Origin of the sequence: Actinoplanes sp. NPDC051859 (assembly GCF_044452725.1) — a bacterium.
In the GTDB taxonomy this organism is placed as follows: domain Bacteria; phylum Actinomycetota; class Actinomycetes; order Mycobacteriales; family Micromonosporaceae; genus Actinoplanes.
In genome coordinates this window covers 56870-114540 of record NZ_JBITBX010000005.1, presented here as the reverse complement: position 1 = coordinate 114540, position 57671 = coordinate 56870, and the positions used below count along the sequence as shown (strand labels likewise).

The 57671-nt window shown below is 70.8% G+C and carries 47 protein-coding genes and 1 pseudogene (2 of these 48 running past the window's edge); 29 read left to right on the top strand and 19 right to left on the bottom strand.

Going from position 1 to position 57671, the window contains the following annotated elements; translation table 11 throughout:
• A protein-coding gene (locus ACIA1L_RS14485; RefSeq protein ID WP_396073156.1) for an exopolyphosphatase crosses the window boundary here: on the bottom strand, nt 1-350 show its 5' end (the start). It extends 592 nt beyond the left edge of the window; the window shows 350 of its 942 coding nt (coding positions 1-350); it begins with the start codon at nt 348-350; its stop codon lies off the left edge, out of view.
• 158 nt (nt 351-508) lie between these two features.
• Here ACIA1L_RS14485 and zwf point away from each other — a divergent pair, with 158 nt between their 5' ends.
• A complete protein-coding gene (gene zwf, locus ACIA1L_RS14480; protein WP_396073155.1) occupies nt 509-2002 on the top strand; it encodes a glucose-6-phosphate dehydrogenase in 1494 nt (497 codons plus the stop codon).
• Here the strand turns inward: zwf and ACIA1L_RS14475 are convergent.
• Complete coding sequence (locus ACIA1L_RS14475; protein ID WP_396073154.1) at nt 1999-2478, bottom strand: peroxiredoxin; 480 nt, start codon at nt 2476-2478, stop codon at nt 1999-2001. The genes zwf and ACIA1L_RS14475 overlap by 4 nt on opposite strands.
• A 96-nt stretch (nt 2479-2574) precedes the next feature.
• On the opposite strand from ACIA1L_RS14475, the gene ACIA1L_RS14470 reads away from it, so the two are divergent.
• From ACIA1L_RS14470 to ACIA1L_RS14460, 3 genes are read left to right on the top strand one after another with little or no spacing between them, the layout of a single operon-like run.
• A complete protein-coding gene (locus ACIA1L_RS14470) occupies nt 2575-2937 on the top strand; it encodes an STAS domain-containing protein (RefSeq protein ID WP_396073153.1) in 363 nt (120 codons plus the stop codon).
• A gap of 14 nt (nt 2938-2951) precedes the next feature.
• Nucleotides 2952-3578, top strand: coding sequence for a class I SAM-dependent methyltransferase (locus ACIA1L_RS14465; protein WP_396073152.1), 627 nt, complete (start codon nt 2952-2954; stop codon nt 3576-3578).
• Nucleotides 3575-4120, top strand: a complete 546-nt coding sequence (locus tag ACIA1L_RS14460) for a hypothetical protein (protein WP_396073151.1) — start codon at nt 3575-3577, stop codon at nt 4118-4120. Before ACIA1L_RS14465 ends, ACIA1L_RS14460 begins: the two co-directional genes overlap by 4 nt.
• A 3-nt stretch (nt 4121-4123) precedes the next feature.
• Here ACIA1L_RS14460 and ACIA1L_RS14455 read toward each other — a convergent pair whose 3' ends face one another.
• Nucleotides 4124-4768 carry a GyrI-like domain-containing protein gene (locus tag ACIA1L_RS14455; RefSeq protein ID WP_396073150.1) on the bottom strand — a complete coding sequence of 215 codons (645 nt, stop codon included), beginning with the start codon at nt 4766-4768 and terminating at the stop codon, nt 4124-4126.
• A gap of 192 nt (nt 4769-4960) precedes the next feature.
• Between ACIA1L_RS14455 and ACIA1L_RS14450 the strand changes: the two genes are divergently transcribed.
• Entirely contained in the window at nt 4961-5797 is an 837-nt protein-coding gene (locus ACIA1L_RS14450) for a phosphoribosylaminoimidazolesuccinocarboxamide synthase (RefSeq protein WP_396073149.1), read from the top strand.
• On the opposite strand, the gene ACIA1L_RS14445 is transcribed toward ACIA1L_RS14450, so the two are convergent.
• Both ACIA1L_RS14445 and ACIA1L_RS14440 read right to left on the bottom strand, forming a co-directional pair.
• Complete coding sequence (locus ACIA1L_RS14445) at nt 5798-7489, bottom strand: diguanylate cyclase domain-containing protein (RefSeq protein WP_396073148.1); 1692 nt, start codon at nt 7487-7489, stop codon at nt 5798-5800.
• A gap of 86 nt (nt 7490-7575) precedes the next feature.
• Nucleotides 7576-9264 carry a DEAD/DEAH box helicase gene (locus ACIA1L_RS14440; protein ID WP_396073147.1) on the bottom strand — a complete coding sequence of 563 codons (1689 nt, stop codon included), beginning with the start codon at nt 9262-9264 and terminating at the stop codon, nt 7576-7578.
• A 70-nt stretch (nt 9265-9334) separates the two neighbouring features.
• Between ACIA1L_RS14440 and ACIA1L_RS14435 the strand changes: the two genes are divergently transcribed.
• Nucleotides 9335-9523, top strand: coding sequence for a hypothetical protein (locus tag ACIA1L_RS14435; protein ID WP_396073146.1), 189 nt, complete (start codon nt 9335-9337; stop codon nt 9521-9523).
• 45 nt (nt 9524-9568) lie between these two features.
• Complete coding sequence (locus ACIA1L_RS14430) at nt 9569-9823, top strand: hypothetical protein (protein WP_396073145.1); 255 nt, start codon at nt 9569-9571, stop codon at nt 9821-9823.
• Nucleotides 9824-9885: 62 nt separating this feature from the next.
• Here the strand turns inward: ACIA1L_RS14430 and ACIA1L_RS14425 are convergent, their stop codons facing one another.
• Both ACIA1L_RS14425 and ACIA1L_RS14420 read right to left on the bottom strand, forming a co-directional pair.
• Nucleotides 9886-11838 carry a PPC domain-containing protein gene (locus ACIA1L_RS14425; protein WP_396073144.1) on the bottom strand — a complete coding sequence of 651 codons (1953 nt, stop codon included), beginning with the start codon at nt 11836-11838 and terminating at the stop codon, nt 9886-9888.
• Nucleotides 11839-11972: 134 nt separating this feature from the next.
• On the bottom strand, nt 11973-13013 hold the full coding sequence (locus ACIA1L_RS14420; protein WP_396073143.1) for an ROK family protein: 1041 nt from the start codon (nt 13011-13013) through the stop codon (nt 11973-11975).
• A gap of 127 nt (nt 13014-13140) precedes the next feature.
• On the opposite strand from ACIA1L_RS14420, the gene ACIA1L_RS14415 reads away from it, so the two are divergent.
• The 7 genes from ACIA1L_RS14415 (at nt 13141) to ACIA1L_RS14385 (ending at nt 26212) form a co-directional block, all read left to right on the top strand.
• Nucleotides 13141-14688, top strand: a complete 1548-nt coding sequence (locus ACIA1L_RS14415) for a DUF1800 domain-containing protein (protein WP_396073142.1) — start codon at nt 13141-13143, stop codon at nt 14686-14688.
• Nucleotides 14689-14693: 5 nt separating this feature from the next.
• Nucleotides 14694-15962, top strand: coding sequence for a DUF1501 domain-containing protein (locus ACIA1L_RS14410; RefSeq protein ID WP_396073141.1), 1269 nt, complete (start codon nt 14694-14696; stop codon nt 15960-15962).
• Nucleotides 15963-16012: 50 nt separating this feature from the next.
• A complete protein-coding gene (locus ACIA1L_RS14405; RefSeq protein WP_396073140.1) occupies nt 16013-17392 on the top strand; it encodes a DUF2252 domain-containing protein in 1380 nt (459 codons plus the stop codon).
• Nucleotides 17389-17793, top strand: a complete 405-nt coding sequence (locus ACIA1L_RS14400) for a pyridoxamine 5'-phosphate oxidase family protein (protein ID WP_396073139.1) — start codon at nt 17389-17391, stop codon at nt 17791-17793. Before ACIA1L_RS14405 ends, ACIA1L_RS14400 begins: the two co-directional genes overlap by 4 nt.
• A gap of 49 nt (nt 17794-17842) precedes the next feature.
• A complete protein-coding gene (locus tag ACIA1L_RS14395; RefSeq protein ID WP_396073138.1) occupies nt 17843-19159 on the top strand; it encodes an acyltransferase in 1317 nt (438 codons plus the stop codon).
• Nucleotides 19137-20099 carry a pirin family protein gene (locus ACIA1L_RS14390; RefSeq protein ID WP_396073137.1) on the top strand — a complete coding sequence of 321 codons (963 nt, stop codon included), beginning with the start codon at nt 19137-19139 and terminating at the stop codon, nt 20097-20099. The genes ACIA1L_RS14395 and ACIA1L_RS14390 overlap by 23 nt, the downstream gene beginning before the upstream one ends.
• Nucleotides 20100-20518: 419 nt before the next feature.
• Nucleotides 20519-26212, top strand: coding sequence for a hypothetical protein (locus ACIA1L_RS14385; RefSeq protein WP_396073136.1), 5694 nt, complete (start codon nt 20519-20521; stop codon nt 26210-26212).
• Here ACIA1L_RS14385 and ACIA1L_RS14380 read toward each other — a convergent pair.
• From ACIA1L_RS14380 to ACIA1L_RS14365, 4 genes are read right to left on the bottom strand one after another with little or no spacing between them, the layout of a single operon-like run.
• Nucleotides 26178-27263, bottom strand: coding sequence for a diguanylate cyclase (locus tag ACIA1L_RS14380; RefSeq protein WP_396073135.1), 1086 nt, complete (start codon nt 27261-27263; stop codon nt 26178-26180). The two genes, ACIA1L_RS14385 and ACIA1L_RS14380, sit on opposite strands and share 35 nt — an antisense overlap.
• Before the next feature lie 52 nt (nt 27264-27315).
• Nucleotides 27316-28500 carry an ABC transporter permease gene (locus tag ACIA1L_RS14375; protein ID WP_396073134.1) on the bottom strand — a complete coding sequence of 395 codons (1185 nt, stop codon included), beginning with the start codon at nt 28498-28500 and terminating at the stop codon, nt 27316-27318.
• The gene (locus ACIA1L_RS14370; RefSeq protein ID WP_396073133.1) at nt 28497-29177 is read right to left on the bottom strand and encodes an ABC transporter ATP-binding protein; all 681 of its coding nucleotides are present in this window, start codon (nt 29175-29177) and stop codon (nt 28497-28499) included. Before ACIA1L_RS14370 ends, ACIA1L_RS14375 begins: the two co-directional genes overlap by 4 nt.
• A complete protein-coding gene (locus ACIA1L_RS14365) occupies nt 29174-30511 on the bottom strand; it encodes an efflux RND transporter periplasmic adaptor subunit (protein ID WP_396073132.1) in 1338 nt (445 codons plus the stop codon). Before ACIA1L_RS14365 ends, ACIA1L_RS14370 begins: the two co-directional genes overlap by 4 nt.
• A 260-nt stretch (nt 30512-30771) precedes the next feature.
• Here ACIA1L_RS14365 and ACIA1L_RS14360 point away from each other — a divergent pair, with 260 nt between their 5' ends.
• Nucleotides 30772-30990, top strand: coding sequence for a hypothetical protein (locus tag ACIA1L_RS14360; protein ID WP_396073131.1), 219 nt, complete (start codon nt 30772-30774; stop codon nt 30988-30990).
• Nucleotides 30991-31002: 12 nt separating this feature from the next.
• On the opposite strand, the gene ACIA1L_RS14355 is transcribed toward ACIA1L_RS14360, so the two are convergent.
• Together ACIA1L_RS14355 and ACIA1L_RS14350 are read right to left on the bottom strand one after the other, a co-directional pair.
• On the bottom strand, nt 31003-31773 hold the full coding sequence (locus ACIA1L_RS14355; protein ID WP_396073130.1) for a hypothetical protein: 771 nt from the start codon (nt 31771-31773) through the stop codon (nt 31003-31005).
• A gap of 61 nt (nt 31774-31834) precedes the next feature.
• Nucleotides 31835-33070 carry an acyltransferase gene (locus ACIA1L_RS14350; RefSeq protein ID WP_396073129.1) on the bottom strand — a complete coding sequence of 412 codons (1236 nt, stop codon included), beginning with the start codon at nt 33068-33070 and terminating at the stop codon, nt 31835-31837.
• A 294-nt stretch (nt 33071-33364) separates the two neighbouring features.
• Between ACIA1L_RS14350 and ACIA1L_RS14345 the strand changes: the two genes are divergently transcribed.
• Nucleotides 33365-34189 (top strand): CAP domain-containing protein, encoded by an 825-nt coding sequence (locus ACIA1L_RS14345; RefSeq protein WP_396073128.1) that lies wholly within the window; start codon nt 33365-33367, stop codon nt 34187-34189.
• A gap of 40 nt (nt 34190-34229) precedes the next feature.
• Here the strand turns inward: ACIA1L_RS14345 and ACIA1L_RS14340 are convergent, their stop codons facing one another.
• Together ACIA1L_RS14340 and ACIA1L_RS14335 are read right to left on the bottom strand one after the other, a co-directional pair.
• Nucleotides 34230-34619, bottom strand: a complete 390-nt coding sequence (locus tag ACIA1L_RS14340) for a MerR family transcriptional regulator (protein WP_396073127.1) — start codon at nt 34617-34619, stop codon at nt 34230-34232.
• A 23-nt stretch (nt 34620-34642) separates the two neighbouring features.
• A complete protein-coding gene (locus ACIA1L_RS14335; protein WP_396073126.1) occupies nt 34643-36124 on the bottom strand; it encodes a SulP family inorganic anion transporter in 1482 nt (493 codons plus the stop codon).
• 212 nt (nt 36125-36336) lie between these two features.
• Between ACIA1L_RS14335 and ACIA1L_RS14330 the strand changes: the two genes are divergently transcribed.
• The 10 genes and pseudogenes from ACIA1L_RS14330 (at nt 36337) to ACIA1L_RS14285 (ending at nt 48180) form a co-directional block, all read left to right on the top strand.
• Complete coding sequence (locus ACIA1L_RS14330) at nt 36337-38373, top strand: discoidin domain-containing protein (protein ID WP_396073125.1); 2037 nt, start codon at nt 36337-36339, stop codon at nt 38371-38373.
• A 26-nt stretch (nt 38374-38399) separates the two neighbouring features.
• Nucleotides 38400-39044, top strand: coding sequence for a M23 family metallopeptidase (locus tag ACIA1L_RS14325; RefSeq protein ID WP_396073124.1), 645 nt, complete (start codon nt 38400-38402; stop codon nt 39042-39044).
• A gap of 49 nt (nt 39045-39093) precedes the next feature.
• A complete protein-coding gene (locus tag ACIA1L_RS14320) occupies nt 39094-39585 on the top strand; it encodes a chemotaxis protein CheW (RefSeq protein WP_396073123.1) in 492 nt (163 codons plus the stop codon).
• Complete coding sequence (locus tag ACIA1L_RS14315) at nt 39582-41012, top strand: CheR family methyltransferase (RefSeq protein WP_396073122.1); 1431 nt, start codon at nt 39582-39584, stop codon at nt 41010-41012. Before ACIA1L_RS14320 ends, ACIA1L_RS14315 begins: the two co-directional genes overlap by 4 nt.
• Nucleotides 41009-41545, top strand: coding sequence for a chemotaxis protein CheW (locus ACIA1L_RS14310; RefSeq protein WP_396073121.1), 537 nt, complete (start codon nt 41009-41011; stop codon nt 41543-41545). The genes ACIA1L_RS14315 and ACIA1L_RS14310 overlap by 4 nt, the downstream gene beginning before the upstream one ends.
• Entirely contained in the window at nt 41545-43011 is a 1467-nt protein-coding gene (locus tag ACIA1L_RS14305; protein ID WP_396073120.1) for a methyl-accepting chemotaxis protein, read from the top strand. The genes ACIA1L_RS14310 and ACIA1L_RS14305 overlap by 1 nt, the downstream gene beginning before the upstream one ends.
• Nucleotides 43008-43280: pseudogene (locus ACIA1L_RS14300) on the top strand (Hpt domain-containing protein); the annotation flags it as partial. The gene ACIA1L_RS14305 and the pseudogene ACIA1L_RS14300, both read left to right, overlap by 4 nt.
• A gap of 384 nt (nt 43281-43664) precedes the next feature.
• Nucleotides 43665-45149, top strand: coding sequence for a response regulator (locus tag ACIA1L_RS14295; protein WP_396073615.1), 1485 nt, complete (start codon nt 43665-43667; stop codon nt 45147-45149).
• On the top strand, nt 45146-46228 hold the full coding sequence (cheB, locus tag ACIA1L_RS14290) for a chemotaxis-specific protein-glutamate methyltransferase CheB (RefSeq protein ID WP_396073119.1): 1083 nt from the start codon (nt 45146-45148) through the stop codon (nt 46226-46228). Before ACIA1L_RS14295 ends, cheB begins: the two co-directional genes overlap by 4 nt.
• Nucleotides 46225-48180: a response regulator gene (locus ACIA1L_RS14285; protein WP_396073118.1), complete on the top strand. Its 1956-nt coding sequence runs from the start codon at nt 46225-46227 to the stop codon at nt 48178-48180. Before cheB ends, ACIA1L_RS14285 begins: the two co-directional genes overlap by 4 nt.
• Before the next feature lie 61 nt (nt 48181-48241).
• On the opposite strand, the gene ACIA1L_RS14280 is transcribed toward ACIA1L_RS14285, so the two are convergent.
• The 3 genes from ACIA1L_RS14280 to ACIA1L_RS14270 all read right to left on the bottom strand — a co-directional run bounded on the left by ACIA1L_RS14280 (nt 48242) and on the right by ACIA1L_RS14270 (nt 54026).
• A complete protein-coding gene (locus ACIA1L_RS14280) occupies nt 48242-50530 on the bottom strand; it encodes an N-acetylmuramoyl-L-alanine amidase (RefSeq protein ID WP_396073117.1) in 2289 nt (762 codons plus the stop codon).
• Nucleotides 50531-50685: 155 nt separating this feature from the next.
• Nucleotides 50686-53277, bottom strand: coding sequence for an FtsX-like permease family protein (locus ACIA1L_RS14275; protein WP_396073116.1), 2592 nt, complete (start codon nt 53275-53277; stop codon nt 50686-50688).
• Nucleotides 53274-54026, bottom strand: a complete 753-nt coding sequence (locus ACIA1L_RS14270) for an ABC transporter ATP-binding protein (RefSeq protein WP_396073614.1) — start codon at nt 54024-54026, stop codon at nt 53274-53276. Before ACIA1L_RS14270 ends, ACIA1L_RS14275 begins: the two co-directional genes overlap by 4 nt.
• A 180-nt stretch (nt 54027-54206) precedes the next feature.
• Here ACIA1L_RS14270 and ACIA1L_RS14265 point away from each other — a divergent pair, with 180 nt between their 5' ends.
• The 3 genes from ACIA1L_RS14265 to ACIA1L_RS14255 all read left to right on the top strand — a co-directional run bounded on the left by ACIA1L_RS14265 (nt 54207) and on the right by ACIA1L_RS14255 (nt 57254).
• Nucleotides 54207-55379, top strand: a complete 1173-nt coding sequence (locus ACIA1L_RS14265) for a sensor histidine kinase (protein ID WP_396073115.1) — start codon at nt 54207-54209, stop codon at nt 55377-55379.
• Nucleotides 55376-56014 carry a response regulator transcription factor gene (locus ACIA1L_RS14260; RefSeq protein WP_364155677.1) on the top strand — a complete coding sequence of 213 codons (639 nt, stop codon included), beginning with the start codon at nt 55376-55378 and terminating at the stop codon, nt 56012-56014. The genes ACIA1L_RS14265 and ACIA1L_RS14260 overlap by 4 nt, the downstream gene beginning before the upstream one ends.
• 76 nt (nt 56015-56090) lie before the next feature.
• Complete coding sequence (locus ACIA1L_RS14255; RefSeq protein WP_396073114.1) at nt 56091-57254, top strand: PQQ-binding-like beta-propeller repeat protein; 1164 nt, start codon at nt 56091-56093, stop codon at nt 57252-57254.
• On the opposite strand, the gene ACIA1L_RS14250 is transcribed toward ACIA1L_RS14255, so the two are convergent.
• Nucleotides 57244-57671, bottom strand: the 3' end of a protein-coding gene (locus ACIA1L_RS14250; RefSeq protein ID WP_396073113.1) for a GNAT family N-acetyltransferase. Its footprint extends 634 nt past the window's final position; the window shows 428 of its 1062 coding nt (coding positions 635-1062); its start codon lies off the right edge, out of view — the gene reads right to left on this strand; it ends in the stop codon at nt 57244-57246. The genes ACIA1L_RS14255 and ACIA1L_RS14250 overlap by 11 nt on opposite strands.

Genomic DNA, 57671 nt, shown 5'->3' with positions numbered 1-57671 from the left:
TCGACGGCCTTCATGAGGTCATCGGGCACCTCGGGGAAACGTTCCGCCCCGCCGTAGTACTCGAAGATCACCCGGGCGGCGGACGGCGCGTTCTCGTTGATGATGTGATTCGGCAGGTTGCCGGTGTTCCGCAGCGTCTCCGAGTGGTGGTGGTCGAACACCAGGTGCGCCGCCGGGTGGTACGGCAGGTTGGTCAGAATGTCACGGTCGGAGATGTCGGCCGTACCGTCCTGCACGTCTTTGGGGTGCACGAACTTGATGTCGTCGATGTCGATCACGTTCATGAACTTGAGCAGCACGGCACAGACCAGGCCATCCATGTCGCTACGCGTAACGAGGCGGTACTTCACGGAGATCTCCCTCTGCCGACGGCGGCTTACGACCCAGTTTGCCACTTTTGTGGAGTCGGGCTCCGCAGCATCGGCGGACAAGGTTTGATCCGGGGAGTGCTCGCGCTGCGTAAAGTTCAGGCGGAAGCACCCGTAAGCGGTCGGAGGATGACCAAGCAATGGACAACGTTCCCCAGCTCGCGCAGGACCGCAACGCCCCGCCCGCCACTCTGGTGATCTTCGGCGCGTCCGGCGACCTGACCCGCCGCAAGCTGCTGCCCGCGGTGGAGAGCCTGGCCCGGCACAACCGGCTGCCCGCCGAATTCGCCCTCGTCGGCGTCGCGCGTACGCCGATGGAGGACCACCAGTTCGCGGAGAGCGCCCTCGGCAGCCGCAGCCTGGCGGACAAACCGCAACTCCAGGGCGGAATCAGGTATGTGTCGGGCGGCTACGACGACCCCGACACCTACAAACGGCTCGCCGAGACCCTGGACGACCTCGACGCCACCCGCGGCACCGCCGGCAACCGCATCTTCTACCTCTCCACCCCCGCCGAGGCGTTCGAGCCGGTGATCAACGGCCTTGCCGGCTCCGGGCTCAACCACGCCAACGACGGCAGCTTCTCCCGGCTGGTGATCGAGAAGCCGTACGGCAACGACCTGGCGACCGCCCGCGAGCTGGACGCCATCGTGCACGCCGCGTTCGACGAGCCCCAGGTCTTCCGGATCGACCACTACCTGGGCAAAGACACCGTTCAGAACGTGCTGGCGCTGCGCTTCGCCAACGCCATCTTCCAGCCCATCTGGAACCGCTCGTGGGTCGACCATGTGCAGATCACCGTCGCCGAGACGCTGGGCGTCGGCACCCGCGGCGGCTTCTACGAACACGCCGGGGCGATGCGCGACATCGTGCAGAACCACGTGCTGCAGGTCCTGGCGCTCGCCCTCATGGAGCCACCGGCCTCCTTCAACGCCGAGGACCTGCGCAACGAGAAGGTCAAGCTGCTGCAGGCCATCCGGCTGCCCACCGACCGGGACATCGCCGACCTGGCCGTCCGCGGCCAGTACACCCGCGGTGGCACCCGCGACGACCTGATGGCCGGTTACCGCGACGAGGCCGGCGTCGACCCGCTGTCACGCACCGAGACGTACGCCGCCATGCGGCTCAACGTCGACAACTGGCGCTGGGCGGGCGTGCCGTTCTACGTCCGCACCGGCAAGCGTCTGCCGGCCCGGCTCACCGAGGTCGCCCTGCAGTTCCAGCGGCCGCCGCACCTGCCGATCCCGGCCAACCAGCTCACCGACCTCGAAACCGACGCGCTGATCCTGCGGATCCAGCCCAACGAGGGCATCTCGCTGCGCTTCGGCGCCAAGGTGCCCGGCCACTCGTTCCGGGTGCGCACGGCCAGCATGGATTTTTCGTACGAGCAGACGTTCGCCGAGGAATCCCCGGAAGCCTACGAGCGACTGCTCCTCGACGCCTTGCTCGGCGACCCGACGCTGTTCATCCGCACCGACGAGGTCGAACAGTGCTGGCGGATCGTCGACCCGATCATCGAGCACTGGGACAACGACCCGTCCCCGATCCCCACCTACGAAGCGGCGTCCTGGGGCCCCACCGACGCCGACCGCCTCATCGGCCGCGGCGGCCGCAAATGGCGCAACGCGGGTTAGGCATTGTCCTGCGCTGACCGGGCCTTGACGACCTCAAGGGCCCGGTCACCGTGGGCGTTCATGTCCAACTCGCTGTGAATCACGTCCAGCACCCGCCGGTCGCTGTCGATGACGAAGGTCATGCGCTTGATGCTGAGCGGCCCTAACGGCAGCTTGCGCTTCACACCGTAGGCAGTGGCGACCGCGCTGTCGGCGTCGGAAAGCAGCGGATAGTCGAAGCCGTGCAGGTCGGCGAACTGCTTCTGCTTGGCAACGGCATCGCGGCTGATGCCCACCCGCTGCACGCCCGCCGCGGCGTACTCAGCGGCCAGGTCCCGGAAGTTGCATGCCTCGACGGTGCAGCCGCTGGTCATCGCGGCCGGATAGAAGAACAGCACCACCGGACCCGCGGTCAGCAGCTCACTCAGCGTGAGCGTGGTGCCGTGCTGATCGGCCAGCGCGAAGTCCGGCGCGTAATCACCCTTGTCGATTGTCACGGCGTCAACCGTACGCGACTGAATTCGCCCATGCGGTACCGCTCGCCTAGGGTATTAGTCACCACCGCCGTCGCCTTGTCGACCCTCGGTCGACCCGTGCCCACCACCGACGAAAGTGACACCCCCATGCAGGTCTCGGTCGCGCACCACCCACCGAACACGGCCGTCCTCACGCTGCGCGGCTCCCTCGACATCGACACCGCGCCCGCGCTCAAGGCCAACCTGAGCCGCCTCGTGGAGCGGCCCAGCCCGCACGTCGTCGTCGACCTCGCCGGCCTGGACTTCTGCGATTCCATGGGGGTCGGCGTGCTGGTCACCGCGCACGGCCGGGCCATGGAACGCGGCGGCTGGGTCCGACTCGCCGCGCCGTCGGGCTTCCTGCGCCGCCTGCTCGACACCCTCGGCCTCACCGACTTCCTGTCCCTGCACACCGATGTGGAGACGGCCCTCAAGGACTGACATAGTCTGCCCTGGTGACCCTGTTTGACCAGGATTTCTGGGAACACCGCTGGGCGCAGGCGCTGCACGAGCACGCAGATGTGGTTGCCACCCGGCCGCCCAACGCCTACCTGCTCGCTGAGGCCGCCACGCTGCCCACCGGACGAGCGCTCGACGCGGGTTGCGGCCACGGCGCCGAAGCGTTCTGGCTGGCGGCGCACGGCTGGCACGTCACCGCGCTCGACTTCGCCGAGAACGTCCTGGCCCACGCCCGCGCCCGCGCAGCGGCCCTCGGCCCGGACCTCGCCGCCCGCGTCGACTGGATCCAGGGCGACCTCGCCAAGTGGACTCCCCCACCGAACCACTACGACCTCGTCGTCAGTTTCTACGTCCACGTGCCAGGATCAGTGCCGCAGATGGTGCGCCGCCTATCCACCGGAGTCGCACCCGGCGGCACACTCCTGCTCGCCGGCCACCGGCCAGTCGACCCGGCCACCGGCCAGCCCACAGCGGCGGCCGGGCAAAACCAGATCTCGGTAGCGGAAGCGGTCGGCGCGCTCGACCCCCAAGAATGGGACATCGTGTTCGCTGAGGATCGCCCCCGGCAAGCAGCAGGCTCCGGCGTGGACGCGGTGGTACGCGCCGCCCGCCTGCCGTCATGATCTCCATCCCCTTCGCCTTCGAAGGCGACCACGGCACCGTCCACATCGACGTTTCCGCCAACGACAACCCCGCCAGCGTCGGCAAGACCACCCGCGAACACGGCATGCCCATGTGTACGGCCACCGTCACGTTCAGCGCCCGCGGCTACCGCGGCATGCTGGGCTGGGTGCAGCTGGTCCGCGAGCCGTCGCCCGACTCCCCCTTCATGGCCGACCCGTTCGACCTCTTCGAAGACTCCACGGCTCCCTTCGCCTGGTACGGCCTCCAGCCCACCCTCTTCGACGCCCCCTCCCGCTGGCGCGACGGGCCCGTGCACTGGACGGCGCACAGCTTCCTCACGATCGGGCCGTGGGACGGCGACCGGCGTTCGGTCGTACCCTTGACGGGCTTTTCCTGGGGTTATCGCCAACAATCCGCGACGTCACCGGTCCAGATCTCCCCGCCCCAGCCCCTGCGTCGGGTCGACTGGGACGGTCACCGCGCCTTCCTGACCCGGCGGTACCCGACATGGACCTTCGCCGCCGGCGAACTGGCTCCCTGACCGTCACTCGCGCGGGGTTGGACCACCAGGATCGACCGCCTCGACGGGTTGCCGGAGGATCGTGCGGAGGCGGTCAGGTGCGACCTTGCGGGCGTCGCTGAGGTAGATCTCGTGGTGCTTGCCGGTCATCCGGAAGCCCCGGTCCGGGATGACCTCGTGGTGCATGCGGGCCAGCGTCTCGGCCTCGTCGTCGTAGGAGCCCAGGTGCAGGGTCTGCACGCAACTACCTTCGGACAGCGAGGCAAGTCGGATGTCAGCCAGGCGACGAGGTGCCTGTTTGGCGGCGACCTGCTCCACAGCACGGGCGAACATCGGTGCATCGATCCAGTCCGGCACCATGATCATGAGCGTCCAGTCCCATCGGGACTTGTCCCGTGCACCCGTGAACAAGGCCATGTCAGCGGCCCACCACTGGCCCTCGAGCGGCATGACGACATAGTCCCGGCCCAGGTCCTGCTTGCTCGCAAACTTCAGCCGGTAGGCCACCGGATAGAGCGCCTCCGCCGCCTCGCTGAACGCACCCGTGTTCGGATCGCCGTGCCCGTCCACCATGAGGTACTGCAGATCGGGCACGTCGACCACGTCGAACCGTCCGGCCCGCGCACGGTAGGCGCCGATCTCCTTCTTGAAATCGATCTTCTCCGTCATCACCCACCTCGACAGGCCACGGACCGGTCCGGACCGCAATAAAGATCTCGCACAGCCGCCCAGCCTAGGCGAAACCTCGGCACTGGCACTCCCGCTAGCACGGATTCCGCCGAACGCGTTCTACCATCGTCGACGGGTCACGCCACATCGGCCTGGCCCCGCTGAAGGGTGTCACCCCCGGCTGGAGGAACCGTGAAGCTCTTGCATTCCGGCAAGGTCCGAGACGTGTACGCCGACGGTGACGAGATCATCCTCGTCGCCTCCGACCGGGTGTCGGTCTATGACGTGGTCCTGCCGACACCGGTGCCGGACAAGGGAAAGATCCTCACGCAACTGTCGCTGTGGTGGTTCGAGCGGCTGGCGGACATCGTGCCCCATCACGTGGTCTCGGCGACTGACGTGCCCGATGAATGGGCGGGCCGCGCGGTCCGGTGCCGGCGGCTGGACATGGTGCAGGTGGAGTGCATCGCCCGCGGCTATCTGGCCGGTCTGGGGCTGCGGGAGTACCAGAAGAACAGTTCGGTTTCCGGCGTTGAGCTGCCGCCGGGGCTGTCCGAAGGGTCGAAACTCCCCGCGCCGATCTTCACGCCGACTACTAAGGCGGACCCGGCCGAGGGCCATGACGAGTTCATGACGTTCGAGGACATGTCGGCGCAAGTCACGTCGCCTATGGCGGAGGAACTGCGCCGGATCACGCTGGAGGTTTACACCCGGGGGGTCCGGATCGCCGCCGGGCACGGGGTGATCATCGCCGACACGAAGCTCGAGTTCGGACGAACCGCCGACGGCACCTTGATGCTGGCCGACGAGGTCCTGACACCGGACTCCTCGCGCTTCTGGTCCGCCGCGGAGTGGACGCCGGGTAGGCCGCAGCGCTATCTCGACAAGCAGTTCGTCCGGGACTGGTCGTCCACGCTGACGGATTGGGACCGGACGCCGCCTGGGCCGGAGGTGCCCGAGGACATCGTCGAGGCCACCCGGGCTCGATACATCGAGGTCTACGAGCGGATCACCGGCGAGACCTGGTAACTAGTGGCCGGCGGAGGCGAAGCTGTTCTTGCCGTCGCGCTTGGCGAGGTACATCGCCTCGTCGGCGCGGCGGAGCAGCTCGGAGTGGTCGGTGGTGCGGCCGGTTGCCACGCCGATGCTGGCCTTGATGGTGAGCGGACCGGCACTGGTACGGGCAGGTTCGGCGAAGGCGTCGAGGATGCGGGCGGCCATCAGGTCGCCCTGGTGTGGGCCGGTGTCGGTGAGGTCGGCCGGCAGGAGCAGGGCGAACTCGTCACCGCCGAGGCGGGCGACCGTGTCGGTGCCTCGGACGCAGCCTCGGAGGCGTTCGGCGACGGCGATGAGTAGTTCGTCGCCGACGTGGTGGCCGAGCTCGTCGTTGACCGGCTTGAAATCGTCCAGGTCGAGCAGCAGGACGGTGGCGGTCGTCGCCGCGTGGAGCCGCTCTTGGAACAGGGCACGGTTGGCAAGGCCGGTCAGTGGGTCGTGGGTGGCGTCGTACCGCAGGCGGTCCTGGACTTCGCGGAGGTCGGTGATGTCGCGGGCGTTGCAGACCACGCCGCCGACGCTGGGGAGGTCCGTGAGGTTGGTGCCGACGACGGCGAGCCAGCGCCAGGAGCCGTCGGCGCGGCGTACCCGGATCTCCCAGGAGCGGACGCCCCCGGGTTGGGTGACGAGTTCGCTGAGGCCGCGACGGACGGCCCGGCGGTCATCGGGGTGGACGGCCAGCAGGGCCGGCAGGCCGATGGTCGTCTCCGGTTCGATGCCGAGCATGCGTTTGACCGCCGGGCTGGCATAGGTCAGGCGGCCCCGGGGGTCGATGACGGCGGTGATGTCGGACGCGTGCTGGACGAGGGATCGGAAGCGCTCCTCCTGCACTTCGAGGCGCTGCATCAGGTCCGTGATCTTGGCGTTGGCGCGGTTCACCGCGGCGGCCATATCGCCGAGCTCGTCGCGGCCGTGCACCTCGGCGTGTCCGCTGAGATCACCGTCGGCGACCGCGGCCAGGGTCACCGCGACACTGGACAGCTGTCGGCCCATCATGCGGCTCAGCCACAGGGCGAACAGCAGGGCGAGACCGAGCCCGACGGTCAGCGAACCCGCGGTCCACCAGCGGGCGGCTTCGTAGCGCTGCTGGGCTCGGGCTGCCATCGTCTCCGCCTCGGCGGTTTCCAGACGCTGCAACTCGGCCAGGGCGTCGTTCATGGCGGACTCGAGGCCGGTGTAGACCCGGGGCAGGTCGGCGAGCGCCGGCAGGGTGAAGCCGGCGGGTGCGGTCTCCCGGAACTCGACGACCGCGCGCATCTGCCGGTAGTCGGTGAGGGCCTTCCGGAAAGCGGCGAGTGCCTGGTGGCGCGCCGGGGAACCTGCTGCAGAGACGTCGTAGGCGGCCAACGCGCCGTCCATCCGCGCGTCACCTTCGGTGATGGTCTTGCGTCCCAGTGCCGCGTACGACGGGTTGAACTGCTGGCCCCAGGTGAGCATGAGCCCGCGATAGTTCTCGGCCGTCGCCTCCCGGATGACGACGAGCTGGCCCATGCTGTCGAGGTGGGCGCGCTTCATCGTGGTGAGGTCGTCGTCGAGCTGGCCCATCCGGTTGATCGACAGGACGCCGATGCCGAGCGCCACCGCGGCGAGGACCAGCAGGGCGAGCAGGTTCTTCGTCCGGACGCCGCGGTCCGCCAGCCAGCCGGCCAGCGGCGCTCGTCGCACCGTGACCTGTACCGCTCGTCCTGTGGCCCGCATCGCCTTCACGGATCGGCGGCTGCGGGCCGGACTTGAGCAGGACTTGAGCTTCTCTAGTGGTGGAAGCGCTCGCGGCGGACCGTGGGGCGGCGGCCCCGGATGGTGCTGCCCTGCATGGCCTTGATGACCGATTCGGCCGCCGACTCGGGCACCTCGACCAGGGAGAACCGATCCGTGATCTGGATCGCCCCGATGTCGCGGGAGTTCAGGCCGGACTCGCCCGCGATCGCGCCGACCAGGTCCTGGGGGCGGACGCCGGCGCGCCGGCCGAGCCCGAAGAACAACCGGGTGACACCGTGGTCGCCCGCGGACGGACGGCCGGGCCGTTCGCGGCCGCCGCGGCGGGTGTCGCGCTCCTGCGGCTCGCGGGTGCGGCGCGGCGGTGCCGGCTCGGGGATCTCCTCCTCGGCGGCGTCGCCGCCGGCGGCCTCGTGCAGGAGTTTCACCGCGGCGAGCGCGACCCGCTCGATGTCGAACTCCTCGGTGAGCGAGTCGATCACTACCTGGAATCGCTCCAGGTCATCGCCTTCGAGGCTGGCTTGGAGCGCCGCGCGGGTCAGCTCGAGGCGACGGGCCCGCAGGTCGGTCACCGTGGGCAGCTGCTCGAGGGTGATCCGGCGGGAGGTCAGCCGCTCGATCGCCTTGAGCATGCGCTGCTCACGCGGCTCCGCCAGGGTGATCGCGGAGCCTTCCCGGCCCGCGCGGCCCACCCGGCCGATCCGGTGCACGTACGCCTCGGGCGCGACCGGGACGTTGAAGTTGATGACGTGGGTGAGCTGCTCGACGTCGAGGCCCCGAGCGGCGACGTCGGTGGCGACCAGCAGCTCGGTGCTGCCGGCGCGCAGGCGGCTCATCACCCGGTCGCGCTGGTCCTGGCTCATGCCGCCGTGCAAGGCCTCCGCCCGGTAGCCGCGGCCGTTCAGGGTCTCGGTGACCTGGTCGACCTCTTCACGCGTCCGGCAGAAGACGATCGCCGCCGTGGGCGCCTCCACGTCCAGGATCCGGCCGAGGGCGGCCGCCTTGTACGGCCGGGCGACCACGTAGGCGCTCTGGCGGACCAGGGGCAGATCGCCCGGGGCCGTGGTGTCGCGACCCATCTTGATCCGGACCGGTTCACGCAGGTGCCGGCGGGCGATGCTGTCGATGCGGGGCGGCATGGTCGCGCTGAACAGCACGGTCTGCCGGGTTTCCGGGGTGTGTTCGAGCACCGCCTCGATGTCCTCGGCGAAGCCCATGTCCAGCATCTCGTCGGCCTCGTCGAGCACCACGGTGCGCACGTCGCCCAGCCGCAGCGTCTGCCGGTCGATGTGATCGAGGACCCGGCCGGGGGTGCCGACGACGACATCGACGCCGCGTTTCAGCGCCTGCAGCTGGCGGCCGATGGGCTGGCCGCCGTACACCGGGAGGACGCGTACGCCCAGGTCACGGCCGTAGCGGTGGACCGCCTGGGAGACCTGCTCGGCCAGCTCGCGGGTGGGCACCAGGACCAGTGCCGCCGGTCCGGCGTCGCGGCCGCGGTCTTCTTCCAGCCGTTGCAGCAGGGGCAGGGCGAAGGCGGCGGTCTTGCCGGTGCCGGTCGCGGCCTGCCCGACCAGGTCGTTGCCCGCCACCAGTGGCGGGATCGACTCCTGCTGGATCGGGGTCGGTTCTTCGTAGCCCAGGTTGGTCAGCGCGCGGAGCAGTTCTGGCCGTAGGCCCAGTCCGGCGAAACCCGCCTCGGCGTCAAACGGGTTCTCGTCCATACCGGCAAGGATATGATGGGCACGATCCCTGCCTGCGACGGTGGGGTGCCGATACCTCGAGGAGACACCGATGCCTGACGCCACCCCCGAGGCTGAAGCCGGGACGGAAGAGCAGCCTGCTCAGTTCGAAAACCGCGCCGCGCGCCGCGCGAAAGGCAAGAAGACCGGGTCGGCCCCGGTCAGCGCCGGCGGCGCCCGCCAGATGCGCAGCGGCACCGTACAAAGCCCCCGCCAGTACGGCAACCGGCGCAGCGGCTGAGCGTAGGCATTTCTCATGGCAGCTAATTACTCAGGTCCCGCGAGGTTGATCCTCGCCGACGGCGCACGCGTGTCCGGCATGGCTTCGCTCAACGTCAACCAGCGTGGTGGCATCAACGGCTGGGGCGGCAACTTCCGCCCCGACGAGATCACCGACGACCTGCGCGAAGCGGGCGAAGGGGTCCAGCTGGAGCTTCCCTACGAGCGGGTGGGCGACGTCACCGTCACCGGCATGCGCAAGCTGCTCGCCACCCAGCTTCTCCTTTCCCTCTCAGGTCACGGCCCTGCGCCCTTCTCCTGAGCCGACACAATGTCGATGGGCCGCCGCTGATCGCGACGGCCCATCGGCGTTTTCGTACCTGGTCAGCTGGTGATGCCGAAGACGATGCGACCCAGGGTGTCCTCGGTGCCGACGAAGCCCTCGGCGGGGCTGAAGGTGTCGTGACCGAAGTCGACGTCGGCGTCGTCGGCCGTGCCGCCGATACCGTCCGGGCCAACGCCGAAGAGGACATCGAAGTTGGCGCCACCCGAGTCCATCAGGTTGGGCGTCGCGTCGGCGTTGTCGGTGTGCCAGTTGCCGAAGAAGTGGCCGGCCTCGTGGGCCGTCACGTTGCCGACCGCGCGGCCGACGAAGGCGACACGGTCGCTGGCGTCGGTCAGGTACGTGTTCAGCGACGCGGGTCCGCCGGCCGGGTCACTCAGCACGTCCAGCAGCACCAGGGCGGTCTCTTCGGTTTCGAAGTTGCCCGGGTCGATGCTCTGCGCGATGCCGATGGTGCTGACGCCGGACTCGGCGATGGTGCCGCCGATGATGATGCGGCTGACGTTCTTCTGCCCCCACGGGTCCGCGTGGTCCCGGCTGTTGAGGATCTTCAGCTTGAACTTGCTGTTGAGTCCGCTCTCGGTGAGGTCGTGCTTGATGCTCTCGGTGACGCTGGCTACGACCGAGTCGATCAGGGCGTTGCGCTGGGTCCCGGAGATGCCCCACTTGGCGACGAACGCCGAGAACGGGCTGAGCTGCACATTGCCGGTGCCGCCGAAGACGCCGGTGTTGACCCGGGCGCCGTCGAAGTCGAGGAACAGCGTCTGGGTGGTCTTGTCGCCCTGCAACGTGGGCCGGTAGGCCTCCACCGTGACGTCGTAGCCGCCGCTGCCCTCGGCAACGCCGATGTAGTGCGGGCCGGTCTTCGTGGCGACGTAATCGGTGACCGCGTTGCCGGCGCCGGGCAGCTTGCTGTCCATCGGGTAGATGAACGAGGCGTTCTGGCGGGAGCCGTGCGCTTCGCGCGGGTCGCTGTCGTAAACCGTCAGGTACGACGCGCCGCCCTTGATCGATGCGCCGAGCACGTCGCCGGCCTTGAGGACCACCTCGTAGTAGTCCTTGTCGGCCGAGCTGGCCGAGATCTTCACCGAGTACGGGCCCTCGCTCGCTCCGCCGTCACCGCTGGCCGGGTCGAACGGGTCGGCGGGCAGGCCGCCGTAGCCCACGACCGCCACGTAGAACGTCCCTGAGCTGGGAACACTCCAGTTGAGGAAGCTGTCCAACTCGCCGTTGGCGTCGTCGTTGGAAGCGACGATGGTGCCGTCCGGCGCGTAGACCACGACGACGGTGTCGAGATTGCCGGTCGGCGTGTCGGTGTCGACCGTGAGGGTCTGCCCGGCCTTCGCCTGCACCGAGTAGAAGTCGAAGTCGTTGGTGCCGGTGCCGGCGGAGCCGTGCGGGCCGTCGCCGATCTGGGCGTCGGTGACGATGGCCGCCAGGCCGCTGCCGATGCCGGTGTCGCCGGCGAGCGGGATGGCGCCGTCGTCTTCGGGGGTGGCGGCGCGGGTGACCGCGGTGACCGTCTCGTTGTCGAGCGAGCCGAGAACCCGGATCGCCGAGTTCTGCTTCTTGCCGGTGCCGAAGTCGGCGATCTGCTGCGCGTCCTCGGGGCGCTCGTTCGAGCCGAACGTGCCGTCCGGCTCGTCCTCGTCGATCACGATCGCCGCGGCCGCCTTCGCGGCGGCGGCACGCTCGCTGCCCTGCGCCTTCAGCCGGGCCGCTGCCTTGGCCGGGGCCTGCTTCTTCAGGTACGCCGCCCAGCCGCTGTAGTCCACCTTGGACGCGTCGATGGGCAGCGAGAGGAACGGGTTGGCCCCGGCCGGCTTGGTGCCCGGGGCGGCCTTGGGCGCCACCGGGATGCCGGCGGCGAGTGAGACCTGGTCGGCGGGGCTGAGCCCCGGGTCGGACGGTTGCGGAGCGGCTTGCGCGACGCCCGGCAGGAGCGTGGCGAGACCGAGCACGACCACTCCGGCGGTCGCGATGCTTCGTCGCATCAGGTATCCCCCTTCAGCGCGTCCGAGTCACGGACGGCATCCAGGACGCTACTGAAAGACGATGATCAATATCTAGATCTGTCAATAAGCCTTAACACCTGTGGCTGGGTACGCCCCAGGTCCACTGCGGACGATCAGGCGGAGACCGACTCCAGCGCGGCGACCGCGGCACCCCGGGCGCCAGCCATGTCGAGATCCGGTACGAGGGCGAAGGTGGCCGCCTCCTGCTGCTCCCGGCGCAGCTGGGTGTGCTCGCGCACGGTGTTGAGGAACCACTGCCGGAAGTGCGGCGCCGCTTCCACCACTCCCCCACCGAGGAAGTACGCGGCCGGGTCGGTGAAGTTGGCCGCGATCGTGAAGAGCTTGCCGATGGCTCGGGCCTGCTGGCCGAACACGGCGAGGGCGAGCGGGTCCTCTTTCTCCCCGTACCCGCGGAGCATCTTGGCGGCCTTGGCCACGGGCTCGTCGGCGAGCGGGTGCTCCGGGAAGCGGGTGAGCCAGTACGGCAGCAGGTTGTTGGTGATGCCGGTGAGCGAGGCGATGCTCTCCACGTCGCCGGCGAAGCCGCAGTTGCAGACCGGCACGGGCTGGCCCTCTTCCAGCACGCCGTGCAGCGGGATCTGCACGTGGCCGAGCTCGCCTGCCATGCCCGCCGCGCCGCTGATCACCTTGCCGGCCTCGACCACGCCGCCGCCGAGCCCGGTGCCGACGATGGCGGCGACCGAGGAGCGGGCCGGGGCCTCCGCCCCGAAGTGCCGGTGGTGGGCGTAGAGCGCCGCCGCGTTCGCGTCGTTGTGGTAGAGCACCGGCAGGCCGATGCGGGCTTCGAGGGCGCCGCGGATGTCGAAGCCGTGCCAGGAGACCTGGGAGAAGTTCGTCGAGCCCTTCGACGAGATCACCCCGGTGGCGCTGGCCGGGCCCGGGGTGTCCAGGCCGACCGCGCGGACCAGGCTGAGCGGAGTGCTGGTCAGGGACAGGATGCCGGTGAACGCCTCGGCCAGGGCCTCGACAGCCGACTCGGGGCCGTCCTGCACCCGGCTGGGATTCTCCACCAGGTGGTCGACGAGGAACTGGCCCGTCGCGTCGAGCACCGTGGCGTTGTTGCAGGTCCCGCCGTTGTCGAGACCCACCACCACCCAGGAGGCCGGGGTCCGCACCGCACTGTTCTGATCCACGGCTTCGAGCGTACGTCGTCCGGTGCCACAGCGCCTGAAAGGATCGCTCGGGTGCAGTCGGATTGCAGGCGGTGAGCATCGGGTTGCCGCCGCGAGGAGTCCGGCCGTACGCGTCGAACAGCTGGGCATGCAGACGACGACGCCTCAGCCGACCCGCCGCGCTGTCCTGGGCGGGGCCGCCGCCGTTGCCGCGACCGCTGTGGGGGGCCTCGCCCTCGACGCCGCGCTGGCCGTGCCCGCTGCCGCCGCCGCACCGGCCGTCGCCACCGGCCTCGTCTCCGCCGACCCGATCGCGCACCTGATCCGCCGGGCGACGTTCGGCCCGACGCCGGCCACCCTGGCCGAGGCCACCAAGCTGGGCGTCCAGGGCTGGCTGGACCGGCAGCTCAACCCCGCGAAGATCGCCGACGGTGAGCTGGACGCGCTGCTGACCCGCCTGCCGCTGGCCAACGCGAGCATCGCCACGGTCCGCGCGAAGCTGAAGGTCCACTCGTACGACGCGTTCGGTCAGCTCGGCCGGGCCGCGGTGGCCCGGGCGATCTGGAGCAACCGGCAGCTGTTCGAGACCACGGCCATGTTCTGGGCCAACCACCTGCACGTCGCCGCGCCGTCCAGCGGCATCTGGGACAGCCGCGCCGACTACGACAAGTCGGTGATCCGGACGCACACGTTCGGGACGTTCGCCGACATGCTCAAGGCGTCGGCCCGGCACCCGGCGATGCTGACGTATCTGGACAACCGGCACTCGACGAAGAAGCAGCCGAACGAGAACTACGCGCGTGAGCTGATGGAGCTGCACACCGTCGGCATGATCTACAGCGAGGCGGACGTGAAGGCGGCCGCACGCCTGCTGACCGGGCTGTCCGTCGGTTCCACCGGCGAGTACGCGTACAGCACAGCGAAGCACGCCACCGGGGCGGTGTCGATCCTCGGCTTCGCCCACGCCAACGCGAGCACTGACGGCGAGGCGGCCGCGCTGGCGTTCCTCGACTACCTGGCCCAGCACCCGAAGACCGCCGAGCGGATCGCCACCAAGCTGTGTGTCCGGTTCGTGGCGGACGAGGCGCCCGCGTCGCTGGTGACGAAGCTGGCCGAGATCTACCTGGCTAACGACACCGCGATCACGCCGGTGCTGAAGGCGCTGTTCACCTCGGCCGAGTTCGCCGCGTCGGTGGGTCAGAAGGTCCGTACGCCGTTCGAGGACCTGGTCGCCACGGTCCGCGCGTTGGGCCTGGGGCCGGAAAAGGCCGGCGTCGCCGCGCTGGACGCGCTCTACAACAACCTGGTCAATGCCGGGAACGCGCCGTTCCGCTGGGCGCCGCCGAACGGCTACCCGGACGTGGCTGCCGCGTGGGCGTCGCCGTCGGCGTTCCTCATGCGCTGCAACAGCCACCTGAACCTCGCCGCCGGCTGGTACCCCAAGCAGCTCACCCGGCCCACGGACCTGCTCAAGGCGCTGGTGCCCGTCCTGCCCGCCACGTACGGCGGCTTGGTGGACGCGCTGGCCGTGCGGCTGGTCGGCACAAAACTTCCCGCCGCGCATACCGCCGCCGTGCTCAGTGTCGCGGGCAAGGTGCCGACCAATCCTTTGACCAGCAAGGACAAGGCGCTCGCCGGCAGCCTGCCGTACCTGATCGCCCTCGTCCTCGACTCGCCGTCCTTCCAGTTGAGGTGACTTCGATGACCGCGACCGCCTGCTGCGACGAGATCAAGACCCTGACCCGCCGGGGCGTCCTGGGCCGGGGCCTGGCCGCTGGCGCGGCCGGCGCGCTGGCCGGGCTGGTGGGCGAGGGCCTGTCTACCCGCCTGGCGTTCGCCGCCGGCGCGTACACCGGTGACACGCTGGTCGTGCTCTCGCTGCGCGGCGGTTTCGACGGTCTGTCGGCGATCGCGCCGATCGGGGACACCGACTACTACAAGGCGCGGCCGACGATCGCCGTGCCGAAGAGCCAGATCATCGGGGGCAACTCGATGTTCGGCCTGCACCCGGCTCTGGCCCCGCTGCTGCCGATGTGGAAGAACGGCAACCTGGCCGCGGTGCACGCCGTGGGTCAGCCCAACCCGACCCGCTCCCACTTCGCCGCCATGGAGGAAATGGAGCGGGCTGCCGCGGGCACCTCCGTCCGCAGCGGCTGGCTGGACCGCATGCTCGGCATGACCGGCGCAACCGGACCGCTCGCCGGAGTGTCCCTGGGCAACGCGATGCCGGCCCGTTTGCTCGCCGGCCCCACCAATGACGTGTCGATGGCGTCGCTCGACGGCTTCATGCTGGCGGGCGAGAGCGCCGCCCGGCCGCGGGCCGCTGCCCTGCGCGCCATGTACGGCTCCGCCCCCGACCAGCTCGCCGCCTCTGCGCTGGCCGCGGACGCCGCGCTGACCGCCACGGTGTCTTCGCGCTCGGCCACCTACACGCCGGAGAACGGCGCCGAATACCCGAAGACGCCGCTGGGCAGTGCGTTGCGGGATGTGGCGCGCCTGATCAAGGCGAAGTCGGGCCTGGTGGCGGCGGCGGTCGACTCCGGCGACTGGGACATGCACGAGGGGCTAGGCACGGCGGTCAAGGGCCAGCGCATGTACGACAACCTGGCCGAGACCGCGACAGCGCTCGCGGCGTTCGCGGCGGACCTCGGCCCGAGCGGAATGGCAAACGTGACCCTGGTGACGATCAGCGAGTTCGGCCGGCGGGTAGCCGAGAACGCGTCCAAAGGCGTCGACCACGGCCACGGCAACGCGATGCTGCTCATGGGCGGCGGCGTCCGCGGCGGCACGGTCTACTCGGCGTGGCCCAGCCTCGCCCCGGGCGCGCTGGTGGACGGCGACCTCGCCGCGACCACCGACTACCGCTCGGTGATCGGTGAGCTCCTGCAGAAGCGCTGCGGCTTCGGCGCGCTCACCGACGTCTTCCCGAACGTGAGCCCATCGTCGTTCGGCCTCGCCAACGCCCGCTGATCGGAGGTCCCACGCGGCCGCTACCAGCGGGTTGCGTACGCTCGCGGGTGATGCAAGAAGACGACGGTTTCAGCTCCCTGCGCCGCCCCGGCCGTCCCCGCGCCGAACGGTACGAGCTCGGCCGTTCCCTGCGCGAGCGGTCCCCGCGCGCCAACCTCGCGCACTGGGCACCCGCGCCGGACCGCGCCGACCCCGTGGCACAGCTCGTCGCCGCCCACGAAGGCCGGCTCGACTGGCTCATCCCCGTCCGCGTCGGCCGGATGGCCGCCTCGCCGTACGCGTTCCTGCGCGGCTCGGCGAACATCATGGCCGATGACTTCGCCGCCCTGCCCGCCACCGGCATCACCCCCGTCATCTGCGGCGACGCCCACCTCGGCAACTTCGGCTTCTATGCCTCCCCGGAACGCGAGCTCGTCTTCGACCTCAACGACTTCGACGAGGCCCACCCCGGCGCCTGGGAATGGGACCTGCGGCGGCTCGTCACCAGCGTGTGGGTCGCCGGGCGGCAGAACGGCTTCTCCGAACACGCCTGCGCCGACGCCGTCCGGCACTGCGTCCAGGAATACCGCGAACAGATCGCCCACCTGGCCGCCCAGCCGCTGCTGGCCCGCTCGTTCGACACCGTCGACGTCGACGACCTGCGCAAAGCCGCCAGCAAGGCCAGCTTCCGGGACGAGATCGAACGCGCCGCCCGCCGGGCCCGGCGCCGCACCAGCGACCGGGCGCTGCCCCGCTTCACCGAACAGCGCGACGGGACCGTACGGCTGGTCCAGGAACCGCCGCTGATCACCCGGCCCAGCGACGCCGACCTGGACCGCCTGGCCGCGGCCCTGGACGGTTACCTGCGGACGCTGCCGCCGCACTGGGAACGGATCCTGGCCGGCTACCGGATCGTCGACATCGCCCACAAGGTGGTGGGGGTCGGCTCGGTGGGCCTACGCGCGTACGTGGCGTTGTGCGAAGGCAGCAGCCCGGACGATGTGGTGTTCCTGCAGCTCAAGCAGGCCCGGCGGTCCGTGATCGCCCCGCACCAACACGGCGCGCTCGCCTGGCACCGGCACCAGGGCCAGCGGGTCGTCGAATACCAGCAGGCCCTGCAGACAGTCAGCGACCCGCTGCTCGGCTGGACCACCGTCGGCCAGGTGCAGTATTACGTGCGCCAGTTCCGCGACATGAAAGGCGCCATTCTTGTCGACAACATCGACGCCCACGCGTTGGAGGACTACGCGGGCATCTGCGGCTTCCTGCTGTCCAAGAGCCACGCCCGCACCAGCGGCGCGTCGATGATCGCCGGGTACATCGGGGGCAGCGACAAGCTCGACGAGATGCTGTGCCGCTTCGCTCGGGCGTACGCAAACCAGGTGGAGCGCGACCACCAACGGCTGCTCGATGCCGTCCGAGCCGGCGTGCTCCCCGCGGAGACCGCATGAGCGGCCCGGTGGATCTCCACTCTCCTGCCGTGCGCGAATTCTGGCGCGAACGACACCTCTGCACGGTGACCACACTGCGCCGGGACGGCTCCCCGCACCTGGTGCCGGTCGGCGCCACGCTCGACCCCGCGGCCGGACTGCTGCGGATCACCGCGTCCCGCACCTCGGCCAAAGTCCGGCACGTCCTCGCCGGCGCCCGGCAGGTAGCGGTCTGCCAGGTCGACGGCGCCCGGTGGTGCACGGTCGAGGGACTGGCCGAGGTCCGCGACGACCCGGAATCCATCGCCGAAGCCGAACGCCGCTACGCCGAGCGCTACCGCACACCCCGGCCCAACCCGGAGCGGGTCGTGCTCGAAGTCACGATCACCCGGCTACTCGGGTCGGCCCGACTCCAGGCTTAAGTACGCGCGCTCATCCGCCCCGCCGACGCGGGCGGAAAAGTGTGGTGGCATGACAGCTGCCCCCTCGTCTGCTGCCCGGCTCGCCGCCCACACCCCGGCAAGCCGCGACCGTTACGTCGACCTGCTCCGGGTGGTCGCCCTCGGCACCGTGATCGCCGGGCACTGGCTGATGGCCGTACCCGAGCCCGGCAGCGACCGGATCACCAACGTCCTCGCCGTCGTGCCCGTCCTCCAGCCGCTGACCTGGCTCCTGCAGGTCATGCCGCTGTTCTTCCTGGTCGGCGGCTTCGCCCACGCGACCGCCCTCGCCTCGATCCGTCGCCGCGGCGGCGGCTACGCCGACTTCGTCCGGTCCCGGATCGTCCGGCTGCTGCGCCCGACCGCGGCCTTTCTGGGGGTCTGGCTGGTGCTCGCGCTCGGCGCCGGACTCGCCGGCCACGACCAGGGCCTCGTCCGGGTCGCCCTCCGCACGGTCGTGCAGCCGCTGTGGTTCGTCGGCGTCTACCTCGCGCTGATCGCGCTCGCCCCGCTCATGCTGCGGCTGCACCGCAGATTCGGCGGGTGGGTCCCGGTCACCCTGCTGGCTGCGGCCGGCGTCGTCGACCTGCTCCGCTTCTCCGGGTACGCCGACATCGCCGTCCTGAATCTGCTGCTCGTGTGGCTCGCCGTGCACCAGCTCGGCTACTTCTACGCCGAGGGTTCGCTGCAGCGGTGGGGTGCGCTGCTCGCCGGGGGTGGCCTGACCGCGTTGCTGGTGCTGACGACGGTGGGGCCGTACCCGGTCTCCATGGTCGGCGTTCCCGGCGATCGCCTGTCCAACATGTCTCCGCCGACCATGGCGTTGGCAGCGCACGCACTGTGGCTCACCGGGCTCGCGATGCTGCTGCGCCGGCCGGCCCACCGGCTGCTAGCCCGGACGCGGGTCTGGACGGCCGTGGTGGCGGCGAACAACCTCGCAATGACGGCCTTCCTGTGGCACCTCAGCGCCGCCTTCGTGCTCCTCACGGCGTTCCGGTCCGGGATCGGCGGCCCGCCCGGCACCGCGACCTGGTGGCTGACCAGACCGCTGTGGCTGGGCGCCGCTGCGACGGTGACGGCCGTCTTCGTCACGCTGTTCCGTCGCTTCGACACCGTACGGGCGACAGCGATCGTCCCCGGCGCCTCCGCCCCCCGCGCGGCCGTGGGCGGCGTCCTGTGCACGGCGGGCATGCTCGGCGTCTCAGCGATCGGGTTCGGCGGACTGACCGAGGGCCGGACGGCGCTGGTCGGCGGCGTGCCGATGACCGCTCCGGTGGCGCTGGGACTGCTGGCAGCCGGCGCAGTGCTGCTCTTGCTAGCTTTCGATGGTGAGCAGTCTCGAAGCTGACCCCTCGGTTCCCGGGCCGGTCGCGGCTCCGCCCGACGTGGAAATCCTGCCGGGGATGCCCGTCGCGCTGGGCGGGCCGCGCGGAATGGAAGTGACGCGGACCCTACCCAGCCGGGGCCGGCGGATGGTCGGGGCGTGGTGCTTCCTCGACGCGTACGGGCCGCACAACCTGGGCACCTCCGCCGGCATGCGGGTCGGACCGCACCCGCACCTGGGACTCCAGACGGTCAGCTGGCTGGTGCAGGGCGAAATTTTGCACTCCGACAGCCTCGGCCATCGGCAGGAAATCCGGCCCGGGCAGCTCAACCTGATGACGGCGGGGCGGGGAATCTCGCATTCGGAAGAGACGCCGGCGGAGCACGGTTCGGTGCTGCACGGCGTACAGCTGTGGGTGGCACTGCCCGACGCCGACCGCGACGTCTCGCCCTCGTTCGACCACCACACGGACCTGCCGGTCCTCACCGACGGCGGCCTGACCGCGACCGTGCTGCTCGGCGACCTAGCCGGCGCCCAGTCCCCGGCGCGCTGTTTCAGCCCATTGGTCGGCGCCGACATCACCCTGACCGCCGGCACCGAAACGCACCTCCCGCTACGCCCCGACTTCGAGTACGCGGTCCTCGCCCTCGACGGCCAGGTGACAGTGGCGGGCTCTGCGCTGTCCGCCGGACCGTTGCTCTACCTGGGCACGGGGCGATCAACACTGCCGCTGAAGGCCAAGGGCTCGGCCCGACTGCTGCTGCTGGGCGGCGAACCGTTCTCCGAACAGCTGGTCATGTGGTGGAACTTCATCGGCCGCAGTCATGACGACATCGCGGAGGCCCGCCAGTCCTGGGCAGCGGACGACGGACGGTTCGGCACCGTCCACGGCTATGCGGGTCTGCCCATCCCCGCGCCAGCGATGCCGATCACCCGGCTGGTGGCCCGCGGCCGCGGCCGCTGACGCCAGTGTCGGGTATCTGTCCTCCGCACCTCCGGCGATCACGCTAGGTGGTCATTATGGGCGAGGATTGTCGGCAGCATAACTCTGAGTTAGGCTCGGCGACCTTACGAGCGGTACACCCCGACCAATGAACCGGTAGGCGGCCTGGTCCGTACTATCCGTCGAGGGCTGCACCCGGCGGTCCGCGGCGCCAGGGGCGACCGGCGGAGCGGCGGGGCGTCCGCGGGTCGAGTGACGCAGCTCCTCGGACGGTAGCGCCACGGGCAAAACCGTGGTTAACCTTCCCACTCGTACTACGCGGACAGAAAGAACGGGCGCGCGGGGGCAGCGTACGTGGCAGCGAAGGCAGGGGGACGAATGCGGCGACCAGCCGGCTCGACACATCCCCGCGCCCACCGCACCGGGGCCGGAGCGCCCCGATGAGTTACGAAGACGACGAGTACTGGGAAGCCGAGTACGACGACGAACGGCCCGCACCCTACGCCGAGCATGCCGTCACGGCGCGCGACCCGTACGCCGAAGCGGCCGTGCTGTCGCGCTGGGGTCCCGACAACCGGCGCACGTCCGAACCCCGCCGGCCGGAAAAACGCACCCAATACATCGAAGACGACGACTTCGCGCCGCCGCCAGCACCCCGGGCCCGCGAGGCGCACCCGCCCACGCCCCGAACCCGCGAGAATCAGACACTGCCGCCCCGGGCCCGCGAGGGTCAGCCGCCACCGCCCCGGGCCCGCGAGGGTCAGCCGCCGCCGCGCGTAGGCGGTAACTTCGCGCCGCCTACCGGGCGGGCCCGCGAAGCGTTCGGGTCGGTGCCCATGTCCCGGGCTGACGACGCTCCGGTGTCCTCGGTTCCGGCTGCCCGAGCGCCCGAGCAGCTGCTCCATGAACCGTCCGTCGACGAGCTCGCCGAACGTAGACAGCGCAGGCAGGCCAGCCATCCGCGGTCAGCAGCGGAGCGGGCCGACCAGATCAACTCGGCCTTCGACGGCGACCGGCCCAGCTGGCTGGACGACCCCGGCTTCGCCGAAGCCGACCTCGAATCAGCCCCAGTCTCCCCGGGCCTCGACGGCTGGACCGTCCGCAGCCTCGACTTCGACGAACTCGAGTACGACGACCGCGACTTCGACGCCTCCGACTGGGAAGCGCAACGCCGGTACGTCTCGGCCCAGCGCGCCCGCCGCATCGAAACGTCCTCCTTCTGGGACGGCGACCAGGACGAGGAAGCAGCCGAACGCCCCCGCCGCGGCCGCCGCAAGGAACGCGAAGCCCCGGTCAGCGGTCGCGCCCGCGTCACCCCACCAGACGCCGACCGCAGCCACCCCGACGCCCCGCGCCGCACGCAGGACGATCCGCGTCGCACGCAGGACGATCCGCGTCGCACGCAGGGCGAGGAGCCGCGTCGCACCCAGGACGACCCGCGCCGTTCGATGGACCGGCAGGTTGCCTATGGCTCCCCGCAGGGTCGGCCCGAGCCAGACCGCAACCCGAGACACCGTCCCGATGACCGCCGCGACCCCGACCGGCAACGCGGCGACGGCCGTTTCGACCGCCCCCGCATCGAGGAACCGGCCGCGTTCCGGAACGCCCAGCCAGCCGAAGCCATTCCCTTCCCGCATGACGTCGACCCGGCGACTCCACGCCTCGACCCCGCCAGCCCGGCGGCGTTCCACCATGAGGGGCAAGCCTTGGGCCTCGGCGGGCGGCCCGACGCTCGCCCGCAGGACCAGAATTCTTGGAGTGACCCGGGGCAGTTCGCCGCCCAGCACGGCAATCCAGGATCGCCGTACGCCTACCCGAACGACGCCCACCCCGGCACCACCGACCCCGCCGCGCGGCAAGGTCAGCCTGCCGCCGCGGGCCGTGCCAAGGTGCGCCCCGCCGGAGACGGACGCCCACGCACCGAAATGTGGTCGGAACAGCCTGTCGAGCAGGCCCCGTTCCCGCCGGAGGAAGCTGCGACCGCGCCGGCCACACCGGCTGACGACACGCCGGAACAGGACAGTGGCACCCCGCGCGTCCTGAGCCGCGCCACTCCACCCGCCGCGCCGCGAATCCTCAGCAAAGCCACGCCGCCGCCCGCGCCGCGGATCCTCAAGAAGACCGAACCGCCGGCTCCGCCCCGGGTCATCGCCGCCCCACCCCAGGCAGCACCGCCGCGCGTGGTCTCTCCTGCACCTCCGCCGATCCCCCGAACGCCGGCCGCCCAACACCAGGCCCCCCAACACCAGGCTGCTCCGCACCAGGCTGCTCCGCACCAGGCCGCTTCGCACCAAGGCCGAGCTGCCGCCCTCACCCCGCCGGTGGTCCCCGGCCACCCGACATCGCCGGCCCGCTCACCCCAGGACGCGCCGCGGGAAGCCCAACAGCCGCTCAGTCCCGCCGCATACCTGCCCAGCCAGCACCAGCCTGTCAGCCCGGCGGCGTACTCGGCCGGCCAGCAACCCGTCAGCCCCGCGTCATATCTGCCCGGCCAGCAACCCGTCAGTCCCGCCGCATTCGGCGAGCACCCCGACGAGCCGATCAGTCCGGCCGCCTACGCACCTCGGCAGCACGACCCGATCAGCACTGCGCAGCACGACCCGGTCAGCCCTCCGCGCCACGACCCGGCCAGCCACCCGCAGCACAACCCGGTCAGCCCCCCGCGCCACGACCCGGCCAGCCACCCGCAGCACAACCCGGTCAGCCCTGCACCGTCGCAGGGGCCGCGAACTGCACGGCAGCAGCGACCGCCGGCTCGGCCGGGAGTGCCGCCGCAGGCCCCGAACGTCTTGCCGCCCACCCCACGGCCGGCTCCTTTCTCGCCGCCATCGGCACAGTTTGCGGAGATGCCGCCACCCACCCAGCGGCCGATGCCCCCGCAGGCAGCATCGCCACACACGCCGGGATCGCCACCCGCGCAACCGGCGCCGCGCACTCCCCCGACTGCACCGGGCCCAGGGGCGCTCAACTCCCCCTCGGCGCCGCCGCATCCATTGCGGCCGGCACCGCCCCACGATCCCTACTCGGCGCCGCCGCAGGCTCCCCAGCCGGCACCGCCCCACGATCCCTACTCGGCGCCGCCGCAGGCCTCCCAGCCGGCACGGCCCCACGATCCCTCTTCAGCGCCGCCGCAGGCGCCCCAGCCGCAGATGCTCCACGCCCCTTTGTCGGCGCCTCCGCCTACGGTCCAGCCGGTCCACCCTCAGGGGCTCCAGCCGGAGCCGCACTATGGGCTGGGACCTGCGCCCGCCCCACAGCCGGGTCTTCAAAGCTCGCCGCAGCAGGAGCCGGGCCCCGCACACGCGCAGCAGTCGGGCCCGCCGCGCGCAGGGCGGCAAGAGCCGGGCCCGGCACACACGCAGCAATCGAGCCCGCCGCGCGCAGGGCGGCAAGAGCCGGGCCCGGCACACACGCAGCAATCGAGCCCGCCGCGCGCACCGCAGCAGCAGCCGGGCCCTGCGCCCGCCCAGCAGTGGAGCCCATCGCGCGCGCCGCAATTCGGGCCGGGCCCTGTGCCCGCCCCGCAGTCAGGCCCGCAACGCCCGCCGCACCATGGGCCGGGCCCCATGCCCGCGCCGCAGCCGGGCTTGGCGCGATCGGCGCAGTCGGGGCCGCCGCCTGCGCCCGCGGGTGACCGGTACACGCCGGAACACAGCTCGTCCGCGCGAGCCGAGGACGTCCCAACTGCGGAACGGCCGATCGTCGGCGGGCCACGGACGGCGATGATCCTCGGCACCGGCATGCCCACTGCGGTGCCCCCATCACAGCGTCCGCCGTCACGCATCGCACCGGTCAGCGCCGTGCCTGGTCACGAGTTGCCGACAACCGCCATCCCCGCAGCCGCGCAGCAGGCCGCCGCTGCCGGAAGGTCGACGGTCGATCCGCGTCTGGTCGGGACACCCACCAACGAGCTGCCGGTCATCGCGGCGGACCTCGCGGGTCACTCCGCTGCCGACACCGCGTCTTCGGACGCGGCCCGCCCAGGCACTGCCCGCGTCCCCGCCCCCCGCCAGCCCGACCTCGACCTCGACCGCCCCGAGGCCACCCGCCAGACCGACCAAGCACGGCAGGCCGAGGAGACCCACGAGGCCGAGCAGGCACGCCAAGCCGAGCAGATCCGCCAAGCCGAGCAGGCACGCCAAGCTCAGCAAGCCCGCGCGGCCGAACAGGCCCGCCAAGCCGAGCAGGCCCGCCAGGCTGAAGCGGCCCGCCAAGCCGAACAGGCACGCCAAGCTCAGCAAGCCCACGCGGCCGAACAGGCACGCCAAGCCGAACAGGCACGACAAGCCGAGCAGGCACGACAAGCCGAGCAGACCCGCCAAGCCGAGCAGGCACGTCAGGCCGAAGAGGTCCGCCAAGCTGAAGAAGCCCGCAAGGCCGACGAGGCACACGTGGCTGAGCTGGACCGCCAGGCAGAAGCCGCACGCGCCGCAGAGGAAGCACGACAGGCCGAGGTAGCACGCGCCGCAAAGGCCCGGCAGGAAGCTGCACACGCCGCGGAGCAAGCACGCCAGGACGCGGCGGCGAAAGCGGTCGAGGAGTCTCGGCTCGTCGCGGCAGCCCGTCAAGCGCAGCAGGCCCACGAGGCTGAGCAGTCCAGCCGGGCGAACGCCGCTCGCCCGGACGAGGCGGGGCGCCTGGCCGAGCTGGCACGCAACGCAGAAGAAGCGAAGACGGAGAAGGCACGGCAGGCAGAAGCGGTCAGGCAGGTGGCGGCGACGCGAGCGCTGCAGACGGCGGCTCCTGCGCAACCGGTGTCCGTCGTGCCACCCGCTGCCCGGCCCGGTCCGAACCCGGCCGCGAATGCCCAGCCCATCGGCCGGTTGTCCACCTCCGGGCCGGATGCTCCGCGCAAGTACGCGGACTCCGATCTCGGGCCCACCTGGTTTGGCCCCAAGGCCGCGCCGCAAGCTAACGCGGACGCCGATCCCGAGGCGGGCGAGGCTGCCGGGGTGAAGCCGGAGTCCACTGCCGCGGCGCCGAACACCACGGCAACGACCGAAGTCGCAGCACCGCAGACGGAAGCGGCTGCCAGTGCCGCAGGGGCTAATTCGCAGGCTGCGCCGAACGGGACGGGCATTTCCATTGATCTGGACCTCTCGGGCCTGATGGTCGGCGCTGTCGCCGACCAGACCGGCCTCGATCAGCGGGCGGGCAACGGTCAGCAGCCGAGCAACAACGAGCCGATCGACAGCAACCAGCAGCCCGGCAAGCACGAACTGGCGACCAGCCAGCATCAGCCAAGCCACGATCAGGCCAACCGCGACGAGCCCAGCAAGCACGACCAGGCCAGCAAGCACGACCAGACCGGGACGCACGACCAGGCCGGGACGCACGACCAGGCCGGCGAGCACGAGCGGGCAGTCAGCCTCGAGCAGGCAACCAACCGCCATGGTCAGGCCGACGAAGCAGGTCCCGGCAGCGAAGCGGCGGTCAACCAGCGGGTGGATCTAGCGCAGCCGGCAACATCGCAGGATGCCCGCGAGCAGCGGGAAGCCCGGAAGCGGCCGGTGCGACCGGAGGACGTGGCGGCAATCCGCTGGCGGCTGGACGGCGGCACGTTGCGCGAGGTGGTCGACGATCGGGATGCGCTGCGGGAGTTGGGTGAGCGGCTGGACGGGCCGCTGGCCGATGAGGTCGACAACGTGGCGAAAGCGGGGCTGCTGAGCGTACGGGCCGAGGTGTATCGGCTGTTGGAGGAGCTCGGTCTGGCCGCCGCTGCGAGCCGGTTGGCGCTCGCGCATGCAGAGTCTGCTGGGGATGTGCAGGCGATGGTGATCGCGCAGGCGGAGCTGGCTCATGTGCTGCGGTTGCGGGGTGACTTCCAGGAGGCCGATCGGCTGTTCGAGCAGGCTGCCAGCTCGGCCGCGCCGGAGGCGTTGCGCAGTGTGGTGCATGAGAACGCCGGGCGGTGTGCGTTTGATCAGGGCCGGTACATGGAGGCGCTGGATCACTTTGCGCGGGCGGTGCGGCTGGGGTTGCCGGACGATCAGGAGTTGGCGCAGCGGATAGATGTGTCGCTGGAGGCTGTCTACATCCACGTGTTGCGGGATGGCTGGGGGCCGTATCCGCGGCTGCGGCAGGAGATCATCGGGCTGGTCAAGGGCGCAGCAGCGGGTCCGGCGTTGGCGTGAGGCCGGGCATGCGGTCCAGGTTCTGTCGACCGCGGGCCACGGCGACGCGGCCGCGGCCGGAGGCTTTGGCGTCGTAGAGGGCCGCGTCGGAGGCGGAGATCAGTTCTTCGACGGTGGCGGCGTCGCCGGGTAGGACGGCGATGCCGATGCTGAGGCTGGGTGGGCCGCCGGGCAGCCCGGTGGCTGAGCCCGCGTCGGCGCGGAGCTCTTGCGCCACTGCCACGGCGGCGGGTCGGTCGAGGCGGAGCAGCATGACGAATTCGTCGCCGCCGAGGCGGGCGGCGAGACCTCGATCTCCGGTCACCGTACGCATGGACGACGCCACCGCTTGCAGGACCCGGTCGCCTTCGGTGTGGCCGTACGTGTCATTGATGGTTTTGAAGTAGTCGAGGTCGACCGTGACCAGGGCGAGGCTGTCGCCGGTGAGGGCGATCTCGGCGGCTTCGCGGGTGAGCGTTTCGGTGAAGTGGCGCCGGTTGGCGAGGCCGGTGAGGGCGTCGACGTTGGCTTGTTCTTCGAGCACGGCGCGGAACTTGTCGGCTCGGGCGCGCAGGGTCGATACCACGATGGTGGTCATCGTCATGGTCAGCATCGTCGCGACCCAGTCCATCATTCCGCGGCCTACGCCCAGAACGGTGAAGACGGTCAGGGCGTCGCCGGCGAACACCAGCAGCAGGTTGAGGTAGATGGCGCGGCGGCCGAGGAAGTTGGCGACGTAGAGGACGGGCCAGAGGTAGAAGAACTGGGCGCCGGTGCTGGCGTCGTTCGTGATCATGTTGAGGCCGGTGATCAGCACCGTGGACAGGATCGGCACGAAGAACCAGAACGCGACGGGCAGGAGATGTGGGCGGAACCAGGACATGAGGCCGAGGCCCGCCATGAATGACACGACCGCTATCACCGCGATCCGGCCGGAGAGCGTGATGCCCGGCGCCAGGGTGCCCGTGATCAGCACGTACGGGGCGGCGGCCAGGACCAGGTACGCGACGGCACGGGAGGCACCGTGCAGGTCGCGCACCCCGAATCCGGCGTATACCGTCCTGAGAAGCACACCCTGACTTCGGCCGGGCGCCGCCGGACGTGAGACGTTTGCTCAACGTCACTTATTCCGTACGCAGAGCTACGACAGGGTCCAGGCGTCCGGCTCGCTGAGCCGGCACGACACCGAAGGCGATCCCGACGGCAGCGGAAACGCCGAAGGCCAGGGTGAGCGACCACCAGGTGATGGCGGCGGGCACCGGGGAGAGCCGGTCGACCAGCAGCGCCGCGCTGATCCCAAGGGCCATGCCGACCGCGCCGCCCAGCGTGGTGAGCAGCACCGCTTCCAGCAGAAATTGCAACCCGATGTCGCGGGGCTGGGCGCCGACCGCCTTGCGCAGGCCGATCTCCTTGGTCCGCTCCCGCACCGAGACCAGCATGATGTTGGAGACGCCGACGCCGCCGACGAGCAGGCTGATGCCCGCGATGGCCGCCAGCACCCCGGTGAGGACGCCCAAGATGTCGCCGAGCACGCCGAGGATCTGCTCCTGGGTGACCGCGCTGAAGTCGGTGCCAGGGTGCCGCTCGCCCAGCGTGGCGACGATGTCGGCGCCGAGCGCGTCGATCCGTTCGCGATCGGGGGCGCGCACGGCCATCCCGTCGATGCGGTCGGTGCCGAGCAGCCGTTGCGCGGCGGTGACCGGCACGTGCACCTCGTTGTCCCGGTCCACGCCGAGGCTCTGGCCCAGCTGCTCGAAGGTGCCGATGACGCGAAACCGTACGCCGCCGATGGTGATCTGGCGCCCGACCGGATCACGGTCGCCGAACAGCTCAGCGGCGACGCTCGACCCGAGGACCGCGACGCGGCGGGCGGTGCTGACGTCGGAACGGGTCAGATAGGCGCCGCGGTCGAGGCTGCGGACGAACACGCCCGGAGTGGTCTCCAGGACGCCCTGCATGCTGGTGAAGGTCGAGCGATTACCTGCGCGGACGGTTTCGCCGGAGGCAACGGTGACCGCCACCCGAGACCGATCGCCGACGATCCGGCTGACCGCGTCGGCGTCGTCGAGCGACAGGGTGGACACGGCGGGTGCGGCGCCAGCTTCCAACCGCCCGGGTACGACGAGGAGCAGGTTGGCCCCCAGCCCCTCCACCTGGCGTTCGATCTGCTGCTTCGTGCCGGTGCCGATGGCGACGAGCGCGACCACCGCCGCCACGCCGATGACCATGCCGAACATGGTGAGCATGCTGCGCAGCCGGTTGGCCCGGAGGGCGTCGAGCGCGACCCGCCAGGCCTCGGCCAACCTCATGCGGCGTTCGCGATCAGGCCGTCCCGCATGACGATCTGCCGACGCGCCCGGGCGGCAACCTCGCGGTCGTGGGTGACCAGGACGACCGCGACTCCACCGGCGTTGAGCGACTCCAGCAGGGCGAGAACCGCGGCGCCGGTGGCCGAGTCGAGGTTGCCGGTGGGTTCGTCGGCCAACAGCATCGACGGCCCGGTGACGAGCGCTCGGGCGATGGCGACCCGCTGCTGCTCACCACCCGACAACTGGTGCGGGCGGTGGTCCAAACGGTGCGCCAGTCCGACCCGGTCCAGCACTTCCGTGGCGCGCTCGCGGCGCTCGCGGCGGCCCACGCCCCGGTAGACCAGCGGGAGCGCGACGTTGTCCCGGGCGGTGGTCCGCGGCAGCAGGTGGAACGCCTGGAAGACGAAGCCGATGACCTCGTTGCGCAGCCGCGCCAGGTCGGGCGCGGACAGGGTGCCGACATCCCGCCCGCCGATGACCAACCGGCCGGAGGTGGGCCGGTCGAGGCCACCGAGCAGGTGCATCAGCGTCGACTTGCCCGAACCCGACGTCCCGGTGATGGCGAGATAGTCACCGTCATCAACGGTGAGCGAGACTCCGCGCAGGGCCGGGACGGAGACTCCGGCCAATGCATAGGTACGGGTCACGTCGGCGGCCACGACGGCGGGGCCGGTCACGGCAGCTCCTGACCCGCGCTGACCTGATCGGCGCCGGCGACGACGAGGCGCTGCCCGGCGTCGAGCCCGGACACCACCTGCACCACGTCCTCGCCCTGCACGCCGAGGGTCACCGGCACCCGCTCGGCCCTACCTTCCCGGTCGATCCACACTCCCGTACGCCCGTCGCGTGAGACCACCGCGCTGGCGGGCACGGTGACGGCGTCGACGGCCTGGCGCACGCGGAGCCGGACGATGGCGCTCATGCCGGGTCTCGGCACCGGGGCGGCAGTGCCGTCGGCGTACGTGCCGCGTCCCAGGGTGAGCCGCACCCGGTAGGAGACGCCGCCCCGGGCCGACGTGGTGGGCAGCAGGTCGACGGCACGAACCCGGGCCTCGTACGTGGCACCGGCGGCCGCATCCAGCTCGATCGTGCCGGTGCCGCCCGCCTTGACCAACAGCACGTCGGTCTCGTCGACCTCGGCGGCGATCCCGAGCGCTGCCGTATCGACCACGGTGAGGATCGGGGTGCCTGTGCCCACAGCAGCACCCTCCGGCAGGGCAGAGTCCACGCCCGGCGGTGCCCCGGCTGCGGGCGTCCCCACGGCGGCGGGGTTCGCCTGGGCGATCAGGTCGTCGAGGGAGGGGGCGGTCGCGGAGGTCGCGCCGCCGAGCTGCACGACGCCGGAGATGGGCGCGCGCAGGGTCAACGCGTCGACCGCCGCCTCGGCCAGGTCGTACGCCTGCTCGGCCTGAACCCGTTGGGCGGCGCCGAGGGCAGCGGCCGTCTCGGACACGCTCGCAACGCCGCGTTCCAGCGCCTGCACGGTGGCACCTGCCGCGGCCGAGACCACCTCATATTGCTTGCGGGCGGCCGCGGCCTGGGCGAGCAACGCCTTGCGCAGCGCCGGATCGGTGATCTCCGCGGCGGCCTTCCGAGCGGCGGTGAGGGTCCGCTGCGCCTGGGCATCGGTGCGCTGCCGGACCGCGGCAAAGCCGGTTGCGCCACCAACGGGAACACCTGCGGCGTACGCGGCGTCCCGGGCCTCGGCGACGGCGTCCAGGCGCTGCTCGGCGGCGGGCGAGTCGATGATCGCGACGACCTGGCCCCGGCGGACCCGGTCGCCGGCGGCCACGCGCAGCTCGGCGAGGGTGCCTGTGGCGGGCGACGTCACGGTGCCGGCGGCTCGTGCCGTCACCGCGCCGGACGCCTCCACGATCTCGTCAACGGTGCCGCGGGCCGCCGTGCCGAGGGAGACAGCGGACGGTTCGTCGCCGCACGAGGCCGCGGTCAGTGGCGGGAGGAGAACAAGGCAGAGGAGCAGAGCGGTGACGCGACGGGGCGATCGGGACACAGCTGCCACTCTATGCCCGGCCGCGCCGGTGCAGCTGAACGATATCGGTCGAGATCGCTGGATACGTGGTGGGTGTCGACTATCGGCAGCGGGGCTGGCGGGAGGGTGACAGCGGCCCTCACCACGGCAGCTCAGACTCGGAAGTGGCCCTACCGACGGGGCCGACACCGATGACTATCGGCCGTTCTGCTGAACCGCGCGCCCCTCCGCGTCCGTAATCCCCAGCACGGTGCCCACTGCGTACGCGAAGGAAACGTGACATGTCGATCCACGGTCTTTCCCCTGCTGCGATGATGCGCGCCGACGTCCTGACCGTCGTCCACCACGACGACACGGTCAGCACGTTCACCGACGTCACCTACACCTTGAGCCGCGCCGGCCTGCGCGTCCTCACCGCGACCGGCGACGAGCGGGCCGTGGCAAGCTTCGACATCCTGACGACCCACGCCCGCCGCGCCCACCACCCCCTGGCCGCCTGAGCTTTACCTGCGCTAGGCGCCGCGCACCAGATCGGTGTCGCCGGCGAGCTGCCCGTCGATCACCCGACCGGTCGGGTCCGGCTCGGCGCAGGTTGGTGGCGGCCAGACTGCCGGCGGCGAACCGAAGGCCCGACGTGCGGCCCGCACCGTCAGCGCGGCGAGTGCCGCGTTGGCGCCGCCACCGATCATCGCGCCGATGCCGAACGGCGCCACTCGGCCGAGCACGATGATGCCCTGCTTCGTCCCGTACTTCGTGACGAAGTGCCGGCCCAGAATCTTGTTGATCTGACGCAACGTCGCCACCGGCACGCTGGCGACGATCTGACGCCCCCAATGCTGGCCCGTACGCTCGGCGACCTTGGTGATCGTGGCGGTGCCGGACCCACCCAGCATGATCCCCAGCACGATGGTGCGGCGGCGCTCGAGTTCGTCGATCGGGACGCCGTGGATCTCGGCCACGGAAAGCGCGAAGACGGCGCTCAGCTCCAGCGAGGAGAGCGCCTCGCCGGCCGACAGCGCCAGGGCGACTCCCGTGCCGACACCCGGCGCGGCCGCGGCTCCGCCCACCGCGGCACCCGTCCCGGCCAGAGCGCTGACGAACATCCGCTCCAGCTGGGTGATCACCTGCGCCGGGGTCGCCGACGGATTCCGTTGGCGCGCCCGGGCAATGTTCTTGCGCACCAATGGACTCTGGAGCTCGATGGCCTTGTCCAAGAGCTCGAGCGCCCGCTGCCCGAGTCCGCCCGCCGCCGGCTCTGCACTGTCCTGGGCACCTGTCGTCACGCTGGATTCTCCTCGAGTCGTCCGTCGGCCCTACCTCCGTGAGCAACGACTGGCTTGGGGATCAGTCCCGTTCGGAATTGCCGAACCATGACACCGCAGGTTCGTCGGTCGGTTGCGCGCCGCGCCGCGGTGCGGGAGGTACGGGCTCAGCGGTGCTCGCTGACCCCGGGTTGGCCGCGGAGGGTCGGGCCGAAGCGGCCGGGGCAGCGGCGAAGGCCGGTGCCGTGGCTGCTGGCGCCGCGGGGACGGCCGGGGCGGGCGAGGGCGCGGCCGGCCAGAGGCGGGGACGGCGGCGGGCGGCCAGATCCTCGGCCCAGCCGAAGAGCAGGATGGCTACACCGGTGAGGGCGATGGTCGCCGCCAGGGAGACCGGTCCCTCGAAGTTCTCCAGGTCGTCGAGGGCGACCAGCGTGAGGATCGGCCAGATCGCCGCGATGGCAATGTTGTGCCACAGATACACCGTGACCGCCCGGGCGTTGAGCAGGTTGATCGCCCGGTCCAACGGGCGCAGGTGGGACAGCCAGGTGAGGTCGGGGCGCCACCGCAACACCAGCAGGACGAAGGCCAGCGACCACAGCGCCTGGGCCTCTGGCACGTCGTTGACGTCGTAACCGTTCTCGCCCGGGTGGTCGTGCAGCCAGAAGAGCGCCGCGAGGCCGAGCACCGCAGCCGCGGCGGTGACGAGGCTGGGCCGGATGCGGTGCAGGCGGCCGTCGTGGTGGGCGAATCCCGCGATCCAGCAAGCGCCGTAGGTAGCGAAGTCCCACATCGCCGCGTCCGCGCGGCCGAGTGGCAGCTCAAATCCGGTCTTGTCCAGCACCGCGATCAGCACGATCGGTGCGGCAACGGCCGCCCAGACCAATTTTTTGTACGCGAGGTACAGCACCGGCGACAACAGCACAAACCACAGGTACGCCCGGACGTACCAGAGTGGCTCCCACACGTCCATGGCCGCGAGGCTGCCCGGCGGGTCGCCGACCGGCAGGATCCACAGCGCCAGCTTCCAGCTCCAGGGGCGATCGCCGCCCTCTTGCGCGGCCCAGCCGGTGGAGATCATCACTGGGACGGCGACCAGCGCCAGCAACCACAGTGGTGGTAGCAGCCGACGCAACCGCGAGGTGACGACGCTGCCCGCCGAGCGCCGGTCCAGCGAGGCGGCGGTCAGCGATCCGGCCAGGGCGAACATGATGCCCATGGCGGGCAGCAAGATCGACAACCAGGGCCATCCGAAGAGGTGGTAGAGGACGACGCGGACGATCGCGGCGGCCCGGAGGAGGTCCAGGTAGCGGTTACGCACCGCGAAACGGTAGCTACGTCTTAGCCGCGCCGGGGACCGGCCACGTGGTCGGCAAGTACGCCCGGGCGGATTACCCCGAAGGGATGAAGTGTCCGAATTGTCAGTGCGGCTGTGCGTCGCCCGGATTCCGTTGCGGACAGTCAAAATCCCAGGTCAACCGGGCCCTATCCGGGCCGGCAGCGGCAAGATCGTCGGCCCGGCGCCGAGTCACCGCGCTCCGGTCCACCGCGTTGGTCCCCCTCGAAGGCGCTGCGCACGGGCACAGCGCCAGGAGATGAGGAAGAGGGGACAACGGTGCGTAAGCCTGCTGTCGTAGTGGCAGTCGCGGTGTCGGCGGTACTGGCGGGTGGCGTGATGGTCGCGACCACCGCGGGCGCGGAAACCACGCCAGACACTCCCGCGGTGCCTTCAGCCCTGATCCCTGACGTTCCGGCGATTCCCCAGCTGCCTGCCGACGCCGGCGTGCCGACCAGTGACGTGGTGCCCGCCCTGCCCGCCGTGCCCGACGGTGACGCCACGTCTGCTTCCGCCGTACCCGATGCTTCCGAACCGCCGACCGACCAGCCGGCGCGGCCCGGGGGTGTGCCGACCGCCAAGCCGGCACGGCCCGGCGGTGCCGCCGACCCGGCACCCAGCTCGGCGGCCGCGACCCGCGACCCGAAGCCGCACCGACCCGGGTTCTCGGCCCAGCGCGACGTGACGACCGGCCAGGCCATGTCCCCCGACCCGGGCGGCGACGTGCAGCAGCAGGCCGTGCGGCTGGTCAACGAGCACCGCCGGCGGGCCGGCTGCGAGCCGGTGGACGTGGATCGCCGGCTGATCACCGCGGCCAACGGGCACGCCGCCGACATGGCCCGGCGCGGCTACTTCGCGCACGAGGACCGCAACGGGGAACGCGCCGGCGACCGGGTCAGCGAGACGGGCTACCACTGGTCGCGCTACGGCGAGAACATCGCCCGCGGCCAGGACAGCGTCTTCGAGGTGGTGGACGGCTGGATGCACAGCCCTGAGCACCGCGAGAACATTCTGGACTGTCGGCTGCGAGAGGTGGGGTTGGGTCTGGCCTTCTCCGCCGACCGCACGCCGTACTGGGTGCAGAACTTCGCCACGCCTTCCTAGCGAGCCCGGTCCGCGCCGCCGCTGCGCCCAGGCGGCGGCGCTACTGGTTCTGGTCGATGTGGTCCCGGATCTGCTGGGCAAAGCCTTCTGCGGTGGCGAGCTGTTCGCGCAGCGCCTGCACCCGGCTCTGCGCGGCGGTGTGGAACATCGCCAACCGGTCGTGCAGGGCGGTGCGTTCGTCGCCGGTCGCGGTGGCGAGCCGGTCGAGAATGTCGAGCAGGTCGCGCATCTCGTCGAGGGTGAAGCCGAGCGGCTTCATGCGTTTGACGACGCGCAGCCGGTCGAGGTCGGGTGCCGTGTAGAGCCGGAAACCGCCCTCGCTGCGAGCCGAGGGCACGATCAGGCCGGCGTCCTCGTAGTGGCGGATCGTGCGGATGCTCAAACCGACCCGTTCCGCGGCCTCGCCGATCTGCATGCGTCCTGACGTCATCGCCTCAGTGTGCCCGTTGGCCATCAGTGGCTCCCGCCGAGCTTGCCGGCGAGGTTTTCGTGGAAGGACGCGCTGGCATCGTTGAGGCCGGTGATCTCGGCGTGCTTGCCACGGGACCGGTATTTGGTGGTGATGGCGTCCAGCGCGGCGACCGACGAGGCGTCCCAGATGTGCGCGGCGCTCATGTCGATCACCACCCGGTCCGGGTCGCCGGCGTAGTCGAACTGGTAGACGAGGTCATTGCTCGAGGCGAAGAACAACTCGCCGCGGACCCGGTACACCCGGCTGCCGTCATCGTCGAGTTCGCCGGTGACCTCGACGAAGTGCGCGACCCGCCGGGCAAAAATGACCATCGCGGCGAGGACGCCGAGGACGACGCCGACAGCCAGGTTGTGGGTGATCAGGGTGGCCGCGACGGTGACCACCATGACGATGATCTCGCCGGCGGGCATGCGCCGCAGAGTGGCGGGAGCGACGCTGTGCCAGTCGAAGGTGCCCACCGACACGATGACCATGACAGCGACCAGCGCGGCCATCGGAATGACGGCGACAACGTCACCGAGGACCACGACGAGGATGAGCAGGAACAGGCCAGCCAGGAAGGTGGACAGCCGGGTCCGCGCTCCCGAGGCCTTCACATTGATCATTGTCTGCCCGATCATGGCGCAGCCGCCCATGCCGCCGAACAGGCCGGTGACGATGTTGGCGACACCCTGGCCCCAGGACTCGCGGGTCTTGTCCGAGCGGGTGTCGGTGATGTCGTCGACCAGCTTCGCGGTCATCAACGACTCCATCAGCCCGACCAACGCGATTCCCACCGCGTACGGGGCGATGGCGGTCAGGGTGTCCACAGTGAACGGAATGTCAGGCAGCCCCGGCACGGGCAGGCTGTCCGGCAGAGCGCCCTCGTCGCCGACGGTCGGAACGCTCACCTGCACGGCGACGGTGAAGGTTGTCAGCAGCACAATCGTGACCAGCGGAGCGGGAACCACGGCGGTCAGCTTCGGCAGAAACACCATGATGACCAGCGCTACCACGACCAGGGGATAGACCAGCCAGGGTACGCCGATCAGGTGCGGCAGCTGCGCCGTGAAGATGAGGATAGCCAGGGCGTTGACGAAGCCGACCATGACGCTGCGAGGGATGAACCGCATGAGCTTCGCCACCCCGACCAGCGCGAGCACGATCTGGAACGCGCCGCCGAGCAGCACGGCAGCGACCAGGTAACCGAGCCCGTGCTCCTTCGCCAGCGGTGCCACCACCAGTGCGATCGCCCCAGTGGCGGCAGAGATCATCGCGGGCCGGCCGCCGGTGAACGCGATGGTGACGGCCATCGTGAACGAGGCGAACAACCCGATCTTCGGATCCACTCCGGCGAGGATCGAGAACGAAATCGCCTCGGGGATCAAGGCGAGTGCGACGACCAAACCCGCGAGGACTTCCGTACGCAGCACTCGTGCGGAGGTCAACCACTCCGGCCGGGTTCGCATTGCCTGCACCGACATCACACTCATTCCCTGACGACTGACCGCTCCGTGCCGACCCGGAACCATACTCTTACGTCAGGGTAGAGTTGCGCAGACCCGCGAAAGTGAAGAACTTTCGTTACAAGTGTTGCCGGGTCGTCAATCGATGTGTTGCGATGGCCGGACGAGTCGGCCGTTGCCGGCGACCGCCCCGATGTCCACACTGGTCCGGCATCGATCGGGAGCAAGATATGTCTCTCAGGGTTCCAGGGTTCCGCACGCTGATACCCACCCGCCCGAAGCGCACCCACGGGCGCTTCGCCGCCCTCACCGCGGCATGCACGGTGCTGGCACTGCTGCTCGGCTCGACACCCAGCGCGGCGGCCGAGTCGGGTTGGTGGGTGCCGAGCGCGCGGCCCACGCCGGACTCACAGGTCAACGTCACCGGCGAGCCGTTCCGGGGTACCGATGCGCAGGGCCGGGTCCGCGGCCTGGTCGATGCCCACGACCACATCATGTCCAATGAGGCCTTTGGCGGCCGGCTGTTGTGCGGCAAGGCTTTCTCCGAAGCGGGCATCGCCGAGGCGCTGAAGGACTGCCCCGAGCACTACCCGGACGGCACCCTGGCCATCTTCGACTGGATCATGAACGGCGGGGACGGCCGGCACGACCCGAACGGCTGGCCGACGTTCAAGGACTGGCCCGCCCATGACTCGCTGACCCACCAGCAGAACTACTACGCGTGGATCGAGCGGGCCTGGCGCGGCGGCCAGCGGGTGCTGGTCAACGACCTCGTCACCAACGGGGTGATCTGTTCGGTCTACTTCTTCAAGGACCGCAGCTGCGACGAGATGACCTCCATCCGGCTGCAGGCTCGCAAGACCTACGAGATGCAGGATTACGTCGACCGGATGTACGGCGGCCCCGGCAAGGGCTGGTTCCGGATCGTCACGAGCAGCGGTCAGGCCCGGGACATCATCAAGCAGGGCAAGCTCGCCGTCATCCTCGGCGTCGAGACGTCCGAGCCGTTCGGCTGCAAGCAGATCCTCGACATCGCGCAATGCAGCACCGGCGACATCGACCGCGGCCTCGACGAGCTGTTCGCGTTGGGCGTCCGCAGCATGTTCCTCTGCCACAAGTTCGACAATGCGCTGTGCGGCGTCCGGTTCGACTCAGGCACCGTGGGAACGGCGGTCAACGGCGGTCAGTTCCTGTCCACCGGGACCTACTGGGCGACGGAGAACTGCCCGGGGCCCCAGCACGACAACCCGATCGGCGACAGCACCGAGGCCAAGTGCAACATCCGCGGCCTCACCTCGCTCGGCGAGTACACCCTGCGCGGCATGATGAAACGCAAGATGATGGTCGAGATCGACCACATGAGCGTGAAGGCCGCGAACCGCACCCTGGACGTTCTCGAATCCGCGGCCTATCCCGGGGTGATCTCGTCCCACGGCTGGATGGATCTGGGCTGGACGGAACGGGTCTACCGGCTCGGCGGCTTCATCGCGCCGTACATGAGCGGCGCCGAAGGCTTCATCGCTGAGGCCGCGCGCACCAAGGCGTTGCGCGACCGGTACGGCGTCGGGTTCGGCTTCGGCACCGACATGAACGGCTTGGGTGGCTGGCCCGGACCGCGCGGCACCGATGCCCCGAACCCGGTGCGCTATCCCTTCCGCAGCGCCGATGGAAGCGCCGTGCTGGACCGGGTAACCACCGGCGAACGCACCTGGGACCTGAACACCGACGGGGCCGCCCACTACGGCCTGGTGCCCGACTGGGTCGAGCAGATCCGACTGCTGGACGGTGGTCCGGCGGTGGTGAACGATCTGTTGCTGGGCGCCGAGTCGTACCTGCGGACCTGGTCCGCGTCGGAGCAGCATGCGCCCGGGGTGAACCTCGCCAGGAACGCGGCCGCGGCGGCGAGCTCCACTGAATGGAATCCGTTCGTCAGCTACGCCCCCGGTAAGGCCGTCGACGGTGACACGGCGACCCGGTGGGCGAGCGGGTGGAGCGACAACCAGTGGTGGCGCATCGACCTCGGTGCGAACCGGGTGGTCCGCAACGTCACCCTCGACTGGGAGAGCGCGTACGGCAAGGCGTACCGCATCGAGGTATCCCCCGACGGGAACACTTGGCAGACGGTGTGGTCCACCACGACCGGCGACGGCGGCATAGACAACGTGCAGTTCACCCCCACCTCGACCCGTTACCTGCGCGTCTACGGGGTGCAACGCGGCACCGGCTGGGGCTACTCGCTCAAGGAGGTCAGCGTTTACGGCGGGTAAGCCGCGCATTGCCGCGACCTGCGATCATGGGGCCGGTGACAGCCCGACCGCGCCCCTGGGTACGCCGCAGTGTCATCGCCGCAGTGGTGGGAGTCTGCCTGGTCGTTGCGGCCGCCGCATACATCGTGCTGCGGCCGCCCGGCCCCCGCCCCGCCTTCCAGCTGCCGGTGGCGTGCGGCGAGACCTGGAAGTTGGGCACCTACCCGGGACACGACGACTACGATGTCGACCTGTTCCCCGAGCAGGGCGAGGCTTGGGGCCGACCGGTCCTCGCCGCCGCCGCGGGCACCGTCACCAAGGCCGGGATCAACGGGACGGTGGGCGGGCGCAACCCGGAGAATCCGGACGGCCCACGCGGCAAGGGCGGCGGCTACTGGGTGAAGATCGACCACGGCGGCCGGTGGTCGACGCTGTACCTGCACATGCTCGAACCACCGCTGGTGCGCGAAGGGCAGCACGTGGAACTCGGTGACCAGATCGGCAAGGTCGGCAGCACGGGCAACTCGGGCGCCCCGCATCTGCATCACGAACAGCTTCGAGGCTTCGAGAAGGTGGAGACCTCCTTCGGGGGCGTACCGTCGGGGATCACGACCGACGACCGGGAATACTCGGTGTCGCGGAAAAGCGGCAACTGCGCATCCGGCGGGCAGAATGACCAGCGCCCTGGCTGAACTGAAACATTCTCGCTGATCAGGGCGAGATGCCCGCTAGCCTGAGCCAATGGGGCAGCCGGGACATATCGCACCACTTGCGGGGACGCCCGCCGGTGTGCCGTCGCTCGTCTTCCGAGCTGGCCCACTGCTGTGTGCCCTGCGCATTGAAGACGTCATCGAGACCATGCGCCCGCTGACCACCCATCCGCTCGCCGGGACGCCGCCCTTCGTCAGCGGCATCTGCATCATGCGCGGCGTACCGACCCTGGTGATCGACGTCGCCCGGCTGCTCGGCGGGGTCACCACGCCGGCGGGCCGGTTCGTCGCCGTCCGCACCGAGCGGGGTCCGGTGGCGTTCGCGATCAGCTCGATCCTCGGCGTACGGCCGGTCGGCGCGGGCACCACAGCCGGGCAGGAAGCTCTGCTCGGGGACGCACCCGCCCGCCTGATCGACGCGGTCGGCACCATGGACTCCGAACCCGTCCTCGTCCTGCGCGGGATGCGCCTGGTGCCGGACGAGGTGTGGGCAGCCGCAGCGGAACTGGCGGTGGCGACGTGAGCGCCCCGGCCGACGTCGCCCGTTTCCGGGTGCAACTCGCCAGCCAACTCGGCTGGACGTTCGACGACAACGACGTACCCCAGCTGGCCGAGGTCCTGCGCAAACGGGTCGCCGCGGAGAGGCTGGATCCGGCGGGATACCTGCGGAGGCTCTCCGCAGGTGCCTGGGAGCGGGAGCTGAAGACGCTCGCCGAGGAACTGAGCATCAATGAGACCTACTTCTTCCGGCACGGCGAGCAGTTCCGCGCGCTCGCTGAGATGGTCCTCCCGGCCCGGATCCTCGACCGCGGCGTTCAGCGGGTGCTGCGCATGCTGTCGGTCGGGTGCTCCTCCGGCGAGGAGGCGTACACGCTGGCGATCGTGGCCCGGGAGGCGCAGCCCGGCCCGGACTGGATCGTCTCCGTGCTGGGCCTGGACGCCAGCGCCGCCGTGCTCAAACGGGCCGAACGAGCCCGCTACTCGGCCTGGTCACTGCGCGAAACCCCGGACGTCATCCGGGAGCGCTGGTTCCGCCCGCGCGACGGCGAATACGAGCTCGACGCCCGCATCCGCTCCGACGTCCGCTTCCGCCGCTACAACGTCGCCAGCGACGATGCCGACCTGTGGCGGGCCGGCCAATACGACGTGGTCTTCTGCCGCAACCTGCTCATGTACCTCACCCCGGAACTGCAGGCGTCACTGGTACGGCGCATGACGGGTGCCCTGGCTCCCGGCGGCTATCTGTTCCTCGGCCACACCGACTCGCTGGGGCCACGGCCGGAGGGGCTCGAGCCGCAGCATTCACATCAGACGTTCTATTACCGTCGTCCGGCCGTACCGTCGCCATCAGCAGCCGAACCACGGCCGGAGCCGGCGGCGATGTCTGCGGCTCCGGCACCCGTGGCGCAGCCGCGAGAGGTGCCTGCGGCACCGGCCGACCGGCGGTCCCAGAACGTGCATGAGCAGGCGATGCGGCTACTGCGCGACGAACGGTTCGCGGAGGCCCTGACGCTGGTGGAACGCGGCCTGGGCGAGCGGCCCGAGGCGCGCGAGTTGCTCCTGCACGGCGTCCTGCTGGCACAGGCGGGCCGCCTCGCGGAAGCCGAGATGGTGTGCCGACGGCTGCTCGACGCCGACGGCCTCAACGCCGACGCCCACCATCAGCTGGCCGTCTGCCTGGAGGGTGGTGCCGCGGTGGACGTGGCGATCGGGCATTACAAGCTGGCCGCACACCTCGATCCAGGGTTTGCCATGCCGCGGCTGCGGCTCGGGCTGCTGGCCCGCCGCCGGGGCGAGAATCAGACGGCGAGCGCCGAGCTGGACCGGGCGCTGACGCTGTTGCGCAGCGAGCGCGAGGACCGCCTGACGCTGTTCGGTGGCGGGTTCGGCCGGCTCGCCCTCACCAACCTGTGCCGGGCCGAACTGGACGCCTGCGGGGTGCGTCGATGAGCACCAACGACGTTGCCGACCGGCTGACCGGACTACGCGCAGACTTCGACCGGTCATTCGCCGAGCCGTCCCGCAGCCACGACCTCGCCTTCGCCGAGCTGCTCGCCGTGCACGCGGGCGGGCGGCCGTACGCCCTGCGCCTCTCCCAGGCTTCAGGCCTGCACCAGGGACGGCCCGTGACACCGCTGCCCGGACCGCAAGCGGCGCTGCTCGGAGTGGCCGGCTTCGGCGGTGCGATCGTGCCCGTGTACGACCTGGCCGCGCTGCTCGGACACGCGGTTCCGGACCGGCCGCGCTGGCTCGTGCTGGCCGCCGGCGCACCCCCCTTGGCCTTCGCCTTCCACCAACTCGACGGGCATGTCCGGGTCGCCGCGGCAGACATCGTCGAAGAGGCCCGCACGGACGGCGGCGACATTTTGAGTGGCATGGTTCCGCTCGCCGGGGGAACGCGGCCGGTGATCGACCTGCCCGCGGCCCGCGCCTCGGTGCACCGGCTCACCGGCCACCACCAACCGACGGAACAGGAGCGATGATGGCGGCACGCAACTTCGGCACCAAGCTGGCGGGTGGCGTCGGCATCACGCTCGTCCTCACGCTGGTCATGGGCGCGGCCGCGGTGGCTGCATTGTCCATCGTGGTCGACGCCAAGGACGACGCGATCCGGGTGGCAGCCGACGAGCTGGTCGGTGCCGAACACCTGGTCACCAAGACGGAAAGCCGGATCTCCGACTACCGCGGCTATCTGCTCAACGGCAGCCAGGAGTACCTCGATGCGACAAACAACGACCGGCAGCAGTTCCTCGCCGTCCTAGCCGACCTGAAGGCTTCGATGACCGACGCCAAGTCACTGCAACTGCTCGACGCGGTCGCTGATGCGGAGGCGGCCCACGCCGCGGTCCTGCAACCGGTCATCGAACGCCGCAAGACCATGACCGACCTGCGGAACATCAGTCAACTCAACGCTTCCGAGGTCGCCCCGGCACGGGCGACGTTGCAGAAGGCGAACGCGGACCTCACCGCCGGAGTTCGCGCCGACGTGGAAGCGACTCGCAAGGCGTCGTCGGCCAAAGCTACCCAGTCCATTGTGGTGATCATCGTGCTGGGCGGAGCGGCGCTGGTGTTTGGCGCTCTGGTGGCCTGGAAACTCAGCCGGGATCTGCGGCGTGAGGTCGGTGCAGCGGTCGGGCACATCCAGAGCTCGTCGGCGCAGCTCGAAGCGGCGGCCGCCCAGCAGGCCAGTGGCGGGCAGGACCAGGCCAGCGCGATGAACGAGATCACCACCACCATCAGCGAACTGCTCATCACCTCTCGGCAGATCGCCGACAGCGCGCAGCGAGTCTCCACGATCGCGGAGGAGACCGCCGAGGCGGCCCGCAACGGCGACGCGACCATCGAACAGACCCGGACGTCGATCTCGGCGATCCGCACCCAGGTCGACCAGATCGTGCAGCACATGCTGGCGCTCGGCGAGAAGTCGCAGCAGATCGGCGGCGTCGTCGAATTGGTCTCCGAGCTGGCCGAGCAGACCAACATCCTGGCTATCAACGCGACGATCGAGGCGAGCGGCGCGGGCGAGTGGGGCCGCCGGTTCGCGGTGGTCGCCGAGGAGATCCGCAAGCTCGCCGACCGGACCGCCGGCTCGGCGAAAGAGATCCGGGCGCTCATCGAAGACGTTCGCGGTGCGGTCAACACCACGGTGATGGCTACCGAGATCGGAGCGAAGTCCGTGGACGCGGGCTCCCGGCAGTTCGACGACGCCACGGACTCGTTCCGGCGCATCGCCCACCTGGTCGCCACCACCAACGACGCGACCCGCGAGATCGAGCTGTCGACCAAGCAGCAGACCACGGCCGTCGAGCAGGTCAACGTCGCCGCATCGGACACCGCCCGGGTTACCCGGGAGACCGAGGCGAGCGCCGTGCAGACCCGGCAGACCGCCGCGCACCTGTCGAACCTCTCGGGCGACCTGCTCGACCTGGTAGGCACCGGCCGCCGATGAGTCAGGATCCGCTGCGCTACTTCCGGGTGGAGGCCCGGGAGCTGGTGGACCAGATCAGTGCCGGCGTCCTCGATCTGGACCAGCGTCCCGGCACCGACCTGGTGGCCCGGCTGCTGCGCTTCGCGCACACGCTCAAAGGCGCCGCCCGGGTGGTCCGGCAGCAGGAAATCGCCGACCGGGCGCACGCGTTCGAGGAAGTCCTGGTACCGCACCGCACTGACGACGGTCCGCTGCCGGCAAACGAGATGCGTGAGCTGCTGCGGCTCAACGACGAGATCGAAGGCTTCGTCGCCGCGCTGGAACCCGCCGCCGAAGGCACGCCACCGGCCGCGGACCGGGCCACACCGGCCACGGCGCCGCCCGCGGCAAGCCCGGCTGCACCCGGACCCACGCCGGCGCCGGCTGCCGCACCGACGGCGCCCGCCGAGCCCGCACCGCCCGCCGCGCCGGCCGAACCGGTGCCTGCCATCCGGGCAGCCAGCGCCGACGTCGACGATCTACTCGACGCGGTCGGCGAGGCACACGCCCGGTTCGCGCCGCTGCGCACCGGCAACGCCACCTTCAATCGGCTGCACCGCGCCGCCGAATCCCTCGCCGACCAGCTGCGGGCCGACCGCACCGGCGGGCACACCGGCACCGCACACGCGGCGGCGATGCGCCTCGCCGCCGACCTCGGCGCGTTCGGCCGCCAGCTGATCGACACCGTGGAACAGGTCGAGCGCGAACTCGACGAAATCCGCGGCCGCGCCGAACGGTTGCGTCTGGTCGCCGCGTCCAGCATTTTCACCGGGCTGCGGCGGGCCGTCCGCGACGCCGCGGAGGCGCAAGGCCGCCGGGTCCGCTTCGACGGCCACGGCGGCGACCTGCGGATGGACCCGCACGTGCTGGCACTGGCGAACGGGGCGCTGCTGCACATCGTCCGCAACGCGGTCGTGCACGGCATCGAAGGCGAAGACGAGCGGATCCCGGCGGGCAAACCCGCCGAAGGCACGGTGACCGTCGCGGTCGAACGCCGGGGCAGCTACGCCGCATTCATCTGTACGGACGACGGCCGCGGCTTCGACCTGGCTGCGGTCCGGCGCACCGCCGAAGCCCGCGGCCTGCTGGTCCCGGGCGGCACCGAGCTCGGCGAGCAGGCACTCCTCGACCTCGTCATGCGCGGCGGCATCAGCACCTCCCCCACGGTGACCGAAGTGGCCGGCCGCGGCATCGGCATGGACGTGGCCCGCGACGTCGCCGACCAGCTCGGCGGAGACGTGGCGATCCGCACCGAGACCGGCAAGGGCACCACCATCGAACTCATCCTGCCGCTGGCCCTGCTGTCGTTGCACGGACTCATCGTGGAGGCGGCCGGCTCGGTGGCAACCGTTCCGCTGGACTCGGTCCGCACCTGCGTACGCCTGGCTCCGGGACAAGCCACCACCGCGGTGGTGACCGGCAAGCTGGCCTATGACGGCGAAGCCCTGCCCTTCCTGCCCCTGGCCCGCGCCCTGTACGCGGGCACCACCGTCTCCGAAGAGGAAGGTGGCCCCGGCGTCGCCGTCGTCGTCACCGCGGACGGACGCTCGGTCGCTGTCGGCGTCGACCGGCTCGCCGGCACCTCTACCCTGGTCGTCCGCCCGCTGCCGGAACTGGCCCCGGCCGCCCCGGTGATCGGTGGCGTGTCGATGGACCTCGACGGCAACCCGCGGCTCGTCCTCGACGCCCAAGGTGTCGTCACGGAAGCGTCCCGGATCGGCGGCGGTGCGGCGCCACCGGAGCCCGCCCGGCGGCTGCCGATTCTCGTGGTCGACGACTCGCTCACCACCCGCATGTTGGAACGCAGCATCCTGGAGTCCGCCGGCTACGAGGTGGACCTGGCGGCCTCCGGCGAGGAGGGCCTCGAGAAAGCCCGGTCCCGGCAGTACGGCCTCTACCTTTCCGACATCGACATGCCCGGCATCGACGGCTTCACCTTCGTCGCCGAGACCCGTGCCGACCCCGACCTCGCCATGGTGCCCGCCATCCTGGTCAGCTCCCGCGCCAGTGCGGAGGACCGGGCCCGCGGCGTGCAGGTCGGCGCGTCCGCGTACGTGGTCAAGGGCGAGTTCAACCAGGAGGAACTGCTCTCCCACATCCGAAGGCTGGTGTCCGCATGATCCGCGTGCTGGTCGTGGAGGACTCGGCGACGATGCGTGCTCACCTGCGCGAATCGTTGGCCGCCGACCCGGAACTGCAGGTGGTCGGCGAGGCCACCGACGGCGGGCAGGCGGTGGAACTGGTCGGCCGGTTGCGGCCCGACGTGGTGACGATGGACATGATGCTGCCGACGATGAGCGGGCTGGAAGCCACCGAACACATCATGGCGGAGAACCCCACCCCGATCCTCGTGGTGTCGTCCGCCGACCGGCAGGAGCTGTTCACCACCTACAACGCGCTCGCGGCCGGGGCGGTCGACGTGTTGGAGAAACCGCGGGGCGACGCATCGGACGCCGGTTGGGCGCGGCGGCTGTGCTCGGCCGTACGGCTGGTGTCGCGGATCCGGGTCATCACCCACCCCCGCGCCAAGCTCGACGGCCGGTCCCGGAGCACGAGCCCACCGCCGGCGCCACCGCTGCCCACCCCGGCCGCGCCGCCGCTGCGGGACCACGCCGTGCAGGTGGTAGCGGTCGGTGCCTCGACCGGCGGGCCCGGCGCGCTCACTGACCTGCTGCGGGCGCTGCCGTCCGGGTTCCGTACGCCGATCCTCTGCGTCCAGCACATCGCCGCGAGCGAGCCGTTCGCCGTGGCGTTCTCCGACTGGCTCGCCGGGCAGTCCGGCCGCGACGTGACATATGCGCGCGATGGCGTGCCGTTGCGCGGCGTGGGTGGGCGGGTGCTGCTTGCCCCGCCCGACCGGCACATGTTCGTCAGCGAAGGCCTGATCCGGCTCAGCGACGCTCCCCCGCGGCACTCGTGCCGACCCTCGGTGGACGTGCTGTTCGAATCGGTCGCCGCCGAGTGCGGTGCCGCTGCGGCCGGTGTCCTGCTCACCGGCATGGGCCGCGACGGCGCGGAGGGGTTGCTGCGGATGCGCGCCCGCGGTGCCGTCACGTACGCCCAGGACGAGGCGAGTTGCGTCGTCTACGGCATGCCGCGGGAGGCGGCGCTGCTGGGTGCTGCCGCGTACATTCTGCCGCCGACACGGATCGCCGCGCGGCTGACCGAACCGTCCCCAGTCGAGGGGGTGCGTCGATGAACCCGACCGTGCTGATCGTCGACGACAGCCTCACCGTGCGGATGGACCTCCACGAGGCCTTCGAGGCTGACGGCTTCGCCACGAAGCTGTGCGCGACCGGCGAGGAAGCCCGCGCGGCGTTTCGGGCGGGTGGCTTCGACGTGGCGGTGTTGGATGTTCTGTTGCCCGACGCCGATGGCGTGGAGCTGCTGCGTGAGCTGCGCGCCTTGCCGGGCCGGGCTGAGACGGTGACAGTGCTGTTGTCGAGCGAGGCCGAGGTCGCGGATCGCCTGCATGGTCTGCGGACCGGCGCCGACGAATACGTGGGCAAGCCGTACGACGCCGGCTATGTGGTGGCGCGGTCGCGCCAGTTGCTCGGCGACGACGGCACACCCGCCGACCCGCGGACGACCGTGCTGGTCATCGACGACAGCCTGACCTTCCGCGAACAACTGCGTGACCTGCTGGAACCCGAGGGGTACGCGGTGATCACGGCCGCGTCCGGCGAGGAGGGCCTGCGGACGGCCGCCGACCGGCGCCCACAGGCGGTCATTGTGGACGGCGTCATGCCGGGGATCGACGGTGCGACAGTGATTCGTCGGCTGCGGCTGGATCCCGCGCTGCGGGACATACCGTGCCTGTTGATGACGGCCGCCGACGACTACGCGACCGAGGTGCAGATGTTGGAGGCGGGCGCTGACGCGTTCGTCCGCAAGCAACAGGATCTCGCTGTGGTGCTCGCCAAGCTGGCGGCCGTCCTGCGGACCAGCGCGGAGCAGCTGCCCATCGAGATGATCGGCAGCCTGCACGGTCCTGGCAAGGTACTGGCCGTCACCGCGGACCGCGGACGCCGCGAGCAGTGGGGCGACGCACTGCGCGCTGACGGCTTCGACGTGGTCGCGGCGTCCGGTGGTGACGAGGCGCTGGACCTGCTGGCCGCCCAGCCGGTCGACTGCATCGTCCTGCACCTGGACGCCGAGGCCCGGCTGACGTGCGCGCGGATCAAGGAAGCACCGCAGATCGGCGACACCCCGCTGGTGATGATCGGTGACCGGGACGACGCCCTGTTGGAGAGTTTGGCCGCGGGCGCCGACGACTATGTCCGTGCCACCGAGGGCGCCGACACGCTGCGCGCGCACGTCCGCGCTCAGATCCGTCGCAAGCAGTCCCTCGACGAGTCCCGCCGCATCCGTGAGGAACTCATGCGCCGCGAGCTGGACGCGGCCGGCGAACGCGCCGCACGGCAGCTCGCCGAAACCCGCGCCGCGCTGGTCGAGGAGCTGGAGTGGCGTAACCGGGAGTTGGAGGCGTTCAGCGGTTCGGTCTCGCACGACCTGCGCGGGCCGCTGCAGGTGATCAGCAGTTATGCCGAGACGATCCTCGAGGACGATGAGGACGAGCCGCTGGGCGCGGAGGTTCGGCACCGGATCGAACGGATTCAGGCGGCGGCCGGACGGATGGCCGACCTGGTCGAGTCGCTGCTGATCCTGTCCCGGGCCAGCCGGGGCGAGCTGCGGCGTCGGGATTTCGACCTGACCGAGACGGTGTGGCAGGTCATCCGGGAGGTGGAGGCGCGCGAGCCGGGCCGCGAGATCGAGTTCCGGGTGGACCCGGCGATGACCGCAGACGGGGACGAGGGCCTGGTCCGGGTGATCCTGGAGAACCTGATCAACAACGCTGCCAAGTTCACCCGCAAGGTCGAGAAGCCGGTGATCGAGATCGGTTGGAACGGTCCGGGCGAGGATCCCCACTATCACGTCCGCGACAACGGCGCCGGTTTCCCGGCGGGCAAGGCGGGCGAGCTATTCCGGCCCTTCGCCCGGTTGCACAGCGCCGACGACTTCCCGGGCACCGGCATCGGCCTGACCACGGTGCACCGCGCGGTGGAACGCCACGGCGGGGAAATCCACGCTGAAGGCGAGGACGGCCGCGGCGCGACCTTCTGGTTCACCCTCCCGCCGACCCGCCGCTAAAGCACCCGCTGCCGGGCTCCCCTGTGTGGAGTGCCCGGCAGCGGTCAGCTGTGCGTGGCGGTTACCGCAGGTAGGACAGGCCGTCCAGGGTGACGGCCGGGCGGCCACCCGTGGCCCGGACCACCACCGTCACCGTGTGCTTCCCGGCCGCCAGGTTGCGGGTCCAGATGGCCTGGCGGTTTGTCGTCTTCGCGGCGCGGGTGTCCACGGTGGCGACCTTCTTGCCGTCCACGTAGACGTCGACCTTGCCGGAGCGGGCCGTTCGAGCGGCGATCAGCGACACCGCACGACCGGTGAAGGTCCACGTCAGTTTGGCGTTGCGCTGGGAGCTGGTCAGGGACTTCCCGTTGAGCTGCGAAGCCTTCTTGACCGCCTTCCAGGTGCCTTTACGCTTGGCGGCCGTTTCGGGCACCAGCACGGGGGTGCGGACCAGCGCGCCGGTGCCCACGTTGCCCACGGCGTCCCGGGCGGAGATGCGGAAGGTCCGGGCCGCGCCGGGCGGGGTCGTCGTAGCCCAGGACCGGGCGGTGACCGGCAGGCCGACGGAGGACGGCGAGGTGGCGCTGACCCCGGTGACCCGGACGTTGTCGGTGACACCGAAGGTCATCGTGACCGGCACCGCGGCCGTGGTCACGGTCCCGCCGCGCAGACTGAGCCCGGTCGCGGTCACTACCGGCGCGTTCACGTCGGAGAAGACGGTGAGCGCGGGCGTGGTCTCCACCGCGCCGCGGACGTGAGTAGCGCGCAGGGCGACCTTGTGCGAGCCCGACGCCAGCGGTACGGCGGCCGAGCGCACTCCCGCGGGATACGTGCCCTGGACGGCGCCATCGACGAGCACCTCGAAGCGAGCGATCTGGTCGGTCGGGGTGGCCGCCGACCACGTCAGCGCCGCCGAGCCTTTGACGAAGTAGGTGTTGCCGCCCAGGACACCGCCGGTCGGCGGCTTCAGGCTCAGCCCGAACACGCGGTCGGCCGCCTCGGCGCGGATCACCGGGAGCTGCGCATACAGGGCGTCGCCGGGGCACTGGGTGGCGTAGCCGTCGCGGTGTCCAGAGATCCGGTTGAAGGTCACGACGGTGCCGCGGGGGAACTTGCCGTCGTTGACGCCGGAGGTCATCGTGGCGGTGCTCGCCGGGTCGAAACCGTAGGCGGAAAGCTTCGCCGCGGCCAACTGGGAGAGGACGCGCCTGGTCACCTCGGGAACGCCGTCCTTGATGTACGTCCCCAGCACCGCAACGCCGCTCGACCCGGTGTTGAAGCCGTACGTCTGGGCGCCCACGACGGCCTTGTCGACCCCGCCGGCCCGGCCCTCGAACAGGGTGCCGCACCGGTCCACGAGGAAGTTGTAGCCGATGTCGCCCCAGTCGAGGCTCTTCGTGTGATACGTGTGGATGGCTCGGATGTGCGCGGCCGACTTTGCGCAGTCGGACGGGGCCGCGTCCGCGGTGTGGTGCACGAAGACGACTTTCACCGCCGGCGCGATGGTCGGTGGCCCGGACACGATGCTCTCGTCGGCGCCCCAGCCCCGGCGGCTGACGTAGTTCGGCAGTCCGACGGTGTCAGCGGCGGCCCGGCGTCCCACAGCGGCGGGAGGCGCGGGGGCGGGTTCCGGGGAGGTGGGAGCCGTCGTGGTGGGGGTCGAGGTGGGCGCTTCTGCCGCAGGAGACTCGGTGGCTGCAGCGGGCGAGGGCTCCTCGACCGGCGCCGACGATGCCGTTAGCTCGGGCGAAGCCGGAGCGGCGGGCAAGCTCGATGGTGCAGCGGGCTCGAGGGCGAACCCGCCGCCCTGGCCGCCGGACGAGGACCGTGCGGACTTGGCGGGCGAGGAACCCGGATCGATGAGGTCGAGCCGCAGGCCCTTGGGCAGCGGCGCGGTGCCCGCAGCCCCCCGGATGCGAGCGGCGACCCCGTCGGACTCGCCCACCCACAACGGCTCGGTGGCACCGCGGCCGTGCCCGGCGTCGGGGCCGCGGGAGCCGTCCGTCTCGAGCACGTGCCAGTCGCTCCACGCCTGGGTTGCCACGGACCGGGTCCGCACCTCGACCTTCCCCGCGACGACAGCCGCCCGGTCGGTCCAGGTGACGCCGAGGAGGCTGAACGGCTGGGTCGACCGTTTCGGCACGTCGGTGCTGCGGGCGCCGGCGGCCGCGGGCAGGGCGAGCGTGCGCAGCTCACCACGCACCGGCTTACCGGCACCGTGTTCCACGACCGGCTCGGCGACAACCGCGGCTGGCGCGGCGGCACTGTCGGTGGCGGTCTGTGCCGGCGGGTCGGACGGCACCCACAGCACCGCCGCGGTAACTCCGCCGGCGACGACCACGGCTGTGCCGGTGACCAACTTCAGTCTCACGCAAACCCCTCACGCCCGACCGGCACGGATGTCGGCCGATCGGGCGTGAGAGTAGCGGTTTTTGGTTGCTCGGGTGATCCCGGTCGGCATCCCCTGGGGGCAGGCCTGGCCCGGTTCCGCCGACCGGTTGGCCGGATCCATCCGTTACGGCGGACTCAGTCGGTGGCGAGTGCGGCCACCGGGCTGACCTTCGCGGCCTTCCGTGCGGGAAGCACTCCCGCCAGTGCGGTGAAAGTCACCAGTGCGACGAACACGAGGGCGAGCTGTCCCACGGGCAGCTCCAGCGGAGCGTTGACACCCAGCGCCTTCACCATCAGCCAGGCGTACGGCACGCCGAGCAGGAGTCCGGCGGCCGCCCCGATGACGCCGTAGAGGCTCGATTCGGCGGTGAGCATGGCGCGCAGGCCACCGCGGGACAGCCCGACCGCCCGCAGCAGACCCGACTCGCGGACCCGTTCGACCACGGACAGCGCGGTGGTGGTGCCGACGCCGACGACCGCGATCAGCACGGTCAGGCCCACCAGGCCGAGGACCACCGCGAGCACACTGGCAATGATCTTGTTCGCCTCGTCCCGCTGGTCGGCCAACACTTCGAGACCGAGGCCGGTGTTCCCGCGCTGCAGCTGACGCATGGCCTTCAGAGCGGCCGTACGCCCGTCCTCGTCCGGCTTGGCAGCGTCGACGAGCAGACCGGTGGGGTTGGCCGGCGCACCGAGCTTCGTGAGGTCGGCCGGGTCGGTGATGAGCTCCGACTGCAGCGGGGCCGAGTCGGGGAACACGGCGACCACCTCGACGGTCGCCTTCTTCGCCCCCGCCTTGAGGTCGAGGGTGGAGCCCACCCGCGCGTCGATGTCGTCCGCGAGCCAGCCACTGATAGCGATCTTGCCGGGACCGATCGCGGCGAGCGAGCCGTTCTGGACATCGATCTTCTTCAGCTCCGGCAGGGCGGTCATGGCGAGGTCGTTGGCACGCAGCTTCCAGTCCAGACCGCTGCCGGTCAGCTCGATGGTGTCCAGCCGCCGGTACGGCGCCACGTGCGTCAGATCGGCGCTGGCCTTCGCCTGGGTCAGGACCGTGGCCGGGAGGGTGGCCGGCGCCCCGCCGTTGCTCTCCTGCGCCCGCAGTTCGAAGTCCGCGGGTGCCGACGAGGCGAGCTGCCGGTCGGTGAGGATCCGCGCGGAGGCGCCGGTCACGACGACGCTGGCGATGAGGGTGACGCCGAGCGCGACGACCACGGAGACCGCGGCGGCCCGGCGGGGCGCACCGCCGACGCCGCCGACCGCGAGGCGGCCCACCGGTCCGAGCCGGCGCAGCGGCCAGCCGAGGGCGGCGAGCAGCGGGCGGACCAGCACCGGGCCCAGTGCCATCAGCGCCAGGAAGGCCAGCAGGCCGGAGGCGACGACGGAGAGCATCATCGGCTCGGGGTCGTAGTCCTTGGTGTCGCGGCCGGGCAGGTTGGTGACCACGTACGCGGCCAGCAGCCCCGATCCGAGGGCGAGCAGGACCCCGACCACGGCGCGGAACTTACCGATGGTCTTGCTCCCGGACGTGGTGCTCGCGGACCGCAGGGCTTCCATCGGCGAGACCTTCGCGGCGGTGAATGCCGGGGCGACGACGGCGATCACGGTGATGGCGACGGCGAGCAGGACGACGTAGAGCGCGGGCCGCACCGGCGCGCCGGGCGAGACGACCGCGATGTCGAAGGCGCGGATCAGCGGGGGCAGGGCGTGACCGAAGGCGAGCGCGCCGAGCACACCTACGACGCCGGCGACCAGGCCGGTGAGCGCGCCTTCGGCGGCGAGGGCGCGCCACAGCGGGCCGCGGCCGGCACCGACGGCACGCAGCAGGGCGAGCTGGCGCATGCGCTGGGCGAACACGATGCGGAAGGTGGAGGTGGCGACCAGCGCGGCGGCGCACACGGCGACGGCGACGAAGACACCGATCGCCATGAAGAGCGTCTTGATGTCAGCGGCGGCCGCCTCCGCCTCGTCCCGGCGCACGTCGGCGCCGGAGCGGACCGCGGCGGCCTGCAGGCCATCGGCCGGCTTGGGCCCGGCGGCGATGATCCGCTCGGCGGCGGCGGTGACGGCGGCGGAATCGGCTCCCGGTTCCAGCCGCAGCTCGACCTGCCGGACGGAGGGGTTGCGACCCTGCAGGGCGGTCACGGTGCTCTGCGGCGCGTACGCGGTAGCGCCGAAGTCCCCTTCGGTGTCCACGACACCGGTGACGGTGAGCTTGACCGGGTTGATCGGCTTGCTCGTCTTGTCGTCCCAGTCGGTGTGGATGGTGATGGTGCTGCCCACGGGCAGGCCCATCCGGCTCGCCGTACGCGGGCTGACCGCAAGTTGACCCGGCGCCGAAGGGTACGTGCCCTCGATGGTGCGGGTGGTGGCGAGCGGCCCGGTGCCCGGGTCGGCCATGATCTCGAGGTATTCGCCGTTGACGTCACCGCCGGCCCGGACCCGTCCGGCGGCCTCCGCCACGCCGGGTACGGCCCGGAACTTGGCGATGTCACCGGGAGCCAGTGCCACCTCGGTGTACGGGTCGGAGCCCGCAGCTGCGCCGATCACCAGGTCGGCGGCGGCCGGGGTGCCGCTGAGTCCTTCGATGGTCGTCTTCTCGGTGATGTCCTGGGCCAGGATCGTCGCGTAGACGACGAATGAGGCGACAAGCACCGCCAGACCGGTCAACAGCAACCGCGCGGGCCGCCGGGCCACCCCGGCGAGCTGGGTGCCGAGAACCTTCATCGGTGGTCCCCCAGCCCCTGCAGCGCCGCCGCGACCGAAGCGCGATCCGGACGGTCGATTTCGCCCGCGATCCGACCGTCCGCGAGCAGCACGACCCGGTCCGCGTACGCGGCAGCACCGGGGTCGTGCGTAACCATCACGACGGTCTGGCCCAGGTCGCGCACCGAGTCCCGCAGGAACGCGAGCACTTCCGCGCCGGATCGAGAGTCCAGGTTGCCGGTCGGCTCGTCGGCGAACACCACCTCGGGCCGCGACACCAGCGCCCGCGCCAGGGCGACGCGCTGCTGCTGACCGCCGGAAAGCTCGCTCGGTCGGTGCGCCAGGCGCTCCCTGATGCCCAGCACCTCGGTCAGCCGGGCCAGCAGGCCGTTCTCCGGCGACCGGCCGGCCAGGTCGAGGGGCAGGGTGATGTTCTGTTCGGCGGTCAGCTGCGGCAGCAGGTTGAAGGACTGGAACACGAAACCGATCCGCTCCCGCCGCACCTTCGTCAGCACCTTGTCCGACAGCACGGTCAGGTCGGTGCCGCCCAGGAGCGCCCGGCCCGACGTCGCCGTGTCCAACCCGGCGAGGCAGTGCATCAACGTCGACTTGCCCGACCCGGACGGGCCCATGATCGCCGTGAACTGCGCCCGGGCGAAGCCGACAGTCACCCCGTCGAGGGCGCGCACCGCTGTGTCGCCACTGCCGTACACCTTCACCAGGTCCTCGGCCGCCACGGCCGTCAAAGGACCGCCCACCGTGGGGTTCATCGGCGCGACGGCCGGGGACTGCGAATACATGGGTTGCCTCCGGAATAGTGGATCAGACGGGGAGAATCCTGTGGGAGGAGCCCGGGGTGGCACATCGGTCCGCAGCGGGGAACGGCGCCGGCTGTGGATCTGCCTTTCGGCCGATGAGGGCCGCCGGAACAGCGGTTACGCTGGGTCACGATGTTGACGCAACGTGCCCTGTTCTTCCGGCTGGCCCAGGTGGGCGCTCTCTTCCTGATGGCGCTGCTGGGCATGTTCGATGTGGCCAACGGCATGGCTTCCAGCGGCGACATGGTCTTTCTCCAGGTCCTGAGCGCGATCGCCACCGCCGTGGTCTGGCTGCCTCGGCACCGGCACAACTCAGCCCGTCTGCCAAAAGTCGCAACCGTGCTCGGGATCTGTTCGCTGCTGCTGACCGTCGGCGTGGGCGGAACCAACCTCGATTACGGCGGCAGCTACGGTCTCGCCGAAACGGTCGGGCTGCTCGGCGTCCTGTTCGTGGTCAGCCGACACGGCGAGGCCCGCTGGTCGGTCATCGGCGTGCTGGCGATCGGCGCGGCGCTCGGTTTCCTGCCGCTGCGCAGTGGTTTCGACACCGGCATGGTCATCGCCGGCCTCACCCAGGGCCTGTTCGGCACGGCGGTCATCGGCCTCGGCATCTACCTGCGGACGGTCGAGGCGACGCGGAACCGGGCGATGGACGCGGTCCGCGCCGAGCAGCGGGCCGAGTTCGCCCGCGACCTGCACGACTTCATCGCTCATCACGTGACGGGGATCGTGGTGCAGGCCCAGGGCGCGCGGTTCATCGCCGAGCAGGACCCGAAGCGGGTGTTGCTCGCGCTGGAGCAGATCGAGACGGCGGGTGCCGAGACCATGGCGTCGATGCGGCGCATGGTCGGCGTGCTCCGCGACCCGAACGCCCAGCCGGATGCCCCGTTGACTCCGCTGGCCGGGGTCGACGAGCTGAGCCCACTGCTCGACCAGTTCACCAACTCCGGTGGGCCGCTCGCCCGCCTGCACGTGGACGGCAGCACCGAAGGCGTGCCGGTGGAGGTGTCGACGTCGGCGTACCGGGTGGTGATGGAGGCATTGACCAATATTCGGCGCCACGCGCAGGGCGCCCGGGTCGCCGACGTGTGGGTGCGCCGGACGCCGGACTGGCTGCTGGTCCGGGTGGCGAACGACGGACTGCCACCGAAGGCCGGCACGCCGCGGGAGGCGCCAGGGTACGGTCTCGTGGGCCTGCAGGAGCGGGTCCGCGCGGTGGGCGGGCGCATCACCGCCGGGCCGGGCATCGACGGCGGCTGGGTCGTCGACGCGGCCCTGCCCTTGGACCAGGAGGTGACGCAGTGATCCGCGTGATGATCGCCGACGACCAGGCGATGGTACGGACCGGCTTCGGCATGATCATCGGTGCGCAGCCCGACATGGAGCTCGTCGGCGAGGCAGCCGACGGCGTCGAGGCGGTCGCGATGGCCCGCAAACTCAAGCCGGACGTGGCGCTGTTCGACATCCGCATGCCGCGGATGGACGGCCTCGAAGCACTGCGGCTGCTCGCCGGGCCGGGCGTCGCGGATCCGATGAAGGTGGTCGTCGTCACGACGTTCGACCTCGACGAGTACGTGCACCAGGCGCTGCGCAACGGCGCGGCGGGCTTCCTGCTCAAGGACTCCGGCCCGGCGCTGCTGGTGGAATCGGTCCGTGCAGCGGTGTCCGGCGACGCACTGATCAGCCCGTCGATCACCGTACGGTTGCTGGAGCACCTGTCCCCGCCCGCGCCCAGTGATGACGACGGCGGTCTGTCGCCGCGCGAGTTGGACGTCGTGAAACTCGCCGCGCGGGGCCTGACCAACGCGGAGATCGCGACCGAGCTGTTCATCTCCGTGGGCACGGTGAAGACCCATCTGGGCAGCGTGCAGACCAAGCTGAACGCCCGCAACCGGGTGGAGATCGCCGCCTGGGCGTGGGAGCGCCGCCTGGTGGGCTGACCCTGAACGGGGGAATTCGCCCCGTTTCCCGCCAAGTCGTCCCGAGCCGACGGGTGGCCCCTCCACGATCTTGCACATGCAGCTCAAGCGATGTGCCCGCCTCGGCCTGTCCGCGGCGACGGCGTTGTTGACCCTCGGCGCCCTCGCCACCGCGCCTGCCGTGGCGGCGCCGCCGGATAACTGGACCCAGGATGGGTACGGCCCCGGCCACACCTACTACAACCCGGCCGAATCGGTCATCAACGCAGCGACCGTGCAGAAGCTCAAGACCCGCTGGACGGTGACCCCGAAGGCGGCCATCGACAGCTGCCCGCTGAACCCGGTGGCGCCCGTCGTCAGCAACGGCCGGATGTATGTCCTGGAGCCGAACGGCAACGGCGTCGGCGCGTACGACACGAAGACCGGCAAGCAGTTGTGGATCTACCGCGCCGGGTATGTCGAAGCTACCGGCCTGGCCGTGTCGGGCAACACGGTCGTCGTCACCGATGTCGCGTGCTACTCGAACAGCAACTACGACAGCAACGTGGTCGGCATCGACGCGGTGACCGGCCAGGAGAAGTGGAGCAGCCTGACCGCCTGGACCACCGACGCGATGGTGGTCGACCAGGGCACGGTCCTCGTCTCCGGCTACTGCGGGACGTGCGACGGCGAGGAGCACGGCGTCGAGGCGTTCCGGGTCTCCGACGGCGAGTCGCTGTGGAGCCGACCCAACTACGTTCTCGCCGGCCCGGTCGCCCGCAACGGACGGGTCCTGCTCGCGCGCAGCACCAGCCAGTTCACCGAGGCGGTCGCGGTCGCGAGCGGCGACAGCGACTGGGGCACCGGGTTGCGGTACGCGGCGAGCGCCGCCGACCCGGCCCGCGACCAGTTCTATGTCACCGGCAAGACCGGGCTGCGGGCGCTGGCCGGGGGCAGCGGCAAGACCCTCTGGACGGTGAAGAACGAGGCGGGCGAGCTCGCCACGGACGGACGGCGGGTCTACGTCGCCTCGGCCGGGCGGATCAACGCGTACGCCGCGACGAACGGCAAGCTGCAGTGGACCCGCGCCCTCAAGACGCCCGGCCACCCGGTGCGCGCGGGCGGCCTGCTCTACGCCACCAGCGGCAAGTCGCTGCTGGTGCTGGCACCGACCAGCGGCAAAACCGTACGCACCTTCGGCACGGCGACCGACCACGTGGTGGCGACCGGCGGCCGGCTCTACGTCACCAACAACCGGACCGTGAAGACCTTCACTCCGTGACGGTGCGCTCGGCCGGGTCCAGCGTGATCCAGTAACGCCGGACCCGGCCGAGCGGCGTGTCCCGGACGTCTTCCAGGACACCACCCCGGCGCTCGATCACGCGGCGCGAAGCCTCGTTGGTCACCTCGCAGGTCAGCAGGACGCGGTCCAGGCCGAGCTTGCCCGCGTACGGAAGGACGGCATTCAGCGCCCACGACGCGAGGCCGCGCCGGCGCGCCGAGGGCCGGATGCCGTAGCCGATGTGCCCGCCCGCATCGAGCAGGATGTCGTTGAGCTCGTGGCGCAGGGAGACCGCCCCGAGCAGCTGATCGCCTTCCGCGATCCACCAATAGCTGCAGTGCACCCAGCCCGCGACGGGCGGTACCGCCGGATCCGACTCGCGGCGTAGCTTGGCGACGAAGGCAGCGAAGCCCGCGG

What these genes read in the sequence shown, in the direction of transcription:
- ACIA1L_RS14400 (WP_396073139.1), top strand. Translation starts at nt 17,389, where the DNA reads ATGAGCGGCCCGGTGGATCTCCACTCTCCTGCCGTGCGCGAATTCTGG.
- ACIA1L_RS14265 (WP_396073115.1), top strand. Translation starts at nt 54,207, where the DNA reads ATGTTGACGCAACGTGCCCTGTTCTTCCGGCTGGCCCAGGTGGGCGCT.
- ACIA1L_RS14385 (WP_396073136.1), top strand. Translation starts at nt 20,519, where the DNA reads ATGAGTTACGAAGACGACGAGTACTGGGAAGCCGAGTACGACGACGAA.
- ACIA1L_RS14390 (WP_396073137.1), top strand. Translation starts at nt 19,137, where the DNA reads ATGGTGAGCAGTCTCGAAGCTGACCCCTCGGTTCCCGGGCCGGTCGCG.
- ACIA1L_RS14285 (WP_396073118.1), top strand. Translation starts at nt 46,225, where the DNA reads ATGAACCCGACCGTGCTGATCGTCGACGACAGCCTCACCGTGCGGATG.
- ACIA1L_RS14275 (WP_396073116.1), bottom strand. Translation starts at nt 53,277, where the DNA reads ATGAAGGTTCTCGGCACCCAGCTCGCCGGGGTGGCCCGGCGGCCCGCG.
- cheB (WP_396073119.1), top strand. Translation starts at nt 45,146, where the DNA reads ATGATCCGCGTGCTGGTCGTGGAGGACTCGGCGACGATGCGTGCTCAC.
- ACIA1L_RS14320 (WP_396073123.1), top strand. Translation starts at nt 39,094, where the DNA reads ATGGGGCAGCCGGGACATATCGCACCACTTGCGGGGACGCCCGCCGGT.
- ACIA1L_RS14455 (WP_396073150.1), bottom strand. Translation starts at nt 4,768, where the DNA reads ATGACGGAGAAGATCGATTTCAAGAAGGAGATCGGCGCCTACCGTGCG.
- ACIA1L_RS14460 (WP_396073151.1), top strand. Translation starts at nt 3,575, where the DNA reads ATGATCTCCATCCCCTTCGCCTTCGAAGGCGACCACGGCACCGTCCAC.
- ACIA1L_RS14295 (WP_396073615.1), top strand. Translation starts at nt 43,665, where the DNA reads ATGCGCCTCGCCGCCGACCTCGGCGCGTTCGGCCGCCAGCTGATCGAC.
- ACIA1L_RS14360 (WP_396073131.1), top strand. Translation starts at nt 30,772, where the DNA reads ATGTCGATCCACGGTCTTTCCCCTGCTGCGATGATGCGCGCCGACGTC.
- ACIA1L_RS14395 (WP_396073138.1), top strand. Translation starts at nt 17,843, where the DNA reads ATGACAGCTGCCCCCTCGTCTGCTGCCCGGCTCGCCGCCCACACCCCG.
- ACIA1L_RS14310 (WP_396073121.1), top strand. Translation starts at nt 41,009, where the DNA reads ATGAGCACCAACGACGTTGCCGACCGGCTGACCGGACTACGCGCAGAC.
- ACIA1L_RS14425 (WP_396073144.1), bottom strand. Translation starts at nt 11,838, where the DNA reads ATGCGACGAAGCATCGCGACCGCCGGAGTGGTCGTGCTCGGTCTCGCC.
- ACIA1L_RS14305 (WP_396073120.1), top strand. Translation starts at nt 41,545, where the DNA reads ATGGCGGCACGCAACTTCGGCACCAAGCTGGCGGGTGGCGTCGGCATC.
- ACIA1L_RS14270 (WP_396073614.1), bottom strand. Translation starts at nt 54,026, where the DNA reads ATGAACCCCACGGTGGGCGGTCCTTTGACGGCCGTGGCGGCCGAGGAC.
- ACIA1L_RS14255 (WP_396073114.1), top strand. Translation starts at nt 56,091, where the DNA reads ATGCAGCTCAAGCGATGTGCCCGCCTCGGCCTGTCCGCGGCGACGGCG.
- ACIA1L_RS14410 (WP_396073141.1), top strand. Translation starts at nt 14,694, where the DNA reads ATGACCGCGACCGCCTGCTGCGACGAGATCAAGACCCTGACCCGCCGG.
- ACIA1L_RS14405 (WP_396073140.1), top strand. Translation starts at nt 16,013, where the DNA reads ATGCAAGAAGACGACGGTTTCAGCTCCCTGCGCCGCCCCGGCCGTCCC.
- ACIA1L_RS14415 (WP_396073142.1), top strand. Translation starts at nt 13,141, where the DNA reads ATGCAGACGACGACGCCTCAGCCGACCCGCCGCGCTGTCCTGGGCGGG.
- zwf (WP_396073155.1), top strand. Translation starts at nt 509, where the DNA reads ATGGACAACGTTCCCCAGCTCGCGCAGGACCGCAACGCCCCGCCCGCC.
- ACIA1L_RS14440 (WP_396073147.1), bottom strand. Translation starts at nt 9,264, where the DNA reads ATGGACGAGAACCCGTTTGACGCCGAGGCGGGTTTCGCCGGACTGGGC.
- ACIA1L_RS14325 (WP_396073124.1), top strand. Translation starts at nt 38,400, where the DNA reads ATGGGGCCGGTGACAGCCCGACCGCGCCCCTGGGTACGCCGCAGTGTC.
- ACIA1L_RS14375 (WP_396073134.1), bottom strand. Translation starts at nt 28,500, where the DNA reads ATGAGGTTGGCCGAGGCCTGGCGGGTCGCGCTCGACGCCCTCCGGGCC.
- ACIA1L_RS14330 (WP_396073125.1), top strand. Translation starts at nt 36,337, where the DNA reads ATGTCTCTCAGGGTTCCAGGGTTCCGCACGCTGATACCCACCCGCCCG.
- ACIA1L_RS14335 (WP_396073126.1), bottom strand. Translation starts at nt 36,124, where the DNA reads ATGTCGGTGCAGGCAATGCGAACCCGGCCGGAGTGGTTGACCTCCGCA.
- ACIA1L_RS14435 (WP_396073146.1), top strand. Translation starts at nt 9,335, where the DNA reads ATGCCTGACGCCACCCCCGAGGCTGAAGCCGGGACGGAAGAGCAGCCT.
- ACIA1L_RS14340 (WP_396073127.1), bottom strand. Translation starts at nt 34,619, where the DNA reads ATGACGTCAGGACGCATGCAGATCGGCGAGGCCGCGGAACGGGTCGGT.